A 42,354-nucleotide genomic window follows, 5' to 3' on the forward strand; every position below is an offset into this window, starting at 1 on the left:
CCCCGCCACCCGGCGCGACACCTCCGCCCGGCAGCACTCCCCCTCCCGGCGCAACGCCGCCGCCCGGCAGCACACCTCCGCCCGGCGCAACGCCTCCCCCGGGCAGCACACCACCACCCGGCAGCACCCCGCCCGCGGGAATGACTCCCCCGGCGGGCAATACGTCTCCTGGCGGGGCAGTTTCTCCGGGGGGATCCACTCCTCCGGCAGGCAGTACGCCTCCTGGCGGCGCGACTTCTCCAGGCGGATCCAATCCCCCGGCAGGCAACACTTCTCCGGGTGGCGCGACTTCTCCAGGCGGATCCAATCCCCCGGCAGGCAGTACGCCTCCTGGCGGCGCGACTTCTCCAGGCGGATCCAATCCCCCGGCAGGCAACACGCCTCCGGGTGGTGGCGCTCCCGCCGGAGGCACTACTCCTCCGGCTGGCAACCCTCCCGACGCGACGACACCGGGCGGTAGCGGTGATCCCGGCACCAATTCGGCGCTCGGGAACGGCGCGGGACCGGCTGCCGATCCGGAACCGGCTGCCGCACCGAATTGTGTTGCGCTGACCGTGCATTCGACCTCCGCTTCGACCACGGCGGAGTTGACCGGGCTGAATCGGAAGGATGGGACGCCCTACCGGACCACGGTCGAGCGGGATGTGCGGCCGCAGATCGTCGGTGTGTACACCGATTTGGATCGGGCGCGGGTCACCGATGCGCGGTTGCACGCGGAGATCGATTCGCGGTTCTCGTCGAGTCCGAGTGCGCTCAAGATCGCGGCGATCATCGGGGCGGTGTTGTGCACGCTCATCGCGCTGAGCTGCCTGCACCTCATCGATTCCGCCGACGGCCGCCGGGCGCGGCGATTCCGGCCCGCCCGCTGGTGGCGGTTCGGCGCGGTCGACGGCGTGCTGCTCGGCACCTTGGCACTGTGGCATGTGATCGGGGCCAATACCTCCGATGACGGTTACATCCTCACCATGGCTCGGGTGTCCAAGCACGCCGGGTACACCGCGAACTACTACCGCTGGTTCCAGGTCGCCGAAGCGCCGTTCGGCTGGCCGTACGAACTCCTCGCGCAGATGACGCGGGTGAGCGACGCCAGCCTGTGGCTGCGGCTGCCGTCCCTGCTGGCGGGCATCCTGTGCTGGCTGGTGATCAGCCGGGAAGTGCTGCCGCGCCTGGGTTCCCGGGTGCGCGCGAATTCCGCCGCCCGCTGGACCGCCGGACTGGTCTTCCTGGCCATCTGGCTCCCGTTCAACAACGGCCTGCGCCCGGAACCCCTCATCGCCCTCGGCGCACTGCTCACCTGGTGCTCCATGGAGCGCGCCATCGCCACCCGGCGCCTGCTGCCCGCCGCGGTAGCAGCGCTCATCGCGGCCTTCTCCCTCGCCGCGGGCCCGAGCGGCCTGATCTGCCTGGCCGCGTTGATCGCCGGCTCACGTTCGGTGGTCCGCACCGTAATCGCCCGCGCCCGAACCGATTCCGGCAGCGCGCCGAGTGCGTCCGCGGGCCGCGATCCCGGCGCGGAAACCGAAGAGGGAGGTGGCCGAACCTCCCTCCGCCACGGCGATGTCGATCAGGATCCCGCCGCCGGTGCGGTACGCGGCCGCGAGATCGCTTCGGCCAGTGGCCATTCCGGGGGGAAGCTGCTCCGATACGGTGCATTGGCGGCTCCCATCATCGCGGCCGGGGTCCTGGTGCTGGTGGTGGTGTTCGCGGATCAGACGGTGGCTTCGGTGTTGGAGGCCACCCGGGTGCGGACGGTCGTCGGACCGAATCTGACCTGGGTGGACGAGCCGACGCGCTGGGAATCGCTCCTATCGCTGACACCGGACGGTTCGCTGGCACGCCGGTTCGGGATTCTCGCAATGCTGTTGTGCCTGGGCGTTTGCGTGCTTGTCGCGCGCGGGCGGGGCGGGCGGATTCCGGATACGGCGCGCGGGCCGGTGGCGCGGGTGCTGGGCATTGTGTTCATGTCACCGCTGCTGATGATGTTCACCCCAACCAAGTGGACGCATCACTTCGGGGTGTACGCGGGACTGGCCGCCGCGCTGGCCGCGATCACCACGGTCGCGTTGAGCGGCACCAGGATTCGCGCACCGTATCGGCGCTCGCTGTTCGGGGCGGCCGTGCTGTTCCTGCTGGCGATCACCTTCACCGGATCGAATGGCTGGTGGTATGTCTCCGGATACGGCGTCTCGTGGCCGGACCGTGCCCCCACGCTCGGCGGGCTGAGCCTTGCCACCCTCCTGCTGATCCTGACGGCACTGTGCCTGGCGGTGGCGGGCCGGCGGTACTACCGCGAGCCCTACGGAACCGACTCTCCCACAAGCCGTTTCGACCGATTCCGCCCGCTGACTATCGCGACCGCCGCACTGGTGCTGTTCGAGGCGGCGTCCATGGCACACGCCGCTTACGACCGATACCCGGCGTATTCGGTGGCGCTGTCCAACCTGCGCGCACTCGCGGGCAAGGACTGCGCCCTGGCGGACGACGTGCTGGTGGAGACGGATACCCCGGGCTCCTTACTCCAGCCGTACACCGGAAAGACCGCCGACGGTCTGTCCGCCGGCAATGTCGGATTCACCGCCAATGGCGTCGGTGATCTCCTGCCCGATCCCGGGCCGGGCGGTCAGTCCGGTCCACCGTCGGGCAGCGGACCGCCCCCGGGCGGCGGCCCCTCCGGCGGTCCGGGCAGCGGTCCCGGCGGACCTCCCGGCGCTCCCGGCGGCACGACCACCGAGACCGGAATCAATGGCAGCACGGTGGCTTTGCCCTTCGGCCTGGACCCGGCGCGCACCCCCGTCCTGGGCAGCTACGCCACCGGCGACAAACAGCCCGCCCACCTGACCACCCAGTGGTACCGCATGGATCTGGCTGCCGTACAGCAGGATTCGGCCTATCGGGTACTGGTGTTGACCGTCGCCGGACGCATCGAGGACCAACAGCTCCGAGTCGAGTTCGCGCACCGCGCCGATGACGGCACCGTGCGCCCGCTCGGCGATCTGCCGCCGCCGAGTGTCGGCGGCGCGCCCATGTGGCGCAATCTGCCGATCGCCCTGGATCGAATTCCCGCGCAGACCAATGCGATTCGCCTGGTCGCCAAGGTCGACGCGCTCACCGGCAAACAGTGGATCGCGCTCACCCCGCCCCGGCTGCCACGCCTGGCCACCCTGGATTCGGTGGTCGGCCACTCCGAGCCGGTGCTGACGGATTTCCATGTGGGACTTGCCTTCCCGTGCCAGCATCCGCTGGATCACAAGGATGGCGTGGCGGAGCTGCCCGGCTGGCGCATTACCCCGGACAAGCTCAATGCGCAGGTCTCCAGCTCCTGGGAGGGTGATTCCGGCGGCGGCCCCCTGGGCTGGATCAACCTGGTGTTGCAGCCCCGCACCGTCCCGGCCTATCTCGAGAATGATTGGACCCGGGATTGGGGTGAACTCCAGCGCTACCAGTTCGCGGCCAATGCCCGTGCGCCGCAGGCGGATATCGGTGTCAGCGTCGAAAACCGCTGGGGCTGGACCGATGACGACCCCATCAAGGTCAAATAGCCGACACAACCGAGCAAAAGAAACCGCCGCGGTCCGAATTCCGGACCGCGGCGGTGCTTTTCGTTATACCTACTTCTGCGGCGGCTGCCCGCCACCGGGCGGACCGTCACCCGGCGGCTGCTGTCCACCGGGCGGCTGCGCCCCCGGGGGCAGCGGCTTACCGATGTGCTGCGCGATATCGGGCATCAGGCGATTGGCCACCTGCTCCCATTGCCCCCAGTTGTGCACCCCGATGCTCGGGAAGTCGTAGGTGACATTGTCATAACCCAGCGCCTGCAACCGCGACTGGAACGCCTTGGTATTGGCCAGCGCGATCCCCTCCAGCGGCATGCCCTGGATGATGGCGTCCGGTGACGACAGATCCTGTTGCGCCGGAACGGCACTGCCCGCGGCGATGTACAGCCGCGTGTTGTTGGCGATCAGCGTCGGCGCGAAGGCGACCGCGTCGAGCCGCTCCCACTCCGGGCTGCCCGCCGCCGCCATGGCGTCGATGTTGTAGCCACCGGCGGCGAGCATGGCCAGCCGCAGGGCTTCCCGCATTCCGGGGGCGGACGAGTGCAGATACCCCGAAAGCGATCCGGCGTACACGAACTGGTCCGGATGGTAGGCGGCCAGCACCACCGCGGCGCTGCCGCCGCTGGAGAGCCCGAACACCCCGTTGCGAGAGTCGCTGAACCCCAGCCGGTCTCGCAACGCGTTGCGCAGATTCTGGGTGAGGAAGGTTTCCCACTTGTAGGTATTGGTCTTGCCCGCGGTCTCGTCCCATCCCGCGATGGCCGATCCCGAATCCCGGCTCGGCAGCATGGAGGCGTCGGGATTGACGCCGAAGAAGCTGCTCGGCTCATGCCAGTCCGCGTAGAAACTCGATTCGCCGCCGACCGGGGTGACGACATTGATATTGAACTTGGCGAGCTGGGCCGGAATACCGGTGTGCAGCTCCCACCCGTTCATATCGTTCTGGGCCCGTTCGCCGTCGAGCAGATAGACCACCCGATCGGTATTGCCGTCCGCCGCCCGCCAGATCCGTGATTTGATCGCTCCCATGGGGGAATCGACCATGAAGTCGAATCCCGCCGGGTCGTATTCCGCCGTGGCGGGTCCAGCCGCCACCACCGACGCCCCGAAGGGAACGAGTGCCACCGCGACGGCGCCGACCACCGTCCGCCTGGCCCATCCACCCCGGGATCTGTGTCGGCGCTCCTGCGCCCCTCGCACAGCCACGCCACGCATATCCTGTTATGCCCTTCCGTTGTGCGGCCCGACTCGGCCACTCCCCACACCGACCCGCGCCGCCTCCTAAGGGCCGCAGCCGATCTCGCCGAGCAGCATAACGCGCCCGTCACGCCCCGTCCCCACCGAATGAGAACCTGGACAATCGATCACCCGTCCAGGTTCGTGCCTGTCAATCCACTCCGGAGGCGGCGGGTGCGCTCACGGTGAAGGCGGCGCTGCGCCCGCGCGCGTCCAGTCGACCATCACCCCAACTGGCACCGGCGTATCCGTCGACCTCGATGGCGTACTCCCCCGCCGCGAGCGTCTCGGGCAGACGCACCGAGGCCCACGGATGGCCGTCGACCAACTCCACATAGGTCCGCTCCATCCCGGATCCCAACGCCACCAGGAAGATTCGCGCGTACTCCAACTTCATATGCGCCGCCGTCGCGCTCTCGGGTGCCCAGCCGACCCCGAGTCGCCCCGCGGTCTCGCCGAATTCGACGGTGACCCGCAGCCTCGCCTCCCCCTCCAGCCCCGCCTGATAGCTCACGACATCCTCCTCGACCACCCGGCCGCGCGCGCCCCACCGACGACGCCCCGACCAGGCATTGCTGTCCTCCAGGCTGGCACGAAGACCGCGGCGAGGCAATGTGGCCGCCCGGTCCGCGCACCACGCGCGTCAACCGCTTGCCGGAGGGGCGGGTGAGTGTCTGGCAGTGGCGACGCACGTGGCTGTTAGGCTGCGGTCATGTCCCTCAGCGTCCGTCTCGCCCCCGGTTGCCGCCCGCGCGGCTGCCGCGCGCCGGCGCGACGGGTGCTGGGTCGGCGGGTCCGGTATGTGATCGGATCCGAGCCCGGGCAGGTCAACGGCATGCGATGGCTCGGCGCGTCGCGCGCCGGACAGGGCGTCTGAGGAGCTTCAGCTCCCAGCCCCGCCGTCTCCTCAGCGAGCGTGTTCCCGACTCCGCGGTGAGTCGGGATTCGGCGCGCGGATACGCGTCTTCAGACCCCGACCCGAGCCGGACGACCGGGGGCGCATGCCCTGGGAGCAGACCATGACCAGTGAATTCTTCATACCCGATTCCGATGACCGAATCCCCAGCGCCGCAGGGTATTTCGGTGATTTCGGCGGCAAGTTCATTCCGGAGGCGCTCGTCGCCGCGGTGGACGAGGTGGCAGCCGAATACGACAGGGCCAAACTGGACCCGGCATTCGTCGCCGAGTTCGACGCGCTGCTGGCCGACTACGCGGGCCGTCCGACCACCCTCACCGAGACGCCGCGATTCGCGGCGCACGCGGGCGGGGCGCGGATCTTCCTCAAGCGCGAGGACCTGAACCACACCGGTTCACACAAGATCAACAACGTCCTGGGCCAGGCCCTGCTCACCCGGCGCATGGGCAAGCGTCGGGTGATCGCCGAAACCGGTGCGGGATCGCACGGCGTCGCGACCGCGACCGCCTGTGCGCTCTTCGGCCTCGAATGCACCGTGTACATGGGTGAAGTCGATATGGCGCGCCAGGCGCTCAATGTGGCGCGCATGGAAATGCTGGGGGCGCAGGTCGTTCCGGTGACCTCCGGGTCGCGCACCCTCAAGGACGCCATCAATGAGACGTTCCGCGATTGGGTCGCCAATGCCGACACCACGCACTACATCTTCGGCACGGTGGCTGGCCCGCATCCCTTCCCCGCCATGATTCGCGATTTCCAGCGCGTGATCGGCGTGGAGGCGCGACGCCAAATCCTCCGGCGCGCGGGCCGTCTGCCCGATGCGGCAATCGCCTGCGTCGGCGGCGGATCCAATGCCATCGGCCTGTTCCACCCCTTCCTCGGCGATGAGCGGGTGCGGCTGATCGGCTGCGAGGCGGCCGGGCACGGTATCGAGACCGGCGAGCACGCCGCGACGCTGAGTGCGGGCGAACCCGGCATCCTGCACGGCTCCCGCTCCTTCGTACTCCAGGACGATGAGGGTCAGATCACCGAACCCTGTTCCATCTCAGCGGGTCTCGACTATCCCGGCATCGGTCCGGAGCACGCGTACCTGCACGATATCGGCCGCGGCGAATACCGCCCGATCACCGATGACGCGGCCATGCGGGCGTTCGCGCTGCTGTCCGCCACCGAGGGCATCATTCCCGCGATCGAGAGCGCGCACGCGCTGGCCGGAGCCCTGGAGGTCGGCCGCGAACTCGGTTCGGACGGACTGATTCTGGTCAATCTCTCCGGCCGCGGCGATAAGGATATGGATACCGCGACCAAGTACTTCGCCCGGCGGGCGGTCGCCCAGTGAGCGGGAACCGGCAACTGCTGACCGATACCCTCGCCAAGACCGCGGGCGAGAACCGCGCCGCGCTCATCGCGTATCTGCCCGCCGGTTTCCCCACCGTCGACGGCGGTATCACCGCGATGACCACCATCCTGGAGAGTGGGGCCGATATCTTCGAAGTCGGTCTGCCGCACAGTGATCCGGTGCTGGACGGCCCGATCGTCCAAACCGCCGACGATATCGCCCTGCGCGGCGGACTCCGGATCAAGGATGTGCTGCGCACGGTGCGCGCGGTGTACGCGGCGACCGGTAAACCGATTCTGATCATGAGTTACTGGAATCCCATCCAGCGCTACGGAATCGAGCGTTTCACCACCGAACTGGCCGCGGCGGGCGGCGCAGGGTGCATCCTCTCGGATCTACCGGTCCAGGAATCGACGGAATGGCGCGCCCGTGCCGACGCACTGGGCTTGGCAACGGTTTTCGTGGTCGCACCCAGCAGCACCAATGACCGGCTGGCCGAAATAACCACGGCCGGTTCGGGATTCGTCTACGCCTCGGCACTGATGGGAGTCACCGGCAGCGAACGATCCGTCGGAGCGGCGGCGAGCACCCTGGTGCGACGCGTCAAGGCGACCACCGACCTGCCCGTCTGCGTCGGCATCGGCATCTCCACCCCCGCCCAGGCCACCGAGGTCGCGGCCTTCGCGGACGGGGTGATCGTCGGCACCGCCCTGGTCAAGGCCCTACTCGACGCGCCGGACGAGCAGACCGGCCTGACCGCCGTCCGCCACCTCACCACCGCCCTCGCCGACGCCGTGCGCGCACGGTAGCGCGGGCGACTCCCCTCGTCGTCCCGGTGTGCCTCTCGGCCGGGATCCATATCAGCCGGACACGAGCTGAGCGTGTGGATCCCGGCCACAACATGCCGGGATGGCGGGGAGAACGCACTCCGGTATGACGGGAGAGCGCGTGACGGAATGACCGGTCGAGGGGTGGCCGTCAGCGGATGCAGGTGGTGCCCGCGGAGAGCACCCCGAGCACGCACTCCGGTGCGGCCGATCCGGTCCCGGCGCCGATATGCGGGTAGACGGCGGTCAGGAATCCGTACACGGTGTCCACGACCAGTCCCACTCCCAAACCAGTCAGTACCGACAAGATATTGGGGTCCATATCCGCCCACAGTAGTCCGGTCTTCGGGGGGCGAGGCGCGGCGAGTTCTGGTTGTATCCCGGCTATGGCTTTGCATATGAGCGCGGACGGGGATTGGCACATCGGTGACGACCCACTCGATCTGGATCCGTTCCTGCGTGAGCTGGGCGCGGAGGGCTATGCGATCCATGAGGTCAGACATTCGGTCTGCGGGAATTGCGGTACCGATGTCTTCGGCGTCTCGGGCGACCCCGCCGTGGGCACCATCCGCCGCGAATGCCGCGGCTGCGGCACAGCCCATTTCGTAGCAGACTGCGGCGACGACTGGGACGACAGCGGCACCGAGCCCATGGTCTGCGACTGCGAGCAGCGGGACTTCAATATCGCGGTCGGCTATTCGCTCTATGCCGCGGGCACGGGGATTCGCGCCCTCGCCACGGCCGAACGCTGCCTGTCCTGCGGCCGCATCGAATCCTTCACCGGCTGGATGGTCCGAGGCGGTGACCTGCACCTGCTCGACCTGGCCTAGGACCGTTCGGCTCCGCCCCCGCATGGCCCCTCCACAATTGGGGTGGACGGGGTGCGCGGACTCGATGCGGGTCATCGGGTCCCGCTTCTTCGCCCGCCATCTCGGTGGGAAACTCTCACCGGCGCTTCCCAGTGCGATCGGCCGTCCTAGGCTGTGCGAGAGATCGATTCGTACGAGCGGAGGATTCGCAATGGTGATCGTCGCCGGCCACATCATGGTGGACCCGCAACAGCGGGAGTCCTATCTCGCGGAGTGCGCGACGGTCGTGGAGCACGCGCGCTTGGCCTCGGGGTGCCTGGATTACTCGCTCGCCGCGGATCTGGTCGATCCGGGCCGAATCAATATCTTCGAGCGGTGGAAGTCGCGGGCGGCGGTGGAGGCCTTTCGGGGCAGCGGGCCGTCGGAGTCGCAGAACGCGCAGATCCGATCGTCGTCGGTCGCCGAGTACGAGATCTCGGATGTGCGCGGGCTGTGCTGAATCCGACCGCTCGGTCCCGAGCTTTGCTAGAGATTCGCGGAACACATCGCGGCGGATCCCGTCGACACAACTTCGCAATTCCCGAGCCCTCACTTTGCGGGGATTGCATCCGAAAGTGTCGCTGAGATAACAGAATAGGTATGTTGTGAGCTACGGTCGGGCGTGTTGCGCGAGTGCGCCCGACCCCGGTGTAGCCGACAGGATTGACGAAACCCCATATGGCCGTGATGTTTCTCTGGATAGTTGTTCCTCTGCTCGTGGTCGCGGTGGCGGCGGCGGGCTATGCGGCGGTGCGCGTCCGCGCGGAGCGTAAACGCGCCGATCAACTGGCCGCGCAAGTGCGGGGCTGGGAGCAACTGCTCGAACAGCTTGTGCGCAAGACGCTTCCGTCGGTCACCGAATCGATTCGGCGACCGGGTATGCCGATCACCGGAACCGAGAGCCCGCCCGGACTGGAGCAGTCCACCATCGCCCCGCTGGTCTGGCAAACCGTCGAATACTTTGCCGAGGATTTGCGCCTGCTCTGGGCCGAGGCCTCGGAGCAGGGTAAGCGCGAGGTCGAGGCGCAGGCTCGGCAGGCGATCGCCAAGGCCGAACAGGCCGTGCGCGATGAGGCGCAGGCGGCGCGGGATCAGGCGCAGGGCGCATCCCGCGATGTGACCGGCGCGGCCGTGCGCTCCTTCGGCACCTCGGTGGTGAGCCTGGGCGCGGACGTCGGCAAGGTGGTCAGCGCCGCGCTGCGCGAGCATCGCGATGACGCGGTCTACGAGACCCTCATTCGCATCGATCACAGTGTGCAGCAGATGATCCGGCAGGCGCAGTCCTATGTGATCGTCAGCGGCGGCCTGCCCGGCCGGCGCTGGCCGCAGCAGTCGGTCACCGATGTGGTCGGCGGCGCGGTCGGCCGTGTCCGCGACTATCTGCGGGTGCGCACCACCCAGGCCGATCGCGTGGTGGTCAGCCGCGTGGTGGAGCCGCTGGTGCACACCGTGGCGACCCTGCTCGACAACGCGCTGCGGTATTCGCCGCCGACCTCGTTCGTGGACATCAGCTTTCAGGAGGGTCACCACGGCGTGACCATCCTCATCGATGATGCCGGGGTGCGGATGAACCCCGAACAGCTCGAGGACGCCCGCCAGGTGCTCGCCGGTGAACGCGCGGTCGACATCCTCGAACTCGGCCCCGCGCCGAAGATCGGCTTCCCGTCCATCGCGGCGCTGGTGCGCCGCTACGGCTTCAGCGTCTACGTCGACGGCCCGAACGCCTACGGCGGTGTGCGCGCCATGGTCTTCATTCCCGAATCACTCTTGGTCGCACCGCAGGACGTGCCGGAGCAGCCCGCCTTGGCCACGCCCGTGGTCGTCGCCCCGGCGCAGGAGCCAACCACTGTGGAAGAGGAAGAAATCGCCGCGGCCCTCACCGCCAGCGGCCTCACCAAGCGGCGGCGGCGCACGGTGGTGCAGCCCAGCGGGCCCACCTCCGCCCCGATGCCCGCCTTGCAGGCGGCGCCCAGTCTTCCGCAGACGCTCGAACCCGAGCCCGCGCCCGCGCTTCAACTAGCTCGACCGGATATCGCCGTGGCGTGGTACAGCGGTTCAGTCAGTGGCCGTGTCGCCGCAGCCGAAACCGACCAGACCGAAGGGAAGAACTCGTGAACTCACCGACAGCCGCCGATCCGCACACCGCGGTCCCCAACCCCGATGGCACCAACCGGCTGGGCTGGATGCTCTCGGACCTCGATATCCCCGGCGTCCGGTTCGCGGTACTGCTTTCGGAGGACGGCCTGCGCATCGCGCACTCGGGCACCATCTCCAAGGATGACGCCGAGCGCTTCGCCGCCGCGGCCTCGGGTCTGCGCTCACTGGGCAAGGCACTCGGTGAGTTCTGCGGTGGACCCCAGGATCGCGTGCGCCAGAACGTCACCGAGTACGACGGCGGGATGATCTTCATCACCGCCGCCGGCGAGGGTGCGGTCATCGGCGTGTCCACCACCCCGGAGGTCGATGTGGCGCTGGTCGCGCATCGGCTCAACGAGCTGGCCGCGCGGGTCGGGCACGAGCTCGGCGCCATACCGCGCGGCGGCGCCCGGCCGTGACCGGGCCGCGGCGGGATCCCGACCTGGTCCGGGCCTATGTGCGCACGGGTGGGCGTTCGCGCCCCACCCGGCAGCTGGACCTGGTCACCGTGATCGTCGCCGCCGACCTCGTACTACAGGGCGGCTCGCCCGATGCGCGCAGAATCTGCGCGCTGTGCCGAGATGCCCTGTCGCTGGCCGAGATCGCCGCACACCTCGACCTGCCACCCTCGGTGGTGAAGATCGTCGTCGCCGACCTGCTCGACAGCGGTCACCTGATAACCCGGACGCCCGCACACACCCTGCCGGACGTCAGCTTGCTGGAAGAGGTTCTGAATGGGCTCCGTGCCCTTGCGGTCTGAGGCGGCGCCCCCCGGTGTCGACTATCTGGCCCCCACCGTCGTCAAGTCGGTAAAGCTTTTGGTGGCAGGAAATTTCGGCGTCGGGAAGACCACGTTCGTCGGCAGTGTCTCGGAGATCAAACCGCTGCGCACCGAGGAGACCATCACCGAGGCCAGTGTCGGGGTGGACGATCTGGCCGGACTGGGCAGTAAGACGACCACCACCGTGGCCATGGATTTCGGCCGCATCACGCTGAATCCGCAACTGGCGCTGTATCTTTTCGGCACGCCGGGCCAGCAGCGTTTCGTCCCGCTGTGGGAGGAGCTGGCCCTGGGCGCGCTGGGCGCGCTGGTCCTGGTCGACACCCGCCGCATCGAACAATCCGATGAGGTGCTCGCCGTGCTCGAACAGCGCGGCGTGCCGTATTCGGTGGCGGTCAACGAATTCGAGGGCGCGAAGCGGTATCCGCTGGAGGAGATCCGCGATGCGCTCGACCTCGCCGAGGGCACCCCGCTGACCGCCCTGGACGCCCGCGATCGGCGTACCTGCGTGCAGTCGCTCATCACCCTCGTCGAATACCTGTTTCATTCGCGTCAGGAGTCACGGATTTGACCACATCGACCGGGCCGACCGTCCTAGTCGACGGCACGCAATTCCCTTTGTACTCTGAGGAATTCGCTGCCGACCCGCATGGCAATTACCGTACGATGCGGCAGCGCTACGGCTCGCTGGTGCCGGTGGAGCTGGCGCCCGGGGTGCCCGCCACCCTGGTGATCGGCTATCACGACGCGGTGCGGATTCTCAATGACCCGGAACACTTTCCGGCCGATCCGCGCATCTGGCAGCAGAACATTCCGGCCGACTGCCCGGTGAAGCCGATGATGGAGTGGTACCCGAATGTGCTGCGCAACGCCGGCGACGCGCACCGGCGGTATCGGCAGGCCAATGTCAGCGCCGTCGACGGCGTGGATCTGCACGGGCTGCACGCCATCGTGGAGCGCGAGGCCATTCCGCTGATCAATACGTTCTGCGAGAACGGATCCGCGGAGCTGATCAGTCAGTACGCCTTCCCGCTGGTCTTCGCCGGACTCAATGACATGCTGGGCTGCCCGCCCGAGATCGGCCAGCGCGTCGCGGCGGGTATGGCGGCGCTCTTCGATTCGGTCGACGAGAACGCCGAGCTGGGTATGCAAATGCTCAGCGGCGCTCTGCTCGAGCTCATCGAGCTCAAGAAGAGCGAGCCCGGCGACGATATGGTGACCCGGCTGCTCCAGCACGACGCGGGCCTGGACGATACCGAGATGCTGGCCAACATCATCAGCATCTACGGCGCGGGCCTGGAGCCGCAGCAGAATCTGATCATCAACACGCTGCGGCTCATCCTCACCGACGATCGCTTCGCCGGTGATGTGCTGGGCGGAAGTCTCTCCACCCGTGACGCTTTGGACGAGGTGCTCTTCAACGACCCGCCCATGGCCAACTTCGCCATCTCCTATCCGCGTCAGCCCATGCTCATCGGCGGGACCTGGCTGCCCGCGCATCAGCCGGTCGTGATCAGCCTGGCGGGCTGCAATAACGATCCCGCCATCGGCGGCGGTGAGCGCATCGGCAATCGATCCCATCTGGCCTGGAGTCTGGGACCGCACGCCTGCCCGGCCAAGTCGGTCGCATCGCTGGTCGCGCAGGAGGCCATCGACCAACTACTGGACGCGCTGCCCGAGCTGCGTCTCGCGGTGCCGGTGGATGAATTATCTTGGCGTGCAGGGCCGTTCCACCGCGCGCTGGCGGCGCTGCCGGTGGTCTTCCCTGCGAGTCCGCCATTGAATGTGAAGTAGGAGAGTTGTTTTGACGATCGAACCCCTGGCGCTGGATCTCACCGGTGTCGACATTCAAGGCGAGAATGCCCGCATCCGCGCTCGTGGACCGGTGACCCTGGTCGAGTTGATGGGTGTGCCAGCCTGGTCGGTCACCGATGCCGAGGTGCTCAAGCGCCTGCTGGCCGATCCCCGGGTGTCGAAGGATCCGGCACAGCACTGGGCGGCCTTCGGAAATGGGGAGGTCACCCCCGAGTGGCCGCTGTTCCCCTGGGTCGCGGCGACCAATATGTTCACCGCGTACGGGGCCGATCACCGGCGCCTGCGCAAGCTGGTGTCGCCCGCGTTCACCCACCGCCGCACCATGGCGCTGCGGCCGCGGATCGAGCAGATCGTGACCGAGCTGCTGGATCGACTGGCAGCCGCCCCGGCGGGTGAAACCGTCGATTTGCGTGAGGGTTTCGCGTACCCGGTGCCGATTCAGGTGCTCACCGAGCTGATAGGCGTGCCCGAGGATCGGGAACCGGCGCTGCGCGTCTGCGTGGCGCGGTTCTTCGATACCGAGATCTCGCCCGAGGCCGCCGGGGCCAACTACGTCGAAATGTTCGGTCTCATCGAGGAACTCGTCGCCTTCAAGCGTGATAATCCGGGTGACGATATGGTCAGCGTGCTCATCGCCACCCGGGACGAGGACGGCGAGCGGCTCACCGAGAAGGAGATGGTCGACACGTTGATGCTGGTCATCAACGCCGGTCACGAGACCACCGTGAACCTTTTGGACCAGGCCATTTTCGCGCTGCTGACCCATCCCGAGCAGTTGGCCGCCGTCCGCGCGGGCGAGGTCACCTGGGAGGACGTGATCGAGGAGACGCTGCGCTACGAAGCGCCGGTGGCTCACCTGCCGCTGCGTTACGCGGTGGAGGATATCGAGATCGACGGCATTCGAATCCCCAGGGGCGACGCCATTCTCGCCTCCTATGCCGCCGCCGGCCGCGATCCGAAGGTCCACGGCGCGACCGCCGAATCCTTCGACGTCACCCGGACCAATAAGGATCATGTCTCCTTCGGCCACGGCGTGCACCACTGCATCGGTGCGCCGCTGGCCCGGCTGGAGGCGAGCATCGCTCTCCCGGCGCTGTTCGATCGCTTCCCGGAATTGCGCTTCGCCACCGACCCGGCCGAGATTCCGCCGGTGATCGGCTTCATCTCCAATGGGCACCGCGAGCTTCCGGTGCGCCGCACCGCCGAGTAGTACCGGCGGCGATTCGGGCCCGGCTCGGGCCGGGCCCGAATGTCAAGTCAGGATTCCTCTGATCGAAGTTGTGGCCGTGCGGGCCCAACTCAATGTTCGAGCACCCACTCCCCGCCGGGAACACCCCCGGGAGCCGACTTCCCCTCGCGGGGAGCGGAAATCCCATCCGGGAGTGGGCATCCGAACGATCACCCGACCGGTGACGATTCGCCTACGGCCGGTCGAACTTCCCCGCCCGCACCGCGGTGGTGAACGCATCCCAGCTATCCGGCTCGAATACGAAGACCGGGCTCGCATCCCCCAACTTCGAGTCCCGCACCCCAACCTTGCCGCCACCCAGGTGCGCGGCCTCCACGCAATCTCCTCCTGAGCTGCTATAGCTGCTCTTGAACCAGCGTGCCCCAGGTAGGTCGATATTCACGCTTTGTGCTCCTTCGCCATAGACAGCAATAGCCGCCTCGTCGTATCCCGGTCCAACGCTACCCGGGAGATTTCGGCGAAAGCGTCTCGAAACTGCGTCACGTCGCTCTCCTGCTCCAGGTAGAGATCACCGGTGTAGCCCTCGATATAGATCACCGGCGGTTCGATCATTCCGGTTGCGGGCAACCTCGGAAACTCCAGCATGGCAAAGGAACCCACACGCAAACCAAGGTGTCTGGGTGCGCCGAAGGGCACCACTCGGATGGACACGTTCGGCCGCGCCGCAAGCTCGGCGAGTCGTTCGAGCTGGTCGGACATGACCGCACCCCCGCCGATCTGATCGAGCAGGCCGGACTGGGACAGAATCACATCCACCGTGAAATTCTGGTCATCCAAACGTGTTTGCCGCCGGACCGCCATCTCTACACGCTTCTCCACCTGCTCCGTCGTCATCTCCGGAGACTCGGTCCAGGCAACGGCGCGGCGATACTCGGGCGTCTGAAGTAGACCCGGCAGCAGGTTCGTTCGCCAGACCGACAGTGCTCGAGCGGCTTGCTCGAGCCCCAGGTAGTAGTCGAAGTGCGGATTCATCTCGTCCACATACGCCCGCCACCAATTCCTGCGCGACGACGCGAGTTCCTGAGCCAACCCGAGCATCAGCTTCCGTTCGTCGTCACTGACCTTGTAGGCGTCGGCCCAGACGTTGATCCATAGCTGGGACACCTTGGATTTGAGACCGTACTCGATCCGCGCCACCGTTTGCTGGGACGTGTCAACCAGTTGTCCCGCCGCATATTTCGTCATCCCCACCCGCTCACGGTGCCCCGACAGCAGTCGGCCGAGCGCTCTGGCGGGAAGCGTGGAACCAGACATTTCTTAGCCTCGCTATCGAAGGAGAGCCCGAATCTGGAAGTACCCGATATGAAAGTTTGGCATTCTCCCCTGGCTCGCCAAGGTGAAACTTCCAAAACCAGAAAAAATGCGGGTCTACTTGAGCCATCCCCGGTGAACGGGAAACGCCAAGTGCCCCACCCGATCACCTCCACAGTCAGGGAGGAAGTGAAAACGATGGTGCTCAGACACGACCCGCCCGACTACCCGGTCATGAATCTGGAGACCGCGCGTCGAGGGCAGGCCGCGCACAAGGATTGCGATAGCGAGACCTGTTCCGCGAAAGCTTATTTCGACAAGGTGGCGACTCGACTCAGCCGGGAAGTCCGGGTGGTGCGGGCTTCACACAACACGAGCACGCTGCGGGGGGCGTGGAATATCTGGACCAACGGCTCCGATGACGGGTGAGGGAATGGATAAGCCGGTTACCCGCGGGCGCGGTGCCACGGGTAACCGGCATACCGCGTCGGTTAGTTGATTGCGTTGTTCAGCTTGGAGTTTCGGTAGCTGAAGCCGAAGTAGAGAGCCAGGCCGAGCAGGAGCCAGACCACGAAGCGGACCCGGGTGATGATGTCGAGGTGGCTGATGAGCCAGATCTTCCACCTGGCACTGCTCGGCGACGCCGACAATCCCCGGCTGACCGGTCTGGTCGCGGATCTGCGCGACCACACCCGCCTGTTCGGCCCGGCCTCCCTTGCCAAGAAGGGCGAACTCGTCGGCGTCGCCCGCGAGCATTTCACCATTGTCGATCTCATCGAATCCGGTGATCAGGATGCGGTGGAAGCGTTCCTGCGCAACCACATCAGCCAGGCGCGCGGGCGCTGGGCCAAACCCGAGGATTAGGCGAACCGCCAGCGGGTCGCACCGTGCGGATCGGTGAGCGCCACCCCGACCGCCCCGTGAATCGTGAAGCGGTAGAGATACCACGGCCCCGGACCCGCGCTCTGCGCACTGTACGGCGCGTTGACGGTATCCCCGGTGCGCTCGGCGGGCCAGCCCCCGGCGCGGTAGACCGCGGTCACCGCATCCAACTCCGCGATATCGGTCGTGCGATGCGCATGCCCGTCGAAGATCAGATCGACCTCCGCGAACCGATAGGCCAGCGTGCACGCCGGATTGCCGATCAGGTTGCGGGACTTGAGAGTTCCCGGCCCACTGGTGAAGTACAGGAACCCGTCGTACTCGACGACACCGATCCCGGTGGTGTGCGGCCGCCCCTCCGAACCAACGGTGGACAGGAACGCCGGGGTCTCCGGCAGCCCCATTCCGGCCTCCGCGGACTTGCGTGCCCGGCTCCAGGACAGCGTGTCGTCCCCGTAGATATTGAGATCCTTGGCATCGATCGGGTCTGGCAGCATGGCTCCTCCTTGATTCGTGATCCTGCAAATCAAGACGATGCGGCGCACCGGAATTCACCGGCGGGTGGTGACAGCCGCCTGTGCCATGATGGCCGATCCCATCCAGCGGCGCAGGTAGCGACGCAGTTCTTCATCGGTGCGCGGCGGATGCCCGGGTGAGACGAAGAAGGACTGCATGATGCGGAGCAGATATTCGACGAGTTCGCGCAGCGCGTCGTCGTCGTAACCGTAGCTCTCCCAGTCGACATCGAAACGTCTGATCATGGTCATGCCGAACGCCTGCGCCTCCTCGGAGGTGATGCCGTCCGGATCGGCCGCGGAATTGGCGGGGGTCAGCATAATGCCCAGGTGCGGGGTGCGCGGCACCTCGGCGAGGGTGAAGACAATGGCCTCGGTCATCGCCTCGACCGGATCCGGCATACCGCTGACCTGCGCCGCCAGCCGATCGAGGAAGCCCGCGACCGCGGCGATGGCGGAGGCGCGCATGAGCGCGTCCGCGCTCGGGAAGTAGCGGTACACGGTCTGGCGGATGACGCCGAGTGATTCGGCCACGTCGGCAATGCTGATCTCGCGGCCGGTGCGGCCGATCAATTCGACCGCGGCGGCGACGATACGGCGTGCCGCCTCGTCGTCACTGTCCGGCGGAGTTCCGCCCCATCCCCGCCTGCGTGCCACAAAAACCGACGTTAGCACGGGGTGGCGGGCAGATCTGATTTCTCACTAACATACACACAGACGCGGCTGTGTATGTTTGTATGGTTGGCATGACGGATCTGATTGTGCGGAAGATGAATTTCGCCTTCGAGGACTACGACGTGCCCTTCCTCTGGAACGAGGAGAATCCGGCCTTCTCGTCGATGGCCAATGCCGTGTCCTTCCTGGCCATCGGCTTCGAGAAGATGATCGTGAAGATGATCATGCAGCTGAAGCCCCAGATCACGGACGCCGAAGTCGCCGAGGAGGCGGACGCGTTCATGCGGCAGGAGGGCCAGCATTCCTCCGCGCATCGCCAGCATGTGCGGGGGCTGATCCGGAGCTACCCGGGCTTGCAGGAGACCCTGGACGAGGTGATCGGCGAATTCGACCGGCTCACCGCCGAGACACCGCTGAAGTACCGGCTCGCGTACACCGCGGATCTGGAGGCGACCTTCACCTCGGTCTTCAAACTCATGCTCGACAACGAGGCCGGACTCTTCCGGCCCGGCGACGATCGCGTTGCCTCCCTGTTCATTTGGCACTTCGTCGAGGAGGTCGAGCATCGCAGTTCCGCGCTGATCATCTTCGATTCCGTGGTGGGCAGCGATCTTTACCGGATGCGGGTCGCACCGTCGATCTTCCGGCATGTGCTGAAGGTGGTCAGGATCGCCTGCGCCGGCTTCAATAAGCATGTGCCGCTGGAGGAACGGCAGGTCGACGCGCTCGCCATGTTCGCGAACTATCGCCGCAGACAGCATCTGCGACGCTGGCTGCCGGGATTGGAGCCGCAGAACAGCGGCCCGATGCTGCGCGCCTTCGACGATCTGCCGCTCGGTGAACAGTTGATCGCCCTGAAGGGGATCATCCGCAGCCAGCTGCCCAAGCACAATCCCGCCCACGAGGCGCTGCCCGCGCTGGCGGATGTGTGGTTCCGGCGTTACGAGTCCGGATATGACGTAACGCGCTGGTACACAGCGGATTCCATCGGCTCGGAGGCCCAGTCGTGACCGACCACTGCTCCCCCACCTTCGATCAGCTCGCGCATTCGCTCGGCTTCTCCTGCCAGGAGGCGGGCGGGCTCGTCGAATTCCGGAACCCGTTCGGCCTGGAGAACTGGACGCTGCCGGTGCTGGAGTGCACCATCATCCTGGGCTCGATCCTGGCGCTGGTGCTCGCGGTGATTCGATTGCGCCGCAATGGCGATCCCACCAACCTGGTGCTCTGGTTCGGTGCGACGGCGTATCTGTTCATTATCGAACCGCCGCTGTACTTCCCGGCGGCGTTCGGAATCCAGGACCACGTCGACACGATGTTCGCGCACAATGTCTTCACCGTCGACTTCCTCTGGGGCCGACTACCGCTGTACATCGTGGCCATCTACCCCTTCATGGCGACCCTCGCGTACGAAATCGTGCGCATGCTCGGCGTTTTCCGTCGGCACGGCGCATTCCTGGGCGCGGTCTGCGTGGGCTTCGTGCACCACGCCTTCTACGAGATCTTCGATCACATCGGGCCGCAGCTGCGCTGGTGGGAATGGTCCACCGGCAACTCGCTCAATCAGCCGATGTTCGATTCGGTTCCGCTGCCCAGCGTGGTGGTCTTCGCCGCCCTCTGGCCGATGTCCCTGGCCTTCTGCGTCTACTGGTTCGTGGGTCGCAAAGTCGATGCGGGGCAACACTTCTCCGGCCTCCAGCTGATCGGGCGCACCGTGGCGATCGGGCTCCTGGCATCGCTGGGCACCTTCATCCTGCCCCTGCCCGCCACCGTCTTGGGCGCGGGTAGCACCGCGGTGCGGGGCACCCTGTACGCCGCCGAACTGATCCTGCTGACCCTGGTAGCCATACCGATCCTGTTCCGCCAATGGCGATCCCTGCGGCAGGACCCCGAATCCCCGCGTTACACAAACCCTTTCGTTCGCGTCTACAGCGTCCTGTATCTGGCGGTCTTCGCCCTGCTCTGGGCCACTGCCCTCCCGGACTTCCTCGACGCGAAGGACGGCCTGACGGCCAATGGCGACCCGATCGGCAACCTCTGGTACACCCTGGCCTGCTTCGTGATCGCCATCGCGTGCGTGGCGGCCGCATTCACCACCGCACCCCGTACCGCCGCGAATTCGAAACCCGCCGAACCCGCCGAGCTCCCCGGCCAGGCCGTGGCCTGACAGACGCCGACCTACCACCTCAGGCTCAGGACCGCATCCGATGGTCCTGAGCCTGAGGTCTTTCCGGGCAGCGCCGCTATTCGCCCGCGGGACGCAGGGTCCAGGAGGCCACCGCCAAGGCGGTGGCCACGGCCGGGGGAATGATCTTCTTGGGGGCATCCTTGGTGGCGAAGTGCGACAGGGCCGCGCCCGCGTAGACGAAGGTCAGACCGGCGTAGGCCCACTCTTTGAGCCGAGGCGTGCCGGGGGTGAGCAGCGTCGCCACCGCGGCGGCCTTGGCCGTACCCATGATGGTGGCGAAATAGACGGGGTAACCGAGATGGTCGAGGGTGTCCCGGACATAGTCGTTCCGGGTCAGATCCCATTGGGCGCCTACCGCTGTTTCGGTGAGGATGGCGCCGGTGGAGAGCAGGTACGCGATGCGGCGGGGGGTCAGCGTGGACATACCGGTATGACGGATGGAGGCGGCCGAACGTGACCTCGGGTGTCACATTCGGCGGGGCCGGGTCGTCATTGCGGTGTGGGTGTCGATCCGAGGAAGAGGTGTGCGATGGGTGCGGATGCGGGCTTGGCGCGGGCGTTCGAGGGCGAACGCGGGCATTTGACGGCGGTGGCCTATCGAATGCTGGGCTCGTTGAGCGAGGCCGACGATGCCGTCCAGGAGGCGTGGATTCGGCTGGCTCGCAGTGAATCCGATGCCATCGAGAATCTGGCCGGCTGGTTGACCACCGTGGTGGGACGGGTCTGCCTGGATATGTTGCGGGCCAGGAAGTCCCGGGGAGAGGAGTCGGTCCGGGAGTATCAGCTGCCGGATCCGGTGGTGGGATACGCCGAGGAGGTGGATCCGGAACAGCGTGCGCTGCTGGCGGATTCGGTGGGCTTGGCCATGCTGGTGGTGCTGGAGGCATTGAGCCCGGCCGAGCGATTGTCCTTCGTACTGCACGATATGTTCGCGGTGCCCTATGAGCAGATCGCGCCGATTGTCGGGCGCACGCCACAGACGGCGAAGAAGCTCGCCAGTCAGGCGCGGCGGCGGGTGCGGGGGCAGGAACTGGTGCCGGATGCGGATCCGCGCCGCCGGCGGCGGGTGGTGGAGGCGTTCCTGGCCGCGGCGCGGGAGGGCGAATTCGAGGCGCTGCTGGCCATTCTCGATCCCGGAGTGGTGCTGCGGGCCGACAGCGGACCGGGCGGAGTGCGAGTATTCCGCGGGGCGCGCGAGGTGGCGGCGCTGGCGAGCACCTTCCAGAAGATGGCGATGCTGTACACCGCGCACGCCGCGCTCATCAATGGCGCGGCGGGACTGGTGAACACCGATGGGGAGACGGTGCGGTCGATCATCGGATTCACCGTGGTGAACGGGAAGATCGCCGCGATGGATCTGCTCACCGACCCCGAGCGGCTCGCCGGTATCGAACCGCCGCGCTGATCAAAGGTGCCAGTGCGAGGTCGCCAGGGTGTGCAGCGACCACCACAGCAGTGGGGCGGCGATGACCGCGCCGAACAGGATGATCATGAGAATCCCGCCGACGTCCCGCGTGATGATGTGCATGACAAGCGATTCCACGAACAGCACGATCAAACTCAGCACGGCGACGCCGACCGCCGCCCACATGGCGGCGGGCTGGAAGGTGAATCTGCCCACCGTCCACCCGAACAGCAGCAGCCCCGGCAGCGCGAAGATCAGCCAGAAGAAGGAGAGCACGACCAGATTCGTCGCATGCGCCGCACGATCGGTCTCACCCGCGCCGTCGACCGATTCGCTTGCCACCGTCCGGATTCGCGACAGTTGGACGGTGGCGTGCGCGGTTCCGGCCAGCGCGCAGGCCAGCAGCATGATGCCGTACCCCGCCGCGACATCGCCGGAGGAATCGAGCGGTGACCGAAAGGCCCATACCGCGGGGAGCAGGGACGCAGCGGCCGTCAAGCCCAATGCGATAATGGTTTCCGGTCTGGCACAAAGCCTTTCACGCAGATAGCCGACCGGCAGCCGACGCCGCTTGCGGCGCAACAGCCAGCCGAGGGTACAGAACGCCGCGATGCCGATCACCGGCGTCAGCCATCGCCAATGCGCGGGCGTCAGGAACATCGACAGGAACGCGACCAGCGTGCTCGACACCCAGACCATGGTCGCCGGGCGACTGACCGCCATCCACATGCTGTCCGCCTGCGCCAATCGCGGATCGATCGGCTCGGCTCCGGTATCAGAGGCCGGGCGCAGCGCACCCGCGTAATCCTCCAGATCCCATTCGAGCTCCCACTCCCCCGCCGGTTCGGGCCACTCCCCGTCATGATCGGAACCGGGGCACATCACCCCGCTGTCGTCGGCGCGGTAGTCGTATTCGGGGTCGAGCGTGCCGTAATCGCGCATCTCCACCATGCGCACCGTGATCGCGAGCCCGTGCCAGGATTCCCGACAGTACGGATTCGGACAATCCGGATAGGTGGGATCGTCGTAGTCGTACCCGGTCCTGGGTTCGCCGTCGCGCATGCTTTCCTCGACGAGCAGGTCGATCTCGTCGAGCAGGCGCAGTACCGGGTCCGGACGCGGCGCACCCGCATCCTCGGCGCGCCGCCCGGGCGGCCGCCCCCACAGCTCATCCCCCTGATCGTTCACCCGCCGATAGTAGGTCGGGGCACCGACGCTCGAACACCCGATAATGCTGTGCGGCCGGTGAATCTCAGTGCGCTCCGAGCGCGTCCAGAATCATCGGACGGGCGGTGGCGAGCGCCTGCTGCCAGTACGGCCAGGTGTGCGTACCGTTCACGAAATCGAAGCGCGCGGGAATTCCCAACGCCGCCAATCGATCCCGCAGCATCTGATTGGCGACCATGGTCATGGCCTCCAGGCCCATCGCGTTCACGGTATTGCCGACGCCGAACGGCAGGTCCGCCAACCCGGGCACCGCATTGCCCGTCGAGATGTACATGGGCAGACCGCGCAGCAGCTCGGCCTGATTGGTCGCGTCATTGCGATTCCACGCGGGATCCGAGGCCGGGCCCCACATATCGTCGACATCGAAGTTGCCCTCATCGATCATGGCGGCGCGCATGGCCTCATTCCACATCGGAAAGGTGGGGTGCACGAAGCCGGAGAACGATCCGGCGAACCGGAATTGATCACGATGATGCGCGGCCAGGGTGAGCGCCGCATTCCCGCCCATGGAGGCGCCGACAATCGCGTTATTGGTCCGCGAGACGCCGAATCCGGCCAGATAGTCGGGGAGTTCCTTGGTCAGGAAGGTCTCCCACCGATATGTGCTCCGCTGATGATTGGTGCTGCTGGGCCGGTACCAATCGGTATAGAAGCTGGAGTGCCCGCCCACCGGGAACACCAAAGTCACATTGTCACCGACGAATTGGCGCAGCGCATCGGTATCACTGGTCCATTGACTGTGATCGTTCGGCGCACGCAGTCCATCCAGCAGATACAGCGCGGAACCACCCCCGCGCGCCGCCCATTGCACCTGCACCTTGATCGGCCCCATACTCGACGGCACCCAAAGCTCCTGGTAACCGCCCGCCGGAGAACGCAATACCGGCCCGTGCACCGGCGCGGCCGTAGCCATTTCGGCCCCCGCCGAAGCCAGTAGCACCGCCGTCGCCGCGACCGTTCCCGCCCTGCGCAGCCATCGCCGATTCCGAATTCGCGCGTCCGTATCCACCCGTAAACCTCCCACCTGGTCCAAGCCAAGATATCGCAATCGGCTCGAATCCCGCTGTCGCTCAGCCGAACTTACCGATTAGGCGAGAGCGGCCGCGTGGTGGGTGCGGTGAAAGCCGGAGCGGGTGTTCCGCCCCGGCTTGTCCGGGCTACGGGATCAGCAACCTCCCGAGGAGGTCGTTGACCGCCCAGATCAGGTCACCGATGAAATGCGGGATCATGCCTTTCCTCCTTCGCGAAAGATACTTATCGATCAACTTCATTCGCCCTGCCCGCCGAGCCGAACGGACCGACGGGCGTGCTGATCACATATTCGTCGCGAAAGCCGAGAAGGATGGTCGGTATGACTTCTCGATTGCTGGTGGTCGATGCCGCGAATGTGGTCGGCTCCCGGCCCGACGGCTGGTGGCGCGACCGCCCCGGCGCGGCCCGCCGCCTTCTCACCCAGCTCACCGAACTGCGCCTCGACGAACCCACCGCCATAGTCGTCATCCTCGAAGGCGCGGCCAAAGCCGCCGCAGCCGCCTACAAAGGCATAGCTGTCGTCCTGGCGCCCGCCTCGGGCGACGACACCATCGTCGATACCGTGACCGCGGCCCGCGCCGCCGCCCCCACCCGTCCGATCACCGTCGTCACCGCCGATCGCGGCCTGCGCGCCCGACTAGAACCCCACAACATCACCATCGTCGGCCCCCGCTGGCTCCTGGACCGCATCGACTGACAGCCGTTGTCGCGGCCCGGAATTCGCTGTGCGGGGTGCTCGGGCGGATAAGCCGCGCTCAGGACGAGATCGCGCGCCAGTCCCGCCAGGGTGTAGGGCCTTTGGCGATGAATGCTCCGTAGGCCAGGGCGGCCAGGTAGACCAGGACGTGGGAGTTCTCCAGGATGGGTTCGGTGTGCCAGGGTTTGGGGAGCAGGAAAATGCCCACGGAGACGTAGTTCTCGCCCCAGTGGTAGGCCCACGCGCCGGTGCCGACGAAGAGCAGGGCGGCGGCGGCCCACCAGCGAGGATTCGATTGGGCGCGGTCGACGAGGTGAACCAGCAGGGGGACGAACCAGACCCAGTGGTGTCCCCAGGCGAAGGGGGATACCGCGCACGCGGTCATTCCCGCGAGGGTCACCGCCAGCAGGCGTTCGCCGCGCTGATGCAATGCGACGGTGATCGCGAGGCTCACGAAGGTGGTGACGATGGTGACCACCAGCCACAACCAGATCGGCGCGGCACCGTCACCGAGATGGGCCAGGACGCCTCGGATCGATTGATTGGCCGGATTGGTGTCCGGCGCAATGCGATCGGATTGGAAGAAGGTCGAGAACCAGTACCGATGGGAATCATCGGGCACGACCACCCAGGCCAGGGCGATCGTGCCCAGGAAGATCAGTGCCGCCACGGCGGCCGAACGCCATTGGCGCAGTGCGAGATACTGCACCACGAAATAGGCCGGAACGAGTTTGATGCCCGCGGCCACCCCGACCCCGATTCCGCGTATCCGACTCTCGTCGGCCCGCACGAAATCCCACAGCACCAGCAGCATGAGCACCAGATTGATCTGCCCGTAGAACATGGTGGTGCGCACCGGTTCCAGAAACAGGCAGGTCAGCGTGAGCAGCGCACTGACCCCCGCAAGCCCGGGGGTCAGCCGGTAACCCAGTGTGCGCCAACACAACAGCACGCAGCCGAAGAGCACGATCAGATTCACGAGCAGTGACGCATATGTGAGCCAACTCCACGGAATCACCACGATCGGCAGGAACACCAGCGCCGAAAACGGTGTGTACGTATACAGGAGTCCGAAGAACGTCGGCTCGGTATACAGCGGCCGCCCCTGCAACACCCGATCCGCGCCATCCCGATACACATGCGCGTCCAACCCACCGGCCAGAATCCCGCCGGACTCACTCATCCACGGATTCACCGTGGTCAACACCAACGCCACCGCCAGCACCGCACCCACGCCCAGCACCGAAACCGTGACGCCCGAACGCCCGAACTCCCGCAACCCCGCTTTCCACACGATTTATTACCCTACGTAATGAAATCTCGCGAGAATGCCCCGGAAACCGGGGTATCGCGGTGCTCTTGGTCACCGCGCACCCGGGAAACCGTGCCGGCGCGCACCGATGATGACCAGCAGGGTGGGTGCCAGCAGGATCAGGACGGTCCAGGGGAATGCGCTGGGGCCGAGGAGGTTCAGTAGGATTCCGCCTACGAGGCCACCACCCGCCATGGCCGCGTTCCACAGGGTGACCAGCATGGCCTGGGCGGTGTCGGCGGCGTCGCCGCCCGCGATCGCCACGGCGGTTTGCAGCAGGGTGGGGACGCCGCCCCAGCCCAGGCCCCACAGTGCCGCCGCCACGTAGACCAGGGCCACGTTATGCGCCGGAATCGCCAGTGCGGCGGCCGCCACCGCGACCAAAAGCGTTGCGGCGATGATCGATCCACGCAGTCGCCGGTCGATATGAGCGCCGGTGAACCAGATGCTGATCATGGAGGCGATGCCGAAGACCAGCAGGACCGCACCGGTCATCCCGTCCAATCCGGCCGCGTCCAGGAACGTCGCGATATAGGTGTAGAGAATGGTGTGCGCGAGCACGAACGTGAGCGTCACGAACAGCACCGCGCCCACCCCGGGAATCCTTGCGGTCGTTGCCAATTGCACCCGCCCGGCGGCCTGACCGGGAAAGTCCGGAACCGCCGGGAAGATCCAGGCCAGCAGGACCACCGCGAGCACCGACATCACCGTGAAGGTCACCTGCCAGCCCACCGCATCACCCAGCAGCGTCCCGAGCGGAATCCCGAGCGAGAGCGCCAGTGGAATACCGGCCATGACGAACGCGATCGCCCTGCCCTGCAACGATTCCGGCACCAGCCGCCGGGCGTATCCGGCGAGCAGCGCCCAGACCACCCCCGCGGCGATACCCGCGACGAACCGGGCGACCAGGGTCACCGGATACAGCAGCGACAGCGCCGTCACGGTATTGGCCACCGCGAATCCGGCCACACCGGCCAGCAGCAGTCGCTTGCGCGGCCAGCCCGCCGTGGCGATCGAGAGCGGAATCGCCGACACCGCGGTGCCGAGGGCGTAGACGGTCACCAACTGACCGGTGGCGGATTCACTCACGTGCAGATCCGTGCTCATTCCCGGAAGCACACCGGCGGGCAGCGCCTCGGTGAGTACAGTGATGAAGGCCGCCGTGGTCAATGCCGCCAGGCGCGTAATCGGTAGTCGCGGAGTGGTTTTCGCGGTGGTCTCGGGATTTTCGAGCTGAATTCGATCGGTCATGCACGCATCGTCGAACCTTGACATCTATGTGAAGGTCAAGCGGGATCGGGAATGTTGCCCCTCACATCTCGTACCGTTAGCCTCTACCGGGTTAGCAGAGGCTAACCTATGGTTATAGAAACCGGTGAGGTCGAGCGATGGATTTGAACAGGCGTCAACTCTTCACAGCGGGCCTCGGGCTGAGCGCGATCCTGGCCCTGGCCGCCTGCGGCAGCGACGCCACCGACAGCACCGGCGGCACGCCCCGACGGGGCGGCACCCTGCGCATCGGCGCGCTCGGCAAATCCGCCAAGACCGAACGCGACCCGCACGCCACCCTCAACAATGACAGCGATTTCCTGATCACCTCGCTCGTCTACGATGCGCTCACCGTCCCCGGCCTCGATCCGAATGTCGCACCGCGCCTGGCCTCGAAGTGGGAAGCCGATGCCGACCAGCGCAATTGGACCTTCACCATCGCCCCGGGCGCGACCTTCCACGACGGCCGCCCGGTCACCTCCGAGGATGTGGTGTGGTCGCTGCGCCGACTGCGCGAGGCCGCCGGTGAGACCAAGGTCCCCGTCGCCTCGGTCGACGACATCAAAGCCGCCGGACCCGATGCGGTCCTACTCACCTGCGCCGGACCCAACAGCCAACTGCCGCTGCTGCTTCGGCTCATGACCTTCGTCCTGCCCAAGGGCACCACCGATTTCACCAAGGCCATCGGCAGCGGACCCTTCAAGCTGGAGAGCTACAGCAACGGCAATGCCCGGCTGGTGCGCAATGAGAATTGGCACGGCGGCCCGGCCCTGCTCGACGCCGTCGAGGTCACGCTGTTCGAGAGCCCGGAGTCGATGGCCAATGCGGTGATGGCGCAACAGATCGACGTCGCCTCCAGCGTCGGCGCGATCGCAGGGCGCAGCGCCGAGGGACGCGGTGACCTACAGGTCATCCGCCGACCCAATGATGTCGCGGTGGCGATCGCCATGCGCACCGCCGACGGCCCCTTCGCCGATCCGCGCGTGCGCACGGCACTGCGACTGGCCGCGGATCGCCCCGCGATGGTGGCGCAGGTGTTCTCGGGATACGGCAGTATCGCCAATGACGTTCTCGGCACCGGGGATCCGACCTACGACACCGCGCTCGCGCAGCGCACCCGCGATATCTCCCGCGCGAAGCAGCTGCTCGCCGACGCCGGATTCGACACCGGCAAGTCGTATCGGCTGGTGACCAAGCAGGAGGCCGCCGGTGAGGTCGAATCGGCGAAGGTCTTCGCCGCCCAGGCCAAGGACATCGGGCTGAATCTCGAGGTCGTGGTGCAGGAATCCGGTGCGTTCTACGACCAGACCTGGCTCAAAGCCCCGCTGTACACCGTGAATTGGGGCACCAATGATTCCGTGGTGTTCTTCGCCAGCAAGGTGATGACCTCCCGCACCACATGGAACGAGACCGGTTTCAAGGACGCGGCTTTCGACCAGGCGTACACCGACGCGCTCGCCGCGCCCGCCGGTGCGAAGTTCGACGCCGCGAGCAAGACCCTGCAGCAGATCCAGTACGACCACGGCGGCTACCTGGTCTGGGGTATGGCCGACGGCATCGATGTCGCGTCCACCGCCGTGCGCGACCTGCCGAAACTGGCCGGCTACGGGCGCGTCCAACTCGAACGAGTGTGGTTGTCGAATTGATCGCGTTCACCGGACTGGTAGCGCGGCGGCTGGCCCTGCTGATCGCGCTGCTGGCCCTGGTGTTCGTGGTGGTGGATCTGCTGCCCGGCAATGCCGCGCGCGCCGTGCTCGGACGGGACGCCACACCCGCGAGCGTCGCGGCCAAGGAACATGAACTGGGACTGGACCGTCCGCTGCCGGTCCGATTCCGGGATTGGATCAGCGGGGCCGCGACCGGTGATTTCGGCACCACCGCGCGCGGCCTGTCGGTGAATCATCTACTGGCGGCGAAGTTTCCGCAGACGCTGCTGCTGACCTCACTCGCCATGGCGGTCACGGTGCTGCTCGCACTGGTCTGCGGGGTGTGGTGGGCCGCGCGACCCACCGGGTTCGCCGCGCGCGTACTGCAACCCGGTTCGGCGTTCGTCATCGCGGTACCGGAATTCGTGCTGGCGACGCTGCTGGTGCTGGTCTTCTCGCTGTGGCTGGATTGGCTGCCCGCGGTGACCTTCACGAATCGATCCGGTTATCCGGCGAGCGCGCGCATGCTGATCCTGCCGGTGATCGCCCTGGCGATTCCGCAGGCAGCCTGGAACCTGCGCGTAGTGCGCGGCGCGATGGTCGACGCGGCCGCCGCCCCGCACGTGGAAAGCGCTGTGCTGAACGGGCTTTCCGAGCGGACGGTGCTACTGCGCCATGTGCTGCCGTTCGCCCTGCCCACCATAGCGACCTCCTTCGCGACCTCGGTGGGCACGTTGTTCGGTGGTGCGCTCGTGGTGGAGACGGTCTTCAACTATCCGGGTATGGGCGCGCTGGTCGCCGGATCGGTCTCCGATCGCGATACCGCATTGATCGCGGCGGTGGTGGCATTGACCGGGGCGACGATCCTGTGCGTCCTGCTGATCGCGGATGCGGTGCGCGCCTGGGTGAATCGAGGACGGACATGATCGGCAGCCGCCGGATATGGACCGCGGTGCTGCCCGCGGCGGTGATCATCGCCCTGGCGGTGGCGGGGCCGGTCTTCGCGCCCCATGCGGTCGATCACGGGATCGGCATCAGCTTCCAGCGACCCGAGGGCAATGCCTGGCTGGGTGGTGATCGACTCGGGCGGGATGTGTGGAGCCAACTGCTGCGCGGCGGCTGGGGACTGCTGCTGCTGGCCGCGACCATCGCGGTGCTGGTGACCGGACTGGCCGCGGTACTGGGATCGGTTGCGGCACTGCGCCCCCGGGCGGGCGGCTGGATCGAGCGCGCCGCCGATCTGTTCATGTTGCTGCCGCCGGTGCTGGCGATACTGCTGTTCATGCTGTCCTGGCCGGAATCGGGTTCGACCGGACTGGTGGCGGTCGCGGTGATCGCCGGAACCCCTTACTCGGCAAGGGTATTCGCCGCGGCGGCCACCGGCGTGGCGCGGTCCGGGTTCATCGAGGCAGCGCAGGCGCGTGGAGAACGGTTGAGCTATCTCGTCTTTCGCGAACTACTGCCGAATCTGCGCGAAACCCTGCTCACCCAGCTGGGACTGCGGTTCGTGGAGGCGATGTATCTGGTGAGCACGGCCGCATTCCTGCGATTGCCCGCCACGCTCGGCGATGCCAATTGGGCGGTCATGGTGCGCGAGAACGCATCCGGGATCCTGCTCAACCCCGCCGCGGTATTGGCTCCGGCACTGGCGATCGGATTGCTGGCGGTCAGTGTGAACAGTGCCGTGGTGGCATTCGGACGTGGACGGCGGAGCGCATGACACGCGGGGTACTGGTCGAGGACTTCTCGGTGCGTGCCGGTTCGGGGGCGCAATTGCTGGCGCCCACCTCACTGCGGGTGCCGCACGGGACGGTGACGGCGCTGACGGGACCCTCCGGTGCGGGCAAGACGACCCTGATGCGTGCCGTGCTGGGTCATCTGAGCGCCGGGACCACTCGCGCGGGCGGGTCGGTGCGGGTCGCCGGACAGGATGTCTTCGCCCTGAAACCCACCGCGCTGCAAGGGTTCCGGCGGGAGAACCTGGCGTTCATGAGCCAGGATCCCGGCGCGGCGCTGAATCCGATGATGCGGATCGGCGCACTGCTGCGCGAGGCCGCGCACGGCGATACCGCGATCGAGGGCGTACTCGATCGCGTCGGTCTGACCGCACGGTGTCTGCGGCAGCGAGCCGGTGAACTCTCCGGCGGTGAACAGCGGCGGATCGCGCTCGCGCTCGCCCTGGTGCGCGGGGTCGGGGTGGTCGTCGTCGATGAACCGCTCGCCGGACTGCACGGGCAGTTGCGCAACGGCATCGCCGATCTGCTGCGCTCACTGGCCACCGAAGAGGGTGTGGCGGTGATGGTCTCGGGGCACGACACGGCGGTGCTGCATCGGCTGGCCGACGAGGTGGTCACGCTGGGCACACCGCGGATCGCACTGAAACAGTTGACCGTTCGGCAGCCGGAGCCGCCCGCACCGGGGCCGGCCGCATTGCGCGCGAAGGGAATCCGCGCGGTGGCCGGGCGCAAACGGCTCCTGGATTCGGTGGATCTCGATATCGCGGCGGGTGAATCGGTCGCGGTGATCGGGCCGTCCGGCGCGGGTAAGACGACGCTCTCCCGGGTGCTGGCGGGGATCCACACCGACGCCTCGGGCAGCCTGGAGGTGGGCGGGCGGCCCTTGCCGGTGGGGCGCGGTCGTCGCTCCCGTCGCGATCGGCGGCGCGTGCAGTTGATACCGCAGGATCCGCTGTCGACGCTGAATCCGAGACATACTGTGCTGCAAGCGCTATCGCGTCCGCTGCGGCTGAATGGGATGCCCCGCAACGCGGTCGCCGAGCATGCGGCCGGACTGCTGGCCGATGTGGAGCTGAATCGCGATCTGCTGCACCGTTATCCGGAGGAGCTCTCCGGTGGCCAACGCCAACGCGTCGCCATCGCCCGCGCCCTGGCCGCCGAACCGGATGTGCTGATCTGCGATGAGATCACCTCGGCCCTCGATGCCCGCACCGCGGAATCCATTATGGAGTTGGTGCGGCACACCCGCACGGACCGCGGTATCGGCGTACTCGTGATCAGCCACGATATGGCGATCGTCGCGCGCTACTGCCGCCGACTGGTGGTGCTGGCCGACGGCGAGGTGGTCGAATACGGCGAGACCGCAGCGGTACTCGGCGATCCGAGCACACCGCACACCCGGGCGCTGCTGGTCTGAAACGGCAGCTCCAGGCACCTTGCGCGGGCAACCGCAATCCCCCATTTGCAGCGGCCTCAATCGGCTTCCCGCAAAAGTGAATCATGATAATTTCTGATCTCATGACATCTTCTCGGACGCGCACCGCCACCTTCGCGACCACCGCCGCCGCCGGCTTCGGCGCGATCCTGCTCGCCACGGCCCCGAACGCCGCGGCCCTGGGAGACGGCTACGTATCCCTCCAGGGCTCGAACCCCCAGGTCGGTTGCGGTTACACCCTCACCAGCGGCGATATGGTCGGCGGCGGGAGCAGCTCGTCCAACGGCATCAAGGTCACCTTCTTCGACGACGGGGCCACCATCGGCACCGGCACGGTCGGCGGGCTGATCGGCAAGGCCGCGCAGACCTCGTGGACCCCGAAAACCGCCGGCCAGCACACCCTCACCGCCTCCTGGACCTTCGGCCAAGGCGATATCCACCCGCTGACCCCGCTCACCGTCCAGGTCCGCGCCTCCACCTCCACCGGCAGCTTCGGCTGCCCGCTCCCCAGCATCTCCGGCTAACCGCCGTCGATCCGGCTGCGCCCGACGCTGTTTCGAGCCCAGAGAACGGCTACGGCCCGAGCTGAGCTCGGGCCGTAGCTGTTTCGAACCAATGATCAGAAGGATCCGGTGCTGGGCTTGGTGCCCGGATCGGTCGGCGGATCGGCGACGGTGACGACCTTGGTGGTCGTGGAGCCCGCTACACCGCTGCGGCCGGAGAAGGTCGCGCCGATGGTGTACGAACCCGCGGCGCCCGGGGTCCAGACGATCGAGGCTTTGCCATTGGCGGCCACGGGGATATCGCCGAGGACATTGTCACCCGCCTTGAACTGGATGGTGCCGCCCGCGGCCGCCGGTGCGACGGTCGCCTCGAGGGTGACGGCTTTACCGGTCCGAGCGCCGGACACATCGGTGAGCACCGTGGTCGAGACCGCGTCGCTGGAGACCGTGATGGCCGGACCCTTGTTCTGATAGGTGCCGTCGCCGAGCGAGCCGCCGTAGTGCATGGAGGTCGGCAGCGGGGTGTCGCGGGCGCAGTTCACGCCCACCTTGTACTGCACCTCGAAGGTCTGCGACTTGGGCTGGATATTCGGGTACACCGGATATTTGGTGATGCCGAATTCGGCGCGCACCCAATCCGAGGACGAAGTGTCCAGCTGAACCTGGTCGCCGCCCATCTTCGCCGAACCCGCGACCGGGGTGAGGCAGGCCGGGTGCAGATCCTTCACCGAGTAGATGTACTCCACCGGAATGCCGGTGCGCTCGAACATCGTCGTGACGGTAATGGTGTCGCCGACAACCGGATTAGTGTTCGACACCGTCCGGGCGTACTTGCTGTTCCCGTCGGTCCAGGTGATCGTGCCCGGCGCCGCCGCGGCCATCCCGGGCATCACCGCGACCACGAACCCGCCCGCGACCGCGAAGGCGGCCATCGACCCCGCCACCCGCTGCGTTCTTCTATCCACCATCGTTGCTCCCACGTACATCGGGTAACCCCTCGATATCGTCATCGAGGCGCTGAAACCCGAGTTGGCGCGATTAGATCACGGCCGCACCGGCCGCGGATCGGATTCCGAAATGATGGTGTGTCAGATTCCTGGTCCGGTTCTCAGTCCAGGCAGAACTCATTACCTTCGACGTCCTGCATGACGAGGCAGGATTCGTTCTCCTCGTCCGCGGGCAACAGGTAGAGGCGGGTCGCACCGAGGGGGAGCAATCGGGCGCATTCGGCTTCGAGGGCGGCCAGGCGCTCCGCGCCCACCAGACCGGTGCCGACCCGCACATCGAGGTGCACCCGGTTCTTGACGATCTTGCCTTCGGGGACGCGCTGGAAGTACAGGCGCGGACCCGCACCCGTGGGATCCATACAGGCGAAGGAGGCGCCCCGGCGATCGGGCGGCAGCGAGCGATCGTAGGCGGCCCAGTCGGCGAAGCCCTCGGGGGGCGGTGGCACGACATAGCCCAGCACCTCGCACCAGAAACGAGCGACGCGTTCGGGTTCGGCGCAGTCGAAGGTGACCTGAATCTTCTTGACCGACGGCATCGATCCACCATAGGGGCCGGTTCGCTCGGCCGAAACCATATTTCGGCGGGGGCGGCGAGGCAGCGCATATCCGGCAAACGCAGAATGGGTCCGTGCGGAATGTCCGATTCGGCGGGCCGGGTGGCTTCATCCGGGAGGTACGGCTGGCGAATACCGCCGTGGCCGACGAGTATCCGTTCGCGCTGCCCGTGGTGCGATGGCTCGGGGGTTCGGGCGGGCTGGCGCTGCCGCCCGGGGTCACCTTTCTGGTGGGCGAGAACGGTGCCGGCAAATCGACGCTGCTCGAGGCGATCGCGGTCGCCGCCGGCTTCAATCCCGAAGGCGGAAGCCGCAATTTCCGCTTCGCCACCCGCGCCAGCGAATCCTCGCTCGGCGATCATCTGGTGCTGCGGTGGGGCGTGACCAAACCGCGCACCGGGTTCTTCCTGCGCGCGGAGTCCTACTACAACGTCGCCTCCGAGATCGAGCGTCTCGACAGTACGCCCGACGGCGGTCCGCCGCTGCTAACGGCGTACGGCGGTGTCTCGGCGCATGAACGCTCGCATGGCGAATCCTTTCTCGACCTGGTGACCCATCGGTTCGGGCCGAACGGGCTCTATCTGCTCGACGAACCCGAAGCCGCGCTGTCCGTGCGTGGATGCATGGCCGTCCTCGCCCGCCTCGCCGAACTCGCCGATCGCGGCTGCCAGATCCTCGTCGCCACCCACTCCCCGATCCTGCTCGCCCTGCCCGGCGCCACCATCTGCGAAATCGCCGACGACGGTCACCTCGGCCGGGTCGACTTCGATGACGCCCTCCCGGTGCGGTTGACCCGCGGCTTCCTCTCGAACCCCGACAGATTCCTACGCCACCTGTTCACCGAGGACTAGTCGAGGCCCATCCACCACGCTTCGAGCTCATCGTCCTCGGAGTACTCCGGCGGCGGCCGATACCCTGTCGGCAGCTCCACCGTCGTGGCGGCGGTCCGCAACGCGATCGCGCGAATCTCCGCCATGGCGAAATCTCCCACGGCTCCTCGATGTGGAACTCCGGCAGCGGGATTCGAGGACCGAGCGCATGCCACACGGCGATCACCTCGACCTCGCCCTCGGCTTCGGCGGCAAGCGCCACCTCGCGAACGACGTCGGCCAGCGGGACTCGCCGCAATGGCTCGGCACCGCTGCCCCCGATCATCCCGTGGTCGGAGCGAAACGCTCACCACCGATGCGCCGGGGCGGGCGTTGACGGTCGGCGAGATCGTGCTGATTGCCGCGGTGTTCACCGAGGTGATTCGGGCAGCCCTGCGCTCGCGCCGGTGAATCAGCGAATCTTGTTCTCCTGCTGCGCTTTACGTTTGGCACGCGCCATCCGCAGCAGATAGGCCGGGGTCGGCGGAACCCAGCCGAGCTGTTGCGCCTGCCCGAGATCATCCCGATCGGCCCAGTGCTCGATCACCTTGCCGTCCGCGATCCGCACCCAATGCGACTGCGTGACAGCGAAAGTCCGGCCGGTCGGCGGGAAGACCTGATCCACCTGCCCGTCCTCGTCGTACACCACGAACGGTCCGACATGGCGGCCGGACATGGTGGTGCGCAGCGCCACCAGATCATCGTTCACGATCGCGGCCTCGATGGTGTGGCGCAGTTCCGCGTACGCCGCGCGCAACCAGAGCGCCGTGGCGAAATACGCGGCCGGGCCGCGATCCCGGGCCGCGGGCGGCTCGGACTTGGCCTCCCGATTGATCGCATCGGGGTGGATGATCGCGTCGAAATCGGCGCGCTCACCCTCGGCCATGAGATGCACCGAACGAATGGCCAGTGCACGGGCGGTCTCGGCCGCGGTCGGAGCTGTGCTGTCCATGAAAGACCTCGCAATCGGGGGACGAACCAACGTGTCTCCACTATGTATCGACCGCGAGCAGGTTCGCGTTCACCGCCGCATCCCGATTGTGTGGACGAACGTAACCGAGCTTTGCTGAAAAGTAGCCAACCTTGCTCAGCGTAACGTCACAGCACGCGCCAGGTCATCACCGTCCACAGGCTGAGTGAACGCGAACAGTGGTTGTTGCGTTGCCGCACAAGGCAATTCGGAAAAACGCCTCAGCGCCGGATAAATAGCCCGTCCCTCGAATTCCGCGGAGTTAACCAATCTCTTCGAGACCGACTGAACGGCGTAGGTACGCTGCCGTAATGGCTTGGGAGCGGCCGTCGGATCGCATCTGCGAATTGTTGCGCCGTGGTGCGGAGGCGGTGCTGGGCGCGCCTCGCGGGTGGTTCGACTATGTGGACGCGGCGGTGCTGGCGGCCCCGAGTATGGCCGCGGTCGCTGATGATCCGGTGTTGCGGGAGGGTATCCCGCGAACGAATCGGGCGAACATGCCGCACTGGGCGGCGGCAAACGTCCGGGATCCCGGGGTATCGCGGCAGCGTTCAGTTCACCGGAGCCACCTGCCCGTCGCCGCCGGGGTGCGGCAGGGTGGCGGCGAGCCCGGCCAGCAGCAGGTCCAAGCCGCGTTCCAGCTCAGCCGCACCGTCATAGGAAGCCAGCACCGGCGCCAGCGCACGCAGCTGCGGGAACTCCCCGATCGGCAGCCGGTGCAGCCCGAGGCGGAGCACGTCGTCGGTCTCGTCGGGTCGCTCGATCAGTTCCTGCAACTCGTTGAGGACATGCCCGTAGAGGAATCCGAACAACGCGCGGTAGATGTGCAGCGCATCAGCGCCGGAGAAGCCCGCGCGGGTCAGCAACGCGAGGATGTCCTCGACAGGTCGCACCACGGCCTGCGGCCGCTGACCGAGCGGGGTCGCCAACGGCCGTGTCACCAACAACGGCACCACTCGCGGATGGGTCAGCGATAGTTCCCGGAAGGCTCGGGCGACCGCGCGCAGCTGACCGGACCAGTCCGGATCCGTGGGATCGACCTTCAGTTCGGCGAATACGATCTCGGCGATGCCATCAAGTACAGCGGCCTTGTTCGGCACGTGCCGGTATATCACCATCGGATCCCGGCCCACCGCCTCGGCCAAGCGGCGCATGGACAATCGGTCGACACCGTCACGATCGACGATCGACAGCGCAGCCGCCAGCACACCCGCACGGGTCACCTGGCCGCTGCCCGCGCCGTCGGCGGTCCGCACGGCCCCCGACGTCGTGGAATCCGGCTTGTCGGAAGGCAATTCGGCCATCATGGCGGCTCCCTCGGATCGGGACGAAGAATCAGTGCGCCACTAGTGTAGACCTACAACGTTGACATGGTGCTCTGTGCGGTGTCTACTGGGAAGTACCAACAGATCCGAGGATTCCCATGATCATTACCTTCGGTCTTGTTCTCCTGGCCGCCCTCGTGATCATCGCGGTCACGGGCGTGTCGTCGATTTCCGTGCAGGTCAAAGACCTGCGGCGATCCCTCGGGCGATTCTTCGCCCGCGTCACCGGACGAACACCGCCGTCCGCGCATATACCCGGACGCCTCGATCATTCGGTCGGCGAAACCGAACAGGGAACTCGCAAGGAGGGCGAAGCCTTCGAATACTGACCCGCACTATCTACCGGTACTCGCCGGGACAGGAGCGTCATCATCACATCGTCACCGGTTCACCAGCCGACGTACCGCGGCCCTCCTGAGCCGCCGCGACTGAACTTGAATCCACAGATCCTGCATTCCGATTACATCGACGGCGCCTGGTGGCCCCGAACGGCCGATCTCACCGTCGAACTTCCAGATCTCCTGGCCGCCTTGCGGATTCGAGTCGGCGCGGTGAATCGGATCGTTTATGACCAGCACACCTGGTCCTCGCCGCCATGGCAGACGATCGTGGCGGGCCGGGAGATTCGGCTCGAACCGTACCCATTCCGTTTGCCCAACACGCTGTATGTCATCGGCGCCGACGCCACGGTGATCGTGTTGCGCGTGATCGCGTCATCCACCGATGAGGCCACCGCGAACACCGAACTGACGGCCGCCACCGGGCCGGCGGTCTAGATCATGCCTGGCATGCCGGGGCGACGACGCCCGATCACCAACCATCACGCGATGGGCGAGAACTCCGGTTCTACCACCGACACTCGTCAGCCCTTCCGGTCTCCGACCCGCACACCGCGTCTGATGCTCCGAGCGCCGGGCACCCGCGGGGGAACCGTCGACGGCGCGTGGTGGCCGTGGACCACCAACCTCACCACCGAACTGCACGACCTGATCAGCGCCGTCACCCCGCGCCTGGGCCCCACGGTGCGTGTCGGCTTCGAATGGAACGCCACCAGCCTCGCCCAGCGACGCATCGACGGCGGTGACGACGACATCGGCATACACGGCCCTGCCGGCGACCAGCCACCCGATGTCATGCGCCTCTACGGAACTCACGACACCGCACTCGCCCTACGCGTCATCCCCCCGGACGCCACACCCCGGGAAGCCGACGAGCAAATGCGGCTGGCAGCAGGAAGACCCGCTTCCCCCGACGCAAGCGACCCTCCATAAGCAGTGGATCCCGGTGGTGGAACTCGGGGCGATCGTCCTACGTGATCGAGCGTCAGTCGCCCGACACCGACGGGTAGTCGAAGGCCGCGACGGCCGCCGGAAACCCCGCCTACATCAGACCCGGGTTCATGATCTTCGAAGGGCGGCTTGTGATCTCACGTGTCGGACTACCGTTGAGGGTGCGAACGCGGTCAAGTATCGACCCGTCGTGATCTCTACGGCGTTGTGGCGCCACCGAGAGGACAGTCTGCAACCGCGGCACCGAGGCGGCACGGCATGGTCAGGAGGCTCTCGTGACCCGAATCGTTCATCCCCAATGGGATTCGCGCGCGGGTTCCGTCTCCAGAATCGGAGCGCAGGCGGTTCGCGGGCGGTGGCGGTCGTGAACGCCTTCGACGCGGTGGGTTCGGAGCGGTTTCTGGCGGCATTGACCGCGGTGCCGCGCGATATCGGCGGTCCGCCGCGGCTCTGTGCGGCGTGTCTAAGGGTGTTGAAGGTGCAGCGTGTCGCGATCGCGATCACGGTCGACTTCGCCGAGACCGGATGGGAGGTGCTGTGCGCCAGCGATCCTATCGCCGACCGGTTCGAGGCATTGCAGGCCACCGCGGGCCAGGGTCCGGGTTTCGACGCCGCCGCGCGAGGGGAACCGGTGAATGTCGAGAGCCTGGCGTTGATTCATCACCGATGGCCACTGCTGGGCGCGGCGATGGACCCCGCCGAATCCGGTGCGGTGTATTCGATCCCGTTACAGGCGGGCGCGGCGCGGTTGGGGGTACTGGATCTGTTCTGCGACGCGCCTGGCCCCCTGGACGGCGCGCAGTGGGCGGCCGCGACCTCGGTCGCCACGATGGTGACGATGATCCTGCTGTCGGACCAGCGCGCCGAATCCGACCGGGCCGAGATGGTGTTGGGGCAGTGGTGGAATTCCGCGCCGCGCACCCGCGAAATCCATCAGGCCAGTGGGATGGTCGCCGCGCAACTCGGCGTCCCCGTGCGCGATGCCTACGCGCGCCTACAGGGCCATGCCTTCGCCCACGGACACACCCTGGCCGAGGTCGCCTCCGACGTGGTCGCACGTCGATTGCGGTTGTCCCCCGACCCAGACGGGCCCTGAACACACAGACGACAACAGGAGGATGAGGTCATGAAGGAGCGAGAAGGCCCATTGATGCGGGCGTTCGTGGAGCTCGTGGACACACTCGTCGACGACTACGATCTGATCGAGCTGGCGCAGCGTCTCGTAGACGACTGCGCACGATTGCTGGCCGTCGATGCCGCGGGGATTCTGCTGGCCGCCCCCGGCGGCGGGTTGCAGGTGCTGGCCTCCACCACCGAGCAGGCGCGATTGTTGGAGCTGTTCCAGGTACAGGCCGAGGCCGGTCCGTGCCTGCTCGCCTACCGCAGTGGCGCCGCGGTGCTGGTCGAAGATCTCACCGTCGACCGACAACGCTGGCCCGCGTTCGCGCAGCGCGCCCTCGACGACGGATTCCTCGCCGTGTGTGCACTGCCGATGCGCTTGCGCGATGAGCGGATCGGCGCACTGAATCTGTTCACCAGAACCGCCGCGGCGCTGTCGGGTCAAGACCTACGCGTGGGACAGGCGCTGGCCGATGTCGCCACCATCGGTATCCTGCACCAGCGCGCGGTGACCCGCTCCGACGTCGTCCACAGGCAATTACAGGGAGCATTGAACTCGCGCATCATCATCGAACAAGCCAAGGGCATGCTCGCCGAACGAGGCGGCCTCGACATGGACCAGGCCTTCGCGCGGCTACGCGGCCACGCCCGCAGCCACAACGTGCGCCTGACCGATCTGGCCCGCACCCTCGTCGAAGGCACCACCGAAACCGCGGCGTTGCTGAACACCGCGCCCTGATCCCGAAGATCCGTACAGAATGCCTTTCGAGCGGCGGGAGCGCAGCGATACCCGCGCGGCCGGGGACTGCTGCACCACGGAACCCCCAACCTCGTCCCCCATACGGCTGAACGCTCGGCACTCGGGGCCGGCCGCGGCGAGGACGTAACAGCCAGTATTTTCGAGGGCACCGGTCTGCGTTGGCCAGCGCGCCGGCGGCGGACGGGAAATCCAGCGGTCGGATGTCAACTCGCCGGACTGGGCGCTACACCGCATAGCCCCGTGCACTGAGGGAACGAGCACCGAGATCCCTGGGCGTTGGACCCTGGGCATTCGAGCACGACGGCTGCCGGTCAGTAGAATCGCCCGCGGCCGCCGACAGTGTGTCGGCGACCTATTCCGTGAACGGTCATGTCGCACAATGAAGATGCCGTTGCCCGTGGTCCCTCGTCAGCGTATTTTCTCTGGGATCGTATCGAGTGCGTGCAGCACCTGCACGGCGAGTTCGGTCGCGGCATTGTCGTCGAGTTCGGAGTATTTCCGCACGACGTCTCGCACACGAATCACTCGATGCTCGTAGGGCGTATTCATTGCCGTCGTCTTGTTCATCGTCATTGTGATGCTTCCTATCGGTAGTAGGTCTCCGCGTGGGCGGCCGGACGGGTACAGGCGCATCCTCGATCCAGTCCGCGCGCCACCGTGGCAGAGCAGTACCTGACTGCCGTCGGGTCGTGGGATTCCCAAGTATGCGGGCATGTCGCACAGAGGAATTCGATGTGCGCGGCGGTCGGCGGGGGCGCGTCCAGAACGATCCTCATGATGCTTCGTGTCCGATCTCGAGGTGGCTTTCGGTCACCAGGTTGGAGAATCCGCTGTAGTCATCAACTGTATACCTACACTGTTGACACGCGCTGTGCCGAGGCCATCACTGCCGTTCCTCTACAGCCTCGCGGTCGGTGGCATCGGGCTCGCCGGGCTGCGCGCTCAGGCGATCCGAACGGCCGCATCGATGCGGCTGACCTGCTCGACATCCGGAAGCGGCTCTGCGCTACAGCGCCCGTCTACAGCGTAGAATTACATTGTGGTTGGTCTTGTTCACCCGCACCACAAGTACCGGCCGCAACACGATCGAGACAGGAGCGCCCACCATGACACCGATCGAAACCGTCTCGAGCCGAACAATGCCGTCGGCCCGCAACCCACGGCTCGAGCTCGACGCGGTCGGCACAGCAGGCGCTGACATTTGGCGGCCGCGCAGCCGTGACCTCGCCGAAGAGCTTCCGGCCCTGCTCACGACGCTTGCGCGACTCGGCCCGATCCTGCGGGTGATCTACAACCTTGACGAATGGGCCGCAGCCCCCCGGAAGCTCGACTTCGATGGGCATCGGGTACGGCTGGACGGCTATCGGCAGCTGCCCGCGCACACCCTCGAAGTCCTCGGAGTCCGCGTCGGCACCCAGCTGACCCTGCAGATCATCCCACCGCTCACCGACACCGAAATGACTACCGCACAGCAGCGTTGGGACTCCGAGGGCGGCGCCGGCGCCGACACCTGACCGCCGTTGGCACCTCCGTGCACGGAAGGACCCCGGCACCACCTGCCACCGGGGCTCCGAGGGGTATCGATGCTAACGGAACGCAGTCCAATGCGTGGTGTAACCGGGTGGTCGCCGCTTGATCGGCAATGGGGGCAGACGGGAGTTCTGCCGGGGATGGATTTTCCTATTCACCGGCGGGTGTGAGCCCGCGCGAGCGGGCCAGGACACCGTCACGGTGCCTACGCCGGTCGTCACCGATGGCAGGATGCCACATTGAACCGTCACGGGTAAGGGACCGGCTTCGGTTTCAGACCGGCACCGGTCGGCGTGGCGATTGTTGAGAGTAGTACGCGGCTTCGTATTCGGCGGGGGTCAGGTAGTCATCATCAACGCGCAGGCTAAACGCCCGCGCAGGTGTCGGCAAGAAGCGCACGGCTGTAACGGCAGAACGCGCACACAACTTGCGGCAGAACGCGCATTAATGTTGCGGCAGAAGG

Annotated in this window: 51 protein-coding genes and 1 pseudogene; 32 read left to right on the forward strand and 20 right to left on the reverse strand. The window is 66.7% G+C overall.

All coding sequences use genetic code 11. From position 1 onward, the window contains the following. Positions 1-460: hypothetical protein (locus NA10_RS39655; RefSeq protein WP_245678041.1), on the forward strand; the 460-nt coding region annotated here is incomplete at its 5' end. Continuing rightward, positions 420-3,539 (forward strand): annotated as a pseudogene (locus NA10_RS30320) (arabinosyltransferase domain-containing protein); the annotation flags it as partial. The gene NA10_RS39655 and the pseudogene NA10_RS30320, both read left to right, overlap by 41 nt. A gap of 69 nt (positions 3,540-3,608) precedes the next feature. On the opposite strand, the gene NA10_RS30325 reads toward NA10_RS30320, so the two are convergent. Together NA10_RS30325 and NA10_RS30330 are read right to left on the reverse strand one after the other, a co-directional pair. Continuing rightward, on the reverse strand, positions 3,609-4,769 hold the full coding sequence (locus NA10_RS30325; RefSeq protein WP_084515474.1) for an alpha/beta hydrolase: 1,161 nt from the start codon (positions 4,767-4,769) through the stop codon (positions 3,609-3,611). Between the two features lie 172 nt (positions 4,770-4,941). Beyond that, the gene (locus NA10_RS30330; RefSeq protein WP_157556842.1) at positions 4,942-5,304 is read right to left on the reverse strand and encodes a hypothetical protein; all 363 of its coding nucleotides are present in this window, start codon (positions 5,302-5,304) and stop codon (positions 4,942-4,944) included. 198 nt (positions 5,305-5,502) lie between these two features. Between NA10_RS30330 and trpM the strand changes: the two genes are divergently transcribed. From trpM to trpA, 3 genes are all read left to right on the forward strand, one after another. Beyond that, positions 5,503-5,667, forward strand: coding sequence for a tryptophan biosynthesis modulator TrpM (trpM, locus tag NA10_RS37800; RefSeq protein WP_169812676.1), 165 nt, complete (start codon positions 5,503-5,505; stop codon positions 5,665-5,667). Positions 5,668-5,809: 142 nt separating this feature from the next. Beyond that, on the forward strand, positions 5,810-7,042 hold the full coding sequence (trpB, locus tag NA10_RS30335; protein WP_067574137.1) for a tryptophan synthase subunit beta: 1,233 nt from the start codon (positions 5,810-5,812) through the stop codon (positions 7,040-7,042). Further along, positions 7,039-7,851 (forward strand): tryptophan synthase subunit alpha, encoded by an 813-nt coding sequence (gene trpA / locus NA10_RS30340; protein WP_067574071.1) that lies wholly within the window; start codon positions 7,039-7,041, stop codon positions 7,849-7,851. Before trpB ends, trpA begins: the two co-directional genes overlap by 4 nt. A gap of 169 nt (positions 7,852-8,020) precedes the next feature. Here trpA and NA10_RS37230 read toward each other — a convergent pair whose 3' ends face one another. Continuing rightward, positions 8,021-8,191: a hypothetical protein gene (locus NA10_RS37230; protein ID WP_157556843.1), complete on the reverse strand. Its 171-nt coding sequence runs from the start codon at positions 8,189-8,191 to the stop codon at positions 8,021-8,023. Between the two features lie 64 nt (positions 8,192-8,255). Here NA10_RS37230 and NA10_RS30345 point away from each other — a divergent pair, with 64 nt between their 5' ends. From NA10_RS30345 to NA10_RS30380, 8 genes are all read left to right on the forward strand, one after another. Next, positions 8,256-8,699, forward strand: coding sequence for a hypothetical protein (locus NA10_RS30345; RefSeq protein ID WP_157556844.1), 444 nt, complete (start codon positions 8,256-8,258; stop codon positions 8,697-8,699). Positions 8,700-8,889: 190 nt separating this feature from the next. After that, positions 8,890-9,177 (forward strand): putative quinol monooxygenase, encoded by a 288-nt coding sequence (locus NA10_RS30350; RefSeq protein ID WP_067574075.1) that lies wholly within the window; start codon positions 8,890-8,892, stop codon positions 9,175-9,177. Positions 9,178-9,395: 218 nt separating this feature from the next. Beyond that, positions 9,396-10,832 carry an ATP-binding protein gene (locus tag NA10_RS30355; RefSeq protein WP_067574076.1) on the forward strand — a complete coding sequence of 479 codons (1,437 nt, stop codon included), beginning with the start codon at positions 9,396-9,398 and terminating at the stop codon, positions 10,830-10,832. Positions 10,833-10,900: 68 nt separating this feature from the next. Next, on the forward strand, positions 10,901-11,272 hold the full coding sequence (locus tag NA10_RS30360; RefSeq protein WP_067574139.1) for a roadblock/LC7 domain-containing protein: 372 nt from the start codon (positions 10,901-10,903) through the stop codon (positions 11,270-11,272). Further along, positions 11,269-11,613, forward strand: coding sequence for a DUF742 domain-containing protein (locus NA10_RS30365; RefSeq protein ID WP_067574077.1), 345 nt, complete (start codon positions 11,269-11,271; stop codon positions 11,611-11,613). Before NA10_RS30360 ends, NA10_RS30365 begins: the two co-directional genes overlap by 4 nt. Continuing rightward, on the forward strand, positions 11,588-12,205 hold the full coding sequence (locus tag NA10_RS30370; protein WP_067574079.1) for a GTP-binding protein: 618 nt from the start codon (positions 11,588-11,590) through the stop codon (positions 12,203-12,205). Before NA10_RS30365 ends, NA10_RS30370 begins: the two co-directional genes overlap by 26 nt. Continuing rightward, positions 12,202-13,428 (forward strand): cytochrome P450, encoded by a 1,227-nt coding sequence (locus NA10_RS30375; RefSeq protein WP_067574081.1) that lies wholly within the window; start codon positions 12,202-12,204, stop codon positions 13,426-13,428. The genes NA10_RS30370 and NA10_RS30375 overlap by 4 nt, the downstream gene beginning before the upstream one ends. 10 nt (positions 13,429-13,438) lie before the next feature. Continuing rightward, positions 13,439-14,659: a cytochrome P450 family protein gene (locus NA10_RS30380; protein WP_067574083.1), complete on the forward strand. Its 1,221-nt coding sequence runs from the start codon at positions 13,439-13,441 to the stop codon at positions 14,657-14,659. Positions 14,660-14,870: 211 nt separating this feature from the next. Here the strand turns inward: NA10_RS30380 and NA10_RS30385 are convergent, their stop codons facing one another. Together NA10_RS30385 and NA10_RS30390 are read right to left on the reverse strand one after the other, a co-directional pair. Beyond that, positions 14,871-15,080, reverse strand: a complete 210-nt coding sequence (locus NA10_RS30385) for a DUF397 domain-containing protein (RefSeq protein WP_067574084.1) — start codon at positions 15,078-15,080, stop codon at positions 14,871-14,873. Then, positions 15,077-15,952, reverse strand: a complete 876-nt coding sequence (locus NA10_RS30390; protein ID WP_067574086.1) for a helix-turn-helix domain-containing protein — start codon at positions 15,950-15,952, stop codon at positions 15,077-15,079. The genes NA10_RS30385 and NA10_RS30390 overlap by 4 nt, the downstream gene beginning before the upstream one ends. A 195-nt stretch (positions 15,953-16,147) precedes the next feature. On the opposite strand from NA10_RS30390, the gene NA10_RS30395 reads away from it, so the two are divergent. Next, the gene (locus NA10_RS30395) at positions 16,148-16,378 is read left to right on the forward strand and encodes a hypothetical protein (protein ID WP_067574088.1); all 231 of its coding nucleotides are present in this window, start codon (positions 16,148-16,150) and stop codon (positions 16,376-16,378) included. 62 nt (positions 16,379-16,440) lie between these two features. On the opposite strand, the gene NA10_RS37235 is transcribed toward NA10_RS30395, so the two are convergent. Then, the gene (locus NA10_RS37235) at positions 16,441-16,641 is read right to left on the reverse strand and encodes an amino acid permease C-terminal domain-containing protein (RefSeq protein ID WP_245678034.1); all 201 of its coding nucleotides are present in this window, start codon (positions 16,639-16,641) and stop codon (positions 16,441-16,443) included. On the opposite strand from NA10_RS37235, the gene NA10_RS38985 reads away from it, so the two are divergent. Then, positions 16,556-16,813 (forward strand): FCD domain-containing protein, encoded by a 258-nt coding sequence (locus NA10_RS38985; RefSeq protein WP_067574090.1) that lies wholly within the window; start codon positions 16,556-16,558, stop codon positions 16,811-16,813. The two genes, NA10_RS37235 and NA10_RS38985, sit on opposite strands and share 86 nt — an antisense overlap. Here the strand turns inward: NA10_RS38985 and NA10_RS30405 are convergent. Next, complete coding sequence (locus NA10_RS30405) at positions 16,810-17,328, reverse strand: pyridoxamine 5'-phosphate oxidase family protein (protein WP_067574092.1); 519 nt, start codon at positions 17,326-17,328, stop codon at positions 16,810-16,812. The genes NA10_RS38985 and NA10_RS30405 overlap by 4 nt on opposite strands. Positions 17,329-17,382: 54 nt before the next feature. Then, entirely contained in the window at positions 17,383-18,003 is a 621-nt protein-coding gene (locus NA10_RS30410) for a TetR/AcrR family transcriptional regulator (protein WP_067574094.1), read from the reverse strand. An 89-nt stretch (positions 18,004-18,092) separates the two neighbouring features. Between NA10_RS30410 and NA10_RS30415 the strand changes: the two genes are divergently transcribed. Continuing rightward, positions 18,093-19,031 carry a metal-dependent hydrolase gene (locus tag NA10_RS30415; RefSeq protein ID WP_067574096.1) on the forward strand — a complete coding sequence of 313 codons (939 nt, stop codon included), beginning with the start codon at positions 18,093-18,095 and terminating at the stop codon, positions 19,029-19,031. Continuing rightward, positions 19,028-20,185, forward strand: a complete 1,158-nt coding sequence (locus NA10_RS30420) for a hypothetical protein (protein WP_067574098.1) — start codon at positions 19,028-19,030, stop codon at positions 20,183-20,185. Before NA10_RS30415 ends, NA10_RS30420 begins: the two co-directional genes overlap by 4 nt. A 76-nt stretch (positions 20,186-20,261) precedes the next feature. On the opposite strand, the gene NA10_RS30425 is transcribed toward NA10_RS30420, so the two are convergent. After that, a complete protein-coding gene (locus NA10_RS30425; protein ID WP_067574100.1) occupies positions 20,262-20,630 on the reverse strand; it encodes a DoxX family protein in 369 nt (122 codons plus the stop codon). Between the two features lie 105 nt (positions 20,631-20,735). Between NA10_RS30425 and NA10_RS30430 the strand changes: the two genes are divergently transcribed. Further along, the gene (locus tag NA10_RS30430; RefSeq protein WP_067574102.1) at positions 20,736-21,611 is read left to right on the forward strand and encodes a sigma-70 family RNA polymerase sigma factor; all 876 of its coding nucleotides are present in this window, start codon (positions 20,736-20,738) and stop codon (positions 21,609-21,611) included. Here NA10_RS30430 and NA10_RS30435 read toward each other — a convergent pair whose 3' ends face one another. Together NA10_RS30435 and NA10_RS30440 are read right to left on the reverse strand one after the other, a co-directional pair. Continuing rightward, a complete protein-coding gene (locus NA10_RS30435) occupies positions 21,612-22,799 on the reverse strand; it encodes a hypothetical protein (RefSeq protein WP_067574104.1) in 1,188 nt (395 codons plus the stop codon). A 64-nt stretch (positions 22,800-22,863) separates the two neighbouring features. Beyond that, the gene (locus tag NA10_RS30440) at positions 22,864-23,847 is read right to left on the reverse strand and encodes an alpha/beta hydrolase (protein ID WP_245678035.1); all 984 of its coding nucleotides are present in this window, start codon (positions 23,845-23,847) and stop codon (positions 22,864-22,866) included. A 333-nt stretch (positions 23,848-24,180) separates the two neighbouring features. On the opposite strand from NA10_RS30440, the gene NA10_RS30445 reads away from it, so the two are divergent. After that, a complete protein-coding gene (locus NA10_RS30445; RefSeq protein ID WP_067574106.1) occupies positions 24,181-24,567 on the forward strand; it encodes a hypothetical protein in 387 nt (128 codons plus the stop codon). 58 nt (positions 24,568-24,625) lie between these two features. On the opposite strand, the gene NA10_RS30450 is transcribed toward NA10_RS30445, so the two are convergent. Both NA10_RS30450 and NA10_RS30455 read right to left on the reverse strand, forming a co-directional pair. Further along, on the reverse strand, positions 24,626-25,861 hold the full coding sequence (locus tag NA10_RS30450) for a glycosyltransferase 87 family protein (protein WP_067574108.1): 1,236 nt from the start codon (positions 25,859-25,861) through the stop codon (positions 24,626-24,628). Between the two features lie 69 nt (positions 25,862-25,930). Then, positions 25,931-27,130, reverse strand: coding sequence for an MFS transporter (locus tag NA10_RS30455; protein WP_067574110.1), 1,200 nt, complete (start codon positions 27,128-27,130; stop codon positions 25,931-25,933). A 137-nt stretch (positions 27,131-27,267) separates the two neighbouring features. On the opposite strand from NA10_RS30455, the gene NA10_RS30460 reads away from it, so the two are divergent. From NA10_RS30460 to NA10_RS30480, 5 genes are all read left to right on the forward strand, one after another. After that, complete coding sequence (locus NA10_RS30460) at positions 27,268-28,794, forward strand: ABC transporter substrate-binding protein (RefSeq protein WP_067574112.1); 1,527 nt, start codon at positions 27,268-27,270, stop codon at positions 28,792-28,794. Beyond that, on the forward strand, positions 28,791-29,720 hold the full coding sequence (locus tag NA10_RS30465; protein ID WP_245678037.1) for an ABC transporter permease: 930 nt from the start codon (positions 28,791-28,793) through the stop codon (positions 29,718-29,720). Before NA10_RS30460 ends, NA10_RS30465 begins: the two co-directional genes overlap by 4 nt. Next, positions 29,717-30,514, forward strand: coding sequence for an ABC transporter permease subunit (locus tag NA10_RS30470; RefSeq protein WP_067574114.1), 798 nt, complete (start codon positions 29,717-29,719; stop codon positions 30,512-30,514). Before NA10_RS30465 ends, NA10_RS30470 begins: the two co-directional genes overlap by 4 nt. After that, a complete protein-coding gene (locus tag NA10_RS30475; protein ID WP_067574116.1) occupies positions 30,511-31,947 on the forward strand; it encodes an ABC transporter ATP-binding protein in 1,437 nt (478 codons plus the stop codon). Before NA10_RS30470 ends, NA10_RS30475 begins: the two co-directional genes overlap by 4 nt. A gap of 101 nt (positions 31,948-32,048) precedes the next feature. Further along, a complete protein-coding gene (locus tag NA10_RS30480) occupies positions 32,049-32,489 on the forward strand; it encodes a hypothetical protein (RefSeq protein WP_067574118.1) in 441 nt (146 codons plus the stop codon). 95 nt (positions 32,490-32,584) lie between these two features. Here the strand turns inward: NA10_RS30480 and NA10_RS30485 are convergent, their stop codons facing one another. Both NA10_RS30485 and NA10_RS30490 read right to left on the reverse strand, forming a co-directional pair. Further along, on the reverse strand, positions 32,585-33,436 hold the full coding sequence (locus NA10_RS30485; protein WP_084515478.1) for an Ig-like domain-containing protein: 852 nt from the start codon (positions 33,434-33,436) through the stop codon (positions 32,585-32,587). Between the two features lie 140 nt (positions 33,437-33,576). Next, positions 33,577-34,011: a VOC family protein gene (locus NA10_RS30490; RefSeq protein ID WP_067574145.1), complete on the reverse strand. Its 435-nt coding sequence runs from the start codon at positions 34,009-34,011 to the stop codon at positions 33,577-33,579. 92 nt (positions 34,012-34,103) lie between these two features. On the opposite strand from NA10_RS30490, the gene NA10_RS30495 reads away from it, so the two are divergent. Continuing rightward, positions 34,104-34,880, forward strand: coding sequence for an AAA family ATPase (locus tag NA10_RS30495; RefSeq protein ID WP_084515480.1), 777 nt, complete (start codon positions 34,104-34,106; stop codon positions 34,878-34,880). Here the strand turns inward: NA10_RS30495 and NA10_RS37240 are convergent. Next, positions 34,877-35,020, reverse strand: coding sequence for a hypothetical protein (locus tag NA10_RS37240; protein ID WP_157556846.1), 144 nt, complete (start codon positions 35,018-35,020; stop codon positions 34,877-34,879). The two genes, NA10_RS30495 and NA10_RS37240, sit on opposite strands and share 4 nt — an antisense overlap. Positions 35,021-35,067: 47 nt before the next feature. Between NA10_RS37240 and NA10_RS30500 the strand changes: the two genes are divergently transcribed. Then, the gene (locus NA10_RS30500; protein ID WP_157556847.1) at positions 35,068-35,235 is read left to right on the forward strand and encodes a hypothetical protein; all 168 of its coding nucleotides are present in this window, start codon (positions 35,068-35,070) and stop codon (positions 35,233-35,235) included. 75 nt (positions 35,236-35,310) lie between these two features. On the opposite strand, the gene NA10_RS30505 is transcribed toward NA10_RS30500, so the two are convergent. Continuing rightward, positions 35,311-35,850: an ester cyclase gene (locus NA10_RS30505; protein WP_067574124.1), complete on the reverse strand. Its 540-nt coding sequence runs from the start codon at positions 35,848-35,850 to the stop codon at positions 35,311-35,313. Positions 35,851-36,419: 569 nt separating this feature from the next. Next, positions 36,420-37,172: a TetR/AcrR family transcriptional regulator gene (locus NA10_RS30510; RefSeq protein WP_084515489.1), complete on the reverse strand. Its 753-nt coding sequence runs from the start codon at positions 37,170-37,172 to the stop codon at positions 36,420-36,422. 119 nt (positions 37,173-37,291) lie between these two features. Between NA10_RS30510 and NA10_RS30515 the strand changes: the two genes are divergently transcribed. The 5 genes from NA10_RS30515 to NA10_RS30535 all read left to right on the forward strand — a co-directional run bounded on the left by NA10_RS30515 (position 37,292) and on the right by NA10_RS30535 (position 40,340). Next, positions 37,292-37,522, forward strand: a complete 231-nt coding sequence (locus tag NA10_RS30515) for a hypothetical protein (protein ID WP_067574126.1) — start codon at positions 37,292-37,294, stop codon at positions 37,520-37,522. Between the two features lie 105 nt (positions 37,523-37,627). After that, the gene (locus NA10_RS30520) at positions 37,628-37,969 is read left to right on the forward strand and encodes a DUF5994 family protein (protein WP_067574128.1); all 342 of its coding nucleotides are present in this window, start codon (positions 37,628-37,630) and stop codon (positions 37,967-37,969) included. A gap of 123 nt (positions 37,970-38,092) precedes the next feature. Continuing rightward, on the forward strand, positions 38,093-38,464 hold the full coding sequence (locus tag NA10_RS30525; RefSeq protein WP_157556848.1) for a DUF5994 family protein: 372 nt from the start codon (positions 38,093-38,095) through the stop codon (positions 38,462-38,464). A 382-nt stretch (positions 38,465-38,846) separates the two neighbouring features. Continuing rightward, on the forward strand, positions 38,847-39,578 hold the full coding sequence (locus tag NA10_RS30530) for a GAF and ANTAR domain-containing protein (protein WP_157556849.1): 732 nt from the start codon (positions 38,847-38,849) through the stop codon (positions 39,576-39,578). 30 nt (positions 39,579-39,608) lie between these two features. After that, positions 39,609-40,340, forward strand: a complete 732-nt coding sequence (locus NA10_RS30535; RefSeq protein WP_067574133.1) for a GAF and ANTAR domain-containing protein — start codon at positions 39,609-39,611, stop codon at positions 40,338-40,340. Positions 40,341-40,769: 429 nt separating this feature from the next. On the opposite strand, the gene NA10_RS37245 is transcribed toward NA10_RS30535, so the two are convergent. Then, positions 40,770-40,928, reverse strand: coding sequence for a DUF6307 family protein (locus tag NA10_RS37245; protein WP_245678040.1), 159 nt, complete (start codon positions 40,926-40,928; stop codon positions 40,770-40,772). 17 nt (positions 40,929-40,945) lie between these two features. Continuing rightward, complete coding sequence (locus NA10_RS39660; RefSeq protein ID WP_084515481.1) at positions 40,946-41,137, reverse strand: RGCVC family protein; 192 nt, start codon at positions 41,135-41,137, stop codon at positions 40,946-40,948. 330 nt (positions 41,138-41,467) lie between these two features. Between NA10_RS39660 and NA10_RS30540 the strand changes: the two genes are divergently transcribed. Further along, entirely contained in the window at positions 41,468-41,875 is a 408-nt protein-coding gene (locus NA10_RS30540; protein ID WP_084515485.1) for a DUF5994 family protein, read from the forward strand. Positions 41,876-42,354 lie beyond the last annotated feature (479 nt).

The sequence above is a fragment of the Nocardia acidivorans NBRC 108247 genome (genome assembly GCF_001625085.1).
Taxonomy (GTDB): Bacteria; Actinomycetota; Actinomycetes; order Mycobacteriales; family Mycobacteriaceae; genus Nocardia; species Nocardia acidivorans.

Coding starts and splice junctions, on each gene's coding strand:
- NA10_RS30325 (WP_084515474.1), bottom strand. CDS start 4,769: ATGCGTGGCGTGGCTGTGCGAGGGGCGCAGGAGCGCCGACACAGATCC.
- trpM (WP_169812676.1), top strand. CDS start 5,503: ATGTCCCTCAGCGTCCGTCTCGCCCCCGGTTGCCGCCCGCGCGGCTGC.
- trpB (WP_067574137.1), top strand. CDS start 5,810: ATGACCAGTGAATTCTTCATACCCGATTCCGATGACCGAATCCCCAGC.
- NA10_RS37230 (WP_157556843.1), bottom strand. CDS start 8,191: ATGGACCCCAATATCTTGTCGGTACTGACTGGTTTGGGAGTGGGACTG.
- NA10_RS30345 (WP_157556844.1), top strand. CDS start 8,256: ATGGCTTTGCATATGAGCGCGGACGGGGATTGGCACATCGGTGACGAC.
- NA10_RS30350 (WP_067574075.1), top strand. CDS start 8,890: ATGGTGATCGTCGCCGGCCACATCATGGTGGACCCGCAACAGCGGGAG.
- NA10_RS30355 (WP_067574076.1), top strand. CDS start 9,396: ATGGCCGTGATGTTTCTCTGGATAGTTGTTCCTCTGCTCGTGGTCGCG.
- NA10_RS30360 (WP_067574139.1), top strand. CDS start 10,901: ATGCTCTCGGACCTCGATATCCCCGGCGTCCGGTTCGCGGTACTGCTT.
- NA10_RS30370 (WP_067574079.1), top strand. CDS start 11,588: ATGGGCTCCGTGCCCTTGCGGTCTGAGGCGGCGCCCCCCGGTGTCGAC.
- NA10_RS30390 (WP_067574086.1), bottom strand. CDS start 15,952: ATGTCTGGTTCCACGCTTCCCGCCAGAGCGCTCGGCCGACTGCTGTCG.
- NA10_RS30395 (WP_067574088.1), top strand. CDS start 16,148: ATGGTGCTCAGACACGACCCGCCCGACTACCCGGTCATGAATCTGGAG.
- NA10_RS38985 (WP_067574090.1), top strand. CDS start 16,556: ATGAGCCAGATCTTCCACCTGGCACTGCTCGGCGACGCCGACAATCCC.
- NA10_RS30405 (WP_067574092.1), bottom strand. CDS start 17,328: ATGCTGCCAGACCCGATCGATGCCAAGGATCTCAATATCTACGGGGAC.
- NA10_RS30415 (WP_067574096.1), top strand. CDS start 18,093: ATGACGGATCTGATTGTGCGGAAGATGAATTTCGCCTTCGAGGACTAC.
- NA10_RS30425 (WP_067574100.1), bottom strand. CDS start 20,630: ATGTCCACGCTGACCCCCCGCCGCATCGCGTACCTGCTCTCCACCGGC.
- NA10_RS30430 (WP_067574102.1), top strand. CDS start 20,736: ATGGGTGCGGATGCGGGCTTGGCGCGGGCGTTCGAGGGCGAACGCGGG.
- NA10_RS30445 (WP_067574106.1), top strand. CDS start 24,181: ATGGTCGGTATGACTTCTCGATTGCTGGTGGTCGATGCCGCGAATGTG.
- NA10_RS30455 (WP_067574110.1), bottom strand. CDS start 27,130: ATGACCGATCGAATTCAGCTCGAAAATCCCGAGACCACCGCGAAAACC.
- NA10_RS30460 (WP_067574112.1), top strand. CDS start 27,268: ATGGATTTGAACAGGCGTCAACTCTTCACAGCGGGCCTCGGGCTGAGC.
- NA10_RS30470 (WP_067574114.1), top strand. CDS start 29,717: ATGATCGGCAGCCGCCGGATATGGACCGCGGTGCTGCCCGCGGCGGTG.
- NA10_RS30475 (WP_067574116.1), top strand. CDS start 30,511: ATGACACGCGGGGTACTGGTCGAGGACTTCTCGGTGCGTGCCGGTTCG.
- NA10_RS30480 (WP_067574118.1), top strand. CDS start 32,049: ATGACATCTTCTCGGACGCGCACCGCCACCTTCGCGACCACCGCCGCC.
- NA10_RS30485 (WP_084515478.1), bottom strand. CDS start 33,436: ATGGTGGATAGAAGAACGCAGCGGGTGGCGGGGTCGATGGCCGCCTTC.
- NA10_RS30490 (WP_067574145.1), bottom strand. CDS start 34,011: ATGCCGTCGGTCAAGAAGATTCAGGTCACCTTCGACTGCGCCGAACCC.
- NA10_RS30500 (WP_157556847.1), top strand. CDS start 35,068: ATGCCACACGGCGATCACCTCGACCTCGCCCTCGGCTTCGGCGGCAAG.
- NA10_RS30505 (WP_067574124.1), bottom strand. CDS start 35,850: ATGGACAGCACAGCTCCGACCGCGGCCGAGACCGCCCGTGCACTGGCC.
- NA10_RS30510 (WP_084515489.1), bottom strand. CDS start 37,172: ATGGCCGAATTGCCTTCCGACAAGCCGGATTCCACGACGTCGGGGGCC.
- NA10_RS30515 (WP_067574126.1), top strand. CDS start 37,292: ATGATCATTACCTTCGGTCTTGTTCTCCTGGCCGCCCTCGTGATCATC.
- NA10_RS30525 (WP_157556848.1), top strand. CDS start 38,093: ATGCTCCGAGCGCCGGGCACCCGCGGGGGAACCGTCGACGGCGCGTGG.
- NA10_RS30535 (WP_067574133.1), top strand. CDS start 39,609: ATGAAGGAGCGAGAAGGCCCATTGATGCGGGCGTTCGTGGAGCTCGTG.
- NA10_RS37245 (WP_245678040.1), bottom strand. CDS start 40,928: ATGAACAAGACGACGGCAATGAATACGCCCTACGAGCATCGAGTGATT.
- NA10_RS39660 (WP_084515481.1), bottom strand. CDS start 41,137: ATGAGGATCGTTCTGGACGCGCCCCCGCCGACCGCCGCGCACATCGAA.
- NA10_RS30540 (WP_084515485.1), top strand. CDS start 41,468: ATGACACCGATCGAAACCGTCTCGAGCCGAACAATGCCGTCGGCCCGC.